The sequence below is a fragment of the Spirosoma lituiforme genome (genome assembly GCF_054776635.1).
In genome coordinates this window covers 1-57,671 of the sequence record NZ_BAAHBO010000006.1, presented here as the reverse complement: position 1 = coordinate 57,671, position 57,671 = coordinate 1, and the positions used below count along the sequence as shown (strand labels likewise).

The window sequence follows — 57,671 nt, the reverse complement described above, 5'->3', positions numbered from 1 at the left end:
TCACACAGAAGGTGAGGGTAAAAAACAGCCGCTATCTAACTAAATAGCGGCTGTCCTATTTTACCGTAATGAATTTGTAATGGAACGATTTACTATCTGAAATGAGCTTTGTTGGTCGATAAATAAAATAGTGAGGAAACGGTCCGGTAAGCTCCCTGGCAGACAAGCATAGCTTATTGCCAGGATAATTTTACCAGCGAAACACCCTGCCCAGGCAGTAGAAAGGGTATAGCCAGAACACCGTTTTTAGTCGTGAGCCATGAGGGAGAAGTCAGCAACTGAAGTTGTCCGGCTTTTTCCAGTTCTGTAATCTGCCCGGTAGTAGGCGATTTGGGAGAGCCCATTTTTTTCCAGACCTCGTAGGAGTTACTGAATTGCTGGTCGATGCGGTAATGCTCGACCAGTACCCGTCGGGCAGGAATGCCTTTCAGTTTCACCTGTACCGGTGCGTCGGGGCCTGTTACGTTGTCATCGTGGTAATTCCAGACCAGCACCGCGGCCGATTTGGTATCTTTGGTTGCCAGCGCGTTAATGTCCCGTTCTCCCCGAACGCTCTCATTTTTGATTTTCGTAAAATCATAGGCCAGGTCCGTGTTTACCTCCGCTCGCCTGCCCTGCATCATGCCAAACATCCGGAATACGTTGAGGACCGGTTTGTCGACACCGTTGGTAGCCAGGTCCCGAAACCCGCGAAACCACGGCTGATCTTCAAACTCGAACGCCCAGGTTACCGCGCCAATGAGGTTGACCCCGCGGGCGTTGGCCAGATCGTGTTTTCGGGCAAAGGCTGCCGCCGTATAACTGGCGTACATGGTGCCATTGCGGTAGGCATTCTGCGGGTGCAAGTCCTCCGAACAGGCCGCGCATCCTTCGGGGTCCGACTCGCCAATGATGATGGGCAGGTGCTTCAGCGTAGGGTAGGAGGCCACAATCTCGAAGCCTTTGTCCAGATCGCGAAATTGAATTCCCATGTTCATTTGCACGACCCCGTTCACCAGTTTGGGTGCACCTTTGGCGTGAAACGTAACAAAGTCGAGGGGAGCGCCGGTCTTGCCTGTAACAGCATTTTTGCCACGTACAATGTGATCCATAAAGGCTCGAAAGAACCTGGCTGAGCCCTCGCTTCCCGGCCCGGTCACTTCGGGGCCGCCCATTTTGGCCGTAGGCAGCGCCCGTTTAACGGCATCCGCCGTGTAGTCATACAACTTGATGTATTCCTCAACGGTGCCTTTCCAGTAGCCAATGTTCGGTTCGTTCCAGAGTTCCCAGTACCAGCTTTCTACCTCTTTCTGGCCATACCGCGTCACCGAATGTTTGACCCACTGATAAACCAGTTCGCTCCACTTTTTGTAGTCTTTGGGCGGGTAAGCCCAGCCGGTATAAATATCGTTGTACTGATTGCCGGGTCCCCAATTGTGTTTGTAGGGTTCGGGTTTTGTGGAAAGGGCTTCGGGCATGAAGCTGATTTGGGCAATCGGTTTCATGCCGCGCTCAACATACGTATCGAAGATTTTATCGACGATTGTCCAGTCATAAACAGGGTTGCCGTTTTTGTCTTCGGTATAGGCATTGGTCGATCCCCACTTCAGGGCAGCCTTGCCATCACCCGTAACCAGCAAGCTGTGCGCCCGAACGAACACAGGTACCTGGCTCAGACTGGCAATCTCGGACAGCAATTTCTTACCATCCTTCATATACGTATAGTTTGGCTCATCATAGCCGAACCAGGCCCAGATGGGTTTCAGAGGTTCTTTGGTTTTCGATAGATCGACCCGAATGTCGACCGGTTTGGGTTGAGCCAGGCTGCCTGTTATAACCAGCAGGCATAAGGTGAATGTACGGGAAAGACGCTTCGTGAAGCTGGACATGACTAGGGGTCTGAACATATACGATGGGTGTATGGAATGGGAAACGTTTTAAAGCAGACCTACTGCTATATACCCGTGAGAATACTATTTGTGGACCTGCTCCATACTCCGAAACAAACTACCCGTGCCGGTAAATTCTACTCAACCGTTGTCACGTCGAGCGGTGTCCTGATTGCCCGTTAGAGAGCCATAGCTATTAAAGCAGGTGTAGTTGCTTGTGCACCAAAGTGATGAAAACTTACTCTTAATTGCCTGTTTAGTATACTTGTTTGTCGTAATATCGCGGACAGTTTGCCCGCAGGATTGTTCGTATACTACTACCGGTTGATAAACAGGACCAGTTATTGATGACAGGTTGCCCCAAGCAAATGATTAGCATCACGTAGTCATTATAGTTGATCGGTAGTTTACTTTTTAATTAACTAACGGAACGGAAAGTAAAATTTAAGCAAATGATTAAATTTTTTGATTAAATCATTTGCTTTAGCCCGTATACTCATCTACTTTTGACCTAACAACAAGGCGAAAAATGAACGAAACCGTTTTATCCACTGAAGAACGCATTAAGGAGGCCGCCAAAGCGGTGTTCCTGGAGAAGGGGTTCGACGGTACAACCACTCGCGATATTGCCCAGGCTGCCGGGATCAACAGTGCCCTGATGAATTACTATTTCCGCAGTAAAGAGAAGCTGTTTCAGGTCATTTTCGATGACATGTGTCATCTGATGTTTGAAGGCATGCTGGTCACATTCAACCAGCCTATTAGTCTGAAAGAAAAAATATCGAAACTGATTGATCATCAGTTCCAGATGATGATGTGTAATCCGAACTTAAGTATATTCGTTATGAACGAGTTACATAAGAACCCGGAGCGAATGGCGGCTACCATCGGTATGGCCAAAAAAATACCCGAATCCATATTTCAACAGCAGGTAGAGCAGGCTGTGGAAGAAGGTATCATCATTCCAATCAGTGCTCATCATATTATGACGATGATTGTTGCCAACATTCAGTTTCTGTTCGTTTCCAAACCAATGACCATGCTGACCCAGGGCTTCAATGAGGAAGGCTTTAATCAGTTCGCCATGAAGCACATGGGTTATGTCAGAGAAATGCTTTGCGAATACCTTTTTTCGCCCCAGGTAAAGACCTGATTTTTTTGTCCTTAATTTAATCAAACGTTTAAATTAAATGATTAGTTAAATTGACCTGATAAAGCGGAATGAAGTCATTACCGGAAGTACTAACTCGAATAAGCCTCGACAAGTAGAACTAGCCGGTTGCTGCATCAGTGACCAGCCGTGTGAAGTGCCTCGTAGACCTTATCAACCCTTTTACCCGTTGCTGTATGACACGTCAACAACTAAACAACCGCCTGCTGGACGTATTTACCAGCATTGGCCTGAATGTAACGGCACTCTCTGATCAAGCCCACTTCAGCCGGGATCTGGGTCTTGACTCGCTGGGAATAACCGATTTGATGCTGCAGGTTGAAGACAGGTTCAGCATTCGCATCCCCGACGAAGACTGGTGGCGTATTCGAACCGTTGGTCAGTTGGAAACTTACCTCGTTGGTGAAGTAATTTTTAACAACGGGTCTCCCGTCTAGTGCATCGACTACCCCGAAAATAACGTATAGGCTGTATCGTCTTAACAGGTAATAGCTAATGACAACTCCTCAACCCAACCTCTCAGCAATAGTACTCCGGGCCGATTATGAACGTTGGTTAACGTTTGTGACAGCTTCCCGGACTATCGTCCGCAATTATGATCGTCAACTCAGTCAAATCGGGAAGATGCACACCGATCTCAGCGTGTTGAGCCAGTACCTGCGCGACTGCATGCACCAGCGCAGTCAGTTTTTTGGTGAGCTGGCCCTCATACTAACCGAAAAAGTAGCGGAACTTCGTGCTGAATCAGCCAATGAAGCCCTTATTCGAAGACTTTCGCAGGCGCACGCAACGATGCAAACGCTGATTGAGCAGTTAACCAACTCATTCGACGAGCTAGAAACCTCGTATAGATCGCTGGCTGGAACCGCTTTCTTTTCACCAAAAAGAGTAACCGAAAGAGTAGCGTAATCCGCTACGCTACCTTACACGATACGCCGTCAATCGCTTCCAGTGCCCGCAGGAATGAGTTAGCGGGGGATACTTTCAGCGTTCTGGACTGCAGGCTGACTTCAATTCGTTCGTTATGGTCGATTACGTTTAACGAGAGCGTACACGTGCCGGGATGGGCATTGACCAGCTCATTTATTTTGGTCACTAGCTGTGCATTCAGGGCGTCGATGGTTAGTGACACGCGAAGTTCTTTACAGAATTTTTCCCGCATATCGTTGAGTAGCCGGATGCTCGCTGGTTTGAACTCCAGCTGCTCCGATCCCCATTTGTTTTGGGTTTTGCCCGTGATGTGCAGAAAACGCCCGACCTCAATGTATTGCACCAGCCGGACGTAATCATCGCCGAACAGGGCCATTTCAAGCGATGAGTTGTAATCCTCAACTTTGAAAATACAGAACGGATTGCCACTTTTGGTGACGCGCATTTGTACGGCGGAAACAATACAGCCGACTTTAATTTCGGCCTGCTTGGTCTCGAAGAGGTTAGCCAATGTAGCGTTACAGAAGCCATCCATTTCGAGCTTGAACTCATCCAGTGGGTGACCGGTGATGTAAAAGCCAACAACGTCCTTCTCGAATTTCAGTTTTTCGATCTGGTTCCACTCCGTTACAAGAGGAGCTTTAGGCCGGTTGAGCATGGGCTCTCCGCCCATCATAGCCCCGAACAGCGACTGTTGAGCCGCAGCTTTCTCGGCGTGGTAGTTGTTGGCGTACCGGATAATCTTGTCCAGAAACGGTGACGTATCGCCCTCTGCCAACTCAAAATATTGCGCCCGGTGGTACTCGTCGATGCTGTCGAACGCACCGGCATAAGCCAGCGATTCCCACGTTTTCTTGTTCACCGTCCGCAGGTTGACCCGGATGGCAAAATCGAAGATGTCTTTGAACGGGCCACCTGCTTTGCGTTCCTCGATAATGGCTTCCACGGCGGCATCACCCGCTCCTTTAATACCACCTAACCCGAAGCGAATTTCCCCCTTCTGATTAACCCCAAAAAAGCGTTCGGATTCGTTGACGTCCGGGCCAAGAACCGGAATGTTTATATTTTTACATTCTTCCATGAAGAACGTAATCTTGTCGATGGTGCCCAGGCAGCTTGTCAGAACGGCCGCCATGTATTCCGGACGGTAGTGCGCTTTGAGGTAGGCCGTCTGGTAAGCGACGAACGCGTAACAGGTCGAGTGCGATTTGTTGAAGGCGTACGACGCAAACGCTTCCCAGTCGGTCCAGACTTTCTCGCAGACTTTGAGGGGTAGTTTATTGGCCGCGCAGCCATCCATAAACTTACCTTTCATTTTGTCCAGCGTGGCCCGGTCTTTCTTTCCCATTGCCTTTCGCAGTACGTCGGCATCCCCTTTGGTGAAGTTACCCAGCTTCTGCGATAGCAGCATCAACTGCTCCTGATAGACCGTAATACCGTAGGTATCCGCCAAATACTCTTCCATTTCTGGCATGTCGTATTTGACTTCTTCACGACCGTGTTTCCGGTTGATGTAGTTCGGAATGTAGGCAATCGGGCCGGGACGGTAGAGGGCGTTCATCGCAATGAGATCACCGAAGCGGTCAGGCTTCAGATCTTTCATGTGCTTCTTCATGCCGTCGGATTCAAACTGGAACACCGCGTTGGTCTCGCCCCGCTGGAACAGTTTATACGTTTCGTCGTCGTCCAGCGGAATGTCATCGATGCCCGTTTCAACGCCATCGATGAGTAATCCGCCGTGGTTCTGCTTAAGAAGACGCAGGCACTCCTTAATGATGGTGAGGTTGCGCAACCCCAGAAAGTCCATCTTGATTACGCCTGCATCCTCGATGACTTTCCCCTCGTATTGGGTAATGATGAGGGTCGTATCTTTCGATGTCGAGACGGGTACGATGTCCGACAGGTCACTGGGCGCAATGATAATTCCGGCCGCGTGTAATCCCGTATTCCGAACGGTACCTTCAAGTTTGCGAGCCTGCTTAAGCACCGCCGACACTTTTTCGTAATCGACGATCCGCATGGCCGCTGCCGCACTCTTATCGCCCGACTCCAGGGCCCGCATCCGCTTCACATTGTCCAGCTCCTCCGGCTGGATGACGTTCGACAAGCCGCCCGGCCCTTCGAGGGGGTCCTCGAAAATGCGCTTGAGCGTCATGTTGTACGTCGGCTTGTCGGGTACGAGCTTCACGACGGCGTTGGCGTCCTGCAAGGGCAAATCCATCACCCGCGCTACGTCCTTGATCGATGATTTCGACGCCATCGTACCGTACGTAACAATCTGGGCAACCTGCGCTTTTCCATATTTCTGCACCACATAGTCGATCACTTTCTGACGACCTTCATCGTCAAAGTCAGTATCGATATCGGGCATTGACTTCCGGTCTGGATTCAGGAACCGCTCGAACAGCAGGTCGTATTTGATCGGGTCGATGTTGGTGATACCGGTGCAATACGCCACCGCACTACCCGCTGCCGATCCACGACCGGGTCCGATCATCACGCCCAGATCGCGACCCGCTTTGATGAAGTCGGCCACGATCAGGAAGTACCCGGCAAAACCCATCGTCCTGATCGTGAATAATTCAAAATCAAGGCGTTCCTGAATATGGGGCAGAATATCGACGTAGCGTTCCTTAGCACCTTCGTACGTCAGGTGACGCAGGTATTCCCACTGGTTCAGTACGTCGTCGGTATGTTGCTGAAACTCCCTGGGAATCGGGAAGTTAGGTAGCATGATATCGCGCTTCAGTTTCAGCGTTTCCACCTTCCCGACAATCTCGTTCGTGTTGTCGATGGCTTCGGGCAGGTCATGAAACAGCGTCGTCATCTCCTGCGTGTTCTTGAAGTAGAACTGGTCAGAGAAGAAGGCGAAGCGGGTATTTTTGGGCATCACATCATCGTCGCTAAAATCCTTCATCGACGGTGTGCTTTGCTTTTCGTTGGTGTTCACGCACAACAGAATATCGTGCGCCACCCAGTCGTCCTGGTCGACGTAATGCGAATCGTTGGACGCAATGATCTTGACGTTGTATTTCCGGGCAAACTTGATCAGCACTTCATTGGCCTTGATCTGATCCGGAATATCGTGTCGTTGTAATTCGACGTAATAATCTTCACCGAACCGGTCGAGCCACCACTTGAACTCAATTTCACCCGCTTCTTCGCCTTTTTTCAGGATGGTCTTCGGTACCGATGCGCCAATGCAGCAAGTCGAAGCGATCAGCCCCTCTTTATATTGGTCAATCAGCGCCTTCGTAACGCGGGGGTACTTGCCATACAAGCCCTCCATGTACCCCAGCGAGCAAAGTTTCGCCAGGTTTTTGTAACCCTGCGCGTTTTTTGCCAACAGCAACTGGTGATATCGAACGTCTTTCTGCTCTTTGGTGAACTGCTTTTTATGGTGATCTTCTACCACGTAAAACTCACACCCCACAATCGGCTTGATACCCTGCTTGCTGGCTTCGGCTACAAACTCGAATACGCCGAACATGTTACCGTGGTCAGTGATGGCAACGGCAGGCATATTGTCATTTTTAGCCTTCTTAATCAGCTTCTTAATATCGGCCTGACCGTCGAGCAGCGAGTATTGAGTATGACAGTGAAGATGGGAAAATTGCATAGTATCTAATCGGACCGCCGACGCGGCCAGGATTTATCTGGTTTTATTGATTCGCCAGATTTTGTTTATCTGTAAAAATAAGCAAACTGCACGGGTCAGAAGCAATGAGGGAGAGTGATTCTTGAAAGATTTTGCTAAAGGGCTGAGGGTGAAAAGACTGTTGACGTCGTTACACTAATTCTCGAACGGCCTGTAAAACGCGTTGCTTCACATATGGCCATCCCTCGTCCGCTAACCGCTCCTAATTTCATGGCGATGACATCTTCCACTGACCCAGATCGAATGCCTGACTCTGCCCTAATGGGTTTGATTAACGGATAACGATGCTCGAGTAAATCTACTTTTACCCCATCAATAAACAGGCTCACGCTATTTCTAGCTTGGTCCGTTTTGATTGCTGTTGGAAATTCGACCACTCTGTCTCTATGGTATGCGAAATTCTCCCTATAAGAGAGCGGATGGCGGTATCGTTCCACTACAGTGTAAACCTACGCACATTGGCAGTTTTGTGCTAGCTGTATACTTCACAAACCCGGCACGGCGTTTGATAGACAACATTTGACTGTAACCCATTACATAGTTTAACGTATGTCAACTACTTACGCCGTTCCCTCCTTGAGAAACGCATTTCTCACCTTACTAATTCTTGGTTCACTAACTACGGCCTGTAAAAAATCGGGTGGGGCCGATGCCGTCGATCCCCGTGATCAGTATGTAGGTACGTACGTCGGAGATTCCCGCAGAACGATTTATGTTGTTGCGGATATTCTCCAAGGACCCATTCCTGGAGTTGCTACAACAACAATTACTAAGGGGTCAAATAGCAAAGAACTTTACATAGAAACAACAGTAGCGAACAATGGGGGCTTTACTGGTGGGTATACTCTGAGAGTGACAGCTGAAGTAGATGAATCTACTTTTACGGTTATCGATAAGTCAACTGATCAGATCGAACTACCCAGTGGTAAGATTGATTCAGACTACACCGCCACAGGCGCATTCGATACTAGTAAAAAGCAGTTTGTTTATTCGGCAACAGCGCGTGCTTTACGCAATGGAGCTCAGTATTCACGAACCGACGAGATCACAAGCACATTGAAGTAACCCCATTCGAGCCGAATCTCAACTTTAGGATTTTATAAACATATACTGAAACCGGCCTAATGGCCGGTTTTTTTGCGTTGGTACCAATCGGAAATAGCCAAGTCAATTTAATGAGTGGATTCTGCATACTGATGTATCAGCCCATTTCTCAACTGGATGAACCTGTAAGAAGGCGTCCTCTGCCCTCTGTAGAGTGTAGAATTGCCCCAGGCCTTTATGACCTCGATAGCAAGACGTAGATTCTCAGTATAGTACAAATTGAGGATTTTGCTGGACTGGTCTGGTATAAGCCCGAATGTATTAAGACAAAACGGACGAAGTTGCTCATTACAGCAAGACGTAAGAAACAGGTTTTATTCAGATATAAACAGTGCAAGCCTGTTTTTTTATAATCTAGTCTAACCAAAAGGAAAGCTTATTTTATTACATAGAGTCAATAAAAAGTCACCCCGGTTGTGAACTATTTTCTAGCTTATATAATTGATTTAAACAACTGATTAAAGGGGTTGTTTAAACGGACGATTCTTGCTTCAGAATAACGAAAACAATGACAATTGACAGTAATAGTTGTTATTAGTAAACGAAGTTAACAGGCCAGAAAGAGGGTCGTCAGACAAGGTTCGAAATGAAGTAGCCTGGTTGGCGCTTAATCTAAAGGATTGTATTACACCAATATAAACGTAAAAACTACTTAGATGAAACAACAGTACACAACGTCGCAAGGCACATCAAACGTCTTGTTTGTCGAAGCCCTGGCAGCGGGGGCGAACCTCTATAGGGAGGTCATAAAAAAAGGGGAAGCTCGTACCGTTCATGCATAAACTGATTGCTACGGGTCTGGGCATTGGGTACATTCCCAAAGGCGGAGGTACGGTAGCCTCGGTTGCATGTTGTTTTGTCTGGTACATGACGCAGCCCGGTGCAACCCATACCGGAGGTTTTCCGGTTTTTTTTCCAGTGTTGATTACCCTCGTTCTGGCCGGGGTCGGAATTTGGTCCGCTAATGTGGTTGAGGAGCAGTGGGGAAAGGATAATTATCGGGTTGTGATTGACGAAATAGTAGGGATGTGCATGAGCCTGCTGTTTGTGCCGATTACCGTAAAAAGCCTATTGGCAGGTTTGTTTCTCTTCCGTTTGTTCGACATAGTCAAACCCTTCGGTATCCGGAAGCTGGAGAAGCTGAAAGGAGGCTGGGGCGTTATGCTGGACGACGTGCTGGCGGGGGTTTACGCGAATGTGCTGCTACAGGCCGCCTGGTTGGCAGGCCTATTATAAACGTATAAATGCAAACGTTCTTTAAGGTTCAGCTTACCTCTCTGACGGCTTCGGGCGTCGACTTTTTGACAACATTTACCTGCGTCAGTCTGATTCACATTTGGTACATGTCGGCCAGCGTAATCGGGGCTGCCTGCGGAGGGATTGTTAGTTTTGGCTTATCCAAAGCGTGGGTTTTCGCCCGGAATAATCAGCCGATCGGTTTACAGTTTGGTCGATTTGTTCTGGTTTGGCTGGGTAATGCCGGACTCAACGCTGCCGGTCTTTTCGCCGTTACCCAGTTTATGGGCGTTCAGTATCTGATAGCGAAAACGGGCGTAGCCATTCTGGTTGGCGTGAGCTACAATTACATTTTACAGAAAGACTTTGTCTTCAGTTTGTCATGACTATACTGCTGCGCTACCCCTCACTCCGGTTACCAATCCTGCTTTTGGGCGGATTGCTACTCTTCAGTAGCCTAACCAGAGCGCAGACAACTACCGTTACCGGTACCATTACCGATGCGGCCACCAACCAGCCCCTGGCCTTCGCCAACATTATTTTTGTCGGAACCAATATTGGGACCACCAGCAACGACAAAGGGGGATTCTCCCTGTCGGCAACCGGAAGTTTTACCAGAATAGCGGTCTCGTTTATTGGCTATAAACTGGCCAGTCGAGCCATCTCTCCCGGCACGAGCCAGACCGTTGTTGTTAAGCTGGAGTCGGATTCGCAACTGCTGAATGAAGTCGTAATTCGGCGGGGCAAGCAGGAGCGCTACCGCAACAAAAACAACCCGGCCGTTGAGCTGATCCGGAATGTGATCAGCCACAAGGAGCAAAATCAACTGGGGAATTACGCTTATGCAGCTTACGAAGAATACGATAAGTTGCAGTTCTCGCTCAGTAGTTTATCGACCAAAATAGCGGATCGGAAGATCTTTCAGAAATACCGGTTTCTGCTGGACAACCGCGATACAACGACCCTGCCCGGAAAATCATTGTTGCCCATTTATCTGGAAGAAAAGCTATCCGATCATTATTATCGTAAAAGCCCGCTACGGGATAAAGTGGTTATCAAAGGAAGCAAACGGGTCGATTTTGGGCAGTATTTCGACAACAATGGGCTCAGTCTTTACCTGAACCGGATGTATTCGAAGGTCGATATTTATTCGAACTCGATTTTCCTGATGACGAATCAGTTCCTGAGCCCCATCGCTAACAGTGCCCCTACCTTTTACCAGTTTTATCTGGCCGACACGATTGTGGTGGATAAGACCAAACTTGTTGGGTTAAACTTTGTGCCCCGTAACCCGACCGACATGCTGTTTGAAGGGAAAATGTACGTAACGCTGGATAGCAACTATGCCGTTCAGAAAATCAACCTGACCATTAATCCCAGAATCAACCTGAATTGGGTTCGGGATTTGCAGATTCGGTTGCAGTTTGCACAGAACACCGACGGACGTTACTTCTTGAGTAAAAGCGATCTGCTGGCTGATTTCGGTGTTAATAAAAGCAAAGGGGGCGGTATTTTCGGGCAACGTACACTCTCTTACCGAAACTATAAAACGGACGAGGTTCTGCCCGCTCAGTTTTATGACGGTCAGCAACAGATCGTGGATGCCAGTGCGGCCACCCAACCCGACGAATTCTGGAAGACCAACCGCCACGATTCCCTGTCTTCGGCCGAATCGAAAGTATACGTCAACATTGACAGTCTGAAGCGGATGCCCTCGTTCCGGCGGACAATGGAGGCCCTCACGTTTGTTCTGGCCGGGTATAAATCGTTCGGCGCGTTCGAAATTGGCCCGGCCAATACCTTCTACAGCTTTAACCCCGTCGAGGGATTTCGCCTGCGCGTGGGCGGGCGCACTACACCAGAACTGAGTAAACGATACTATGCTGAAACCTACGCAGCATACGGGTTCAAAGACCAGCGATGGAAGTATTTCCTGAGTGGAACGTATTCCCTCAACAACAAGTCGATTTACCAGTTTCCGCAAAATTACATCCGCGCCAGTTTCCAGCGTGACACGAAAATTCCCGGTCAGGAGTTACAATTTGTTCAGGAAGACAATTTCTTGCTGTCCTTTAAACGGGGAATAAACGATAAGTGGCTTTACAACGACACCTGGCGAATCGACTATGTACACGAATTTGAAAACCACTTCTCCTACAGCCTGGGATTCAAAAACTGGCAGCAGGCCCCCGCGGGAGGATTGCAGTTTAAGCGCGCCAGCGACGCAGATAATGCCCCATCGCCCACGGTAACAACGTCCGAATTTTCGGTGGAGGCCCGCTGGGCACCCAATGAGCAGTTTTATCAGGGCAAGATTTATCGGGTCCCCATTGTAGGACGCTATCCTGTGTTTACGGTGCGTTATGCTGCCGGAATAAAAGGGCTGTTGCGGGGCGAGTACAATTATCAGAACCTGACAGCTACGGCCAGCAAGCGTTTCTGGCTCTCTCAGTTAGGCTATTCAGTCGTGACACTCCAGGGCGGTTACATTTTTGGTCAGGTTCCATTTCCGCTTTTAACGATTCACCGGGCCAACCAAACCTATGCGTATCAGTTAAACTCCTACAACCTGATGAATTTTCTCGAATTTGTCAGCGACCGATATGCCAGCGTTAGTGTTGACCATTCGTTCAATGGGTTTTTCTTCAACAAAATCCCCTTGTTCAAGCGGTTGAAATGGCGGGAAGCGGTCTCGTTCAAAGCCCTTTACGGTGGATTGCGTAGCGAGAATGATCCGCAACAGCACCCGTCGCTTTACCAGTTTCCGGTCGATGCCAGGGGGATTCCGTATACGTACACGCTCAACCAGACACCTTACATGGAAGCGAGCGCGGGCGTTGCCAACGTATTTAAGTTTTTCCGGATCGATCTGGTTAAACGACTCAATTATTTAGACCACCCCAATGTGTCGTCATGGGGTATCCGGGCTCGTGCTACGCTCGATTTTTAACGACTACCTACTATGCAACAGGCACTTACATTACGCACTAAAATTCAACTGGGTATTTACACCGTCATAAACCCATTTGTCAAACTACTGATCCGGCTGGGCTTAACGCCTAACATGGTGACCACCATCGGGCTGGTCCTGAACGTGGGTGTCGCCCTAATTTTCATTGCCGGGGCCGAGCAGGGAAACCGGGGTGACTTCAGTTACATTGGCTGGGCCGGGGCTCTGGTGTTGTTTGCCGGTCTGTTCGATATGCTGGATGGCCAGGTGGCGCGGCTGGGCAAAATGAGTTCGTTGTACGGTGCCCTTTTCGATTCGGTGCTGGATCGGTACAGCGAACTGATTATGTTTCTGGGCATTTGCTACTACCTCATTTCGCACCACTATTTCTTCAGTTCCCTGTTCGCTTTTATTGCCCTGATCGGCTCCATGATGGTCAGTTACACCCGCGCCCGCGCCGAAGGCTTGGGTATCGAATGCAAAGGGGGGCTTATGCAACGCCCCGAACGGGTCATCACCATTGGCGTATCGGCACTGGCCTGTGGTTGTTTTGCTCCGCTGCTGGGGCCTGATTTCAAAGTGTACATACCCGGCGTGCCGATCCATGTCTTCGAAACGATGTCGATTTTTACCCTGCCGCTGGTGGTAATGGCCATAATGACCAATATAACGGCCTATAACCGGCTTCTGGATGCCAAAAGAGGACTCGAAGAAAAAGAGAAACCGTCGTCGGCAAAAACACTAATCGTAACGCTCTTCCTGCTCGGCAGTATGCTGGGCTTTTCCGGGCCGGCCAGCGCTCTGGCGGTCAGCGTCCTGCCAGACGATACGCATCAGGACAAGGTAAAAGTGAGTTTCCCCGTACCAAAGGGCATTCCCAACCAGTTGTTTTACCTTCAGCGGGACCCCAATTCGAACACGATCGTTTGTACCCTTAACGTGAAGAACGGTAAGCTGGATAAGCAGGACCCGGTTCATATTTTCTGGATTCGTTACACCGAGCAAAATCAGCAAAAAGAACTTTCCTACATTCAGCGCACATTTGCTTATGGCGTAAAAGCCCGTCCGGTGGCCAATGAGCAGTACGAGCTGACCTTTGTGTCTTACAAAAAATTGCCCCTGCATCTGGTCAAGTCAGATCGGGATGCTGGCTATTATGTCTACGCAAACGTGAACCAGAAGAAAGTGATTCTCAACCGGATTTATCTCCACATCGAAGGGGGTACCATGTGGGTGCCAAATGTGAAATACATTCAATTGGAAGGTACGAACGCGTCAACAGGTGAGTCGACGGTCGAACGGATCATGGTCTAGACATGAATCAACCCACGGAAATAAGTAACCCATCCATTCGTAAAGGCGTTCTGGTGGTAAGCCTGGCCTCAATGGCTTATCTGCTTTTGTCGTACATACTGGTCGGCTTCAAATTCGACCAGCTTTTTCTGGTTGGCCTGGTAAACGGATTGTATTACGCGTCCAGTCAGAGCCGTAAGTTCGTAACGGGTTTTTCTATATTCGCCGTTTACTGGATCGTTTTCGATTACATGAAAGCGTTTCCCAACTATCAGTACAATCCGGTACACATCGAGTCGCTTTACAATCTGGAAAAGAGGCTATTCGGTATTAACGTCGGCCCGTCAATTCTGACGCCTAACGAGTACTGGCTGATGCACAAGATCCCCTTTCTGAACGTGCTGACCGGGCTGTTCTACCTGACCTGGATACCCATTCCGCTGTCATTTGCCACCTATCTTTTCTTTAAAGACCGCCCTGCGTTCTATCCTTTTGCCCTCACGTTTGTTCTGGTCAATCTGCTGGGTTTCATCATCTACTACCTGTATCCGGCGGCTCCCCCCTGGTACGTACAGACGCACGGGTTTGATTTCGAGCCGCATACACCTGGCAATACGGCTGGCCTGGCCAAGTTCGATCAGTATGTGGGAGCCCCCGTGTTTGCGTCTATTTACGCTAAAAGCTCGAACGTATTTGCCGCTATGCCCTCCCTGCACTCGTCTTATCCGGTAATTGTTATGTATCACAGCTTTCGAAAAAGGCTGGGCTTGGCCAACTGGTTTTTCGGTCTGATCATGGTCGGTATCTGGTTTTCTGCTGTGTACACAAGCCACCATTATGTACTGGATGTACTGGCTGGCATCACCTGCGCGCTGACGGGCATCCTCCTCTTTCACCAAGTACAGAAAACGGGTTGGTTACAAGCCTTCATCCGAAAAATGGTGGCCCTGACTGCCTGAAAAAGCCGTATAAACCACGAACTGTCCAAAGACAGATAGTAGTCTATACAGCAATGAGACTCGAACAAACGAGTTGTCTATACTTTCAGATACTCCCGTAACTCGGTGGCATCCTGAGCACTCATGCGCCCGGCCAGCACCAAACGCAGCTGCCGCCGACGGAGCGCACTGATATACCGGTCTTTTTCTTCGTCCGTTTCGGGAATAACGGCTGGTACCTCAATGGGTCGGCCACTCTGATCGACGGCCACAAACGTGTAGTAGGCGCTGTTGGTGCTGACCCGATGCCCGGCTGGAATATCTTCTGCCCAAACCTCAATAAAAATTTCCATCGATGAACTGAATGCCCGGGTTACCTGAGCTTTCATGGTAACGATGTTGCCCAGTCGGATGGGTTCTGAAAAGGATACGTTATCGACGGAGGCTGTTACGACCAGACGGTTCGAGTGTTTTTGGGCGGCAATGGCGGCCGCAATGTCCATAAAGTGAAGCAATCGCCCACCCATCAGGTTGTTGAGCGTATTGGTATCGTTGGGTAATACCATCTCGGTCATAACCGTAATGGATTCGCGGGCATGTTTGGGTTGGGGCATTTGTTGATGATGCGTTAGGGCAGCCCTTTTTAGGCTTTACAAACCAACGACCAAAAACGCAGACCGACAAATGAAGACCCGGATTTGCCACCAGGGGTAGTTGAATCGGTGATTGTACTGAACGGTTAAACGAACTAGTGTACCGGTGTTGCCGAACAATCAATTTTGGTCAGTACGTATGTATATCCAGCTTTGGGGTCTTTGAGCACCCATTTGCCCTGCTGTTCGGTTCGTTCGCCCTCAAGCCAGGAAATGCTGTCTCCTTGCCGAAGCAGATCGAGTACGTAGGGCTGGGTAATTCCTTCGCCCGCCCGCTGCCAGTCAACCCGAATCTGACCCGCCTGAACGGTTCCTTCGAGAGGCCCCCGTGCCCGGTCTTTCTCGTAAGGATTATTATCTAAATACCCCGTAACCCGATCACCATTGATAACTAATTGGAGCGTTGTGGTATCCCGGCTCAGAACCTGGCGGAAGCAAAGTGTGTCGGCGGATGCGGATGCTTTTTCGGTTGCCTGAGTCGTTGCCGACTGTTCGGATGAATGGCTCCGGCAGGCAAGCGTACCCGCTAATAAGCCAATAACGAAGTAATTACGCATAATGGATGGAGCGATGTTTATGAACTAACCGTTGCTCTGATCAATAGTTTGCGAGCGTAAACGGGCTTTTGGGTGAATACATGAAGAAATGTAAACAAAACAATTTAGCAGTTGTTGATTGCTGAACGGGTAGCCTCTACCATTCGTTTACAAACTCCTGATCTCTCATGTTATTAATCAAAAACGCATTCGCAGGGCGGACGTGGGCCTTACTGGCCATCATGCTAGTCACCCTGACTTTTTCGTTCACAGCCTGTAAACAAGCTGATACCCCACCCCCGGCCATTTCAACAATTGGTGATCTTATCAATAACGGAAGCCGGTTTACCTTGCTGAAGGCCGCTCTTGCACGGGCTGGGTTAGACGGAATGCTCACCCAGGCGGGCACCTACACCGTTTTTGCCCCAACTGACGATGCCTTCAAAGCTTTTGGTTACGTTGATGCTGCAGCTATCAGCGCGGCCCCGGTCGATTTGCTCAAAGCTGTTCTTCAGTACCACGTACTTAGCACCCGAGTTGGCACGTCGGATATTCCGGTAGCCATCAATACATCCCAGCAAACGCTGGGCGGCTTGCCCCTCTATTTGTCGAAGGTAACCTCTACCTCGGCTACATCGACCTCGGCCACGTCGGCTACTGTTTCCATCAACGGTGCTCGTATCCTACAAGCCGACGTCGTTGCCAGTAACGGTACTATTCACGCCATTGACCGAGTGCTGTTGCCACCTGTCTTCGGTAACATTGTCGCTACGATTCAGAGCATTCCGTTGTTGTTGCCAACAGCTTCGTTCAAGCTGCTTCAGGCGGCTGTTGCGAAAGCAGGCATAGGAGCTTCGCTAACAGCAACGGGTCCATTAACGGTGTTCGCCCCGACCGATGCCGCCTTCAGAGCCGTAGGCATTGACTCGGCGGCCATTGCCAGAACCCCGGCCACAACCCTGACCTCGATACTGAGTTACCACGTACTCAACAGCCGTACGTATACGCCACTCATTACCAGCGGGGCCAGTCTGTCGACCTTGCAGGGGGGCACTATTACAGCGGGTGGTAGTACGACGGCTCTGACCGTTACCGGCAAAGGAAATGGTGGTACCGCATCGACTATTGTTGGTCCTGACATTACGGCGACAAACGGCGTGGTGCACATTATTGACCGACTGCTACTGCCTCAATAAACGCATTTAATAATGGGAAGCGCACGAATGGCGCAGCGATCGTTGACGAAGAGAATTACTTTTCTTTGCGGTCTCTGCGCCATTCTTGTGTTCTGTTCATCAAATCTGCCAGCGAATAAAGAAAGGGGCTTCAGCGCGTAGCCAGTGCCATTCCTGGAATCAAAAGGCCTTTCTTCCTGTTGTAATTCAGGGAGATTTTCTCCGCTTTTTCCAGCAATTTATGCGGCCAAAACTACCCGATTGTCGCCAAGACTTTCGACCTTTGGCCGACTGATCCGTTACATCCATCGAATGGCCAAACCGACTAAAAAACTGTTTTTGTTAGACGCGCTTGCGCTCATCTACCGCGCTCATTTTGCTTTCAGTAAATCTCCCCGCATTTCGTCGCGGGGGACAAATACCTCGGCCGTTTTTGGCTTCATGAATGCCATGATTGAGGTATTAACCAAGGAGAAACCCACGCACATCGGCGTCGCTTTCGACTCGTCTAAGAAGACATTCCGGCACGAATCGTTTCCGATGTACAAAGCAAACCGGCAATCGCAGCCCGAAGATATCAGCGTCGCCATGCCTTACATCAAGCAGATTGTGGAGGCCATGCACATTCCCATGCTGATTCTGGATGGGTACGAGGCCGACGACATCATTGGTACGATTGCCAAAAAAGCGGCTTTGGCTGATTTCGAGGTGTATATGATGACGCCCGACAAAGATTACGGCCAGTTGGTTGAGGAACATATTCACATCTACAAGCCTGCCTTCATGGGCAAACCCGCCGAGAAACTGGGTGTGGCCGACATACTCGAGCGCTGGCAAATCGAGCGGATCGATCAGGTTACGGACATGCTCGGCTTAATGGGCGACTCGGTCGATAACATTCCGGGTATTCCAGGCATTGGCGAAAAAACGGCCCAGAAACTGATTGCTGACTTTGGAACGGTAGAAAACCTGATTGCCCGCGCCGACGAACTGAAAGGCAAACTGAAAGAAAATGTTGTCAATTTCGCGCAGCAGGGTTTGCTGTCGAAAGAGCTGGCGACCATTCATCTAGATGTGCCGGTACCGTTTGACGAAGAGCACCTGCGCCATACTGAATACGATAAGCCCCGGTTAGCCGCTTTGCTGGATGAACTGGAATTCCGGCAGATGAAGACCCGTTTGCTGGGAGGGAGTTACGACGAGAAGCCACTGCCGGCCGCCTTTAAAGCCGGTGGAACGTCGCAAATGAACCTGTTCGATTCGCCTGCGGAAGACTCTCCCGGCGGAAACTCGCCTGCGTTTCTGCCTTTCCCGAATATGGGGGCGTTGAACCCCTCCGGTGCAGACGATCTGCCGTTTGATTTTGGGTCGGACACGGCCCCCGCACCTGCCCCGGTCGAAAAACCGAAGAGCAAACGGACATCCGTAAAAGTGCCTGTGGCATCGGGCGCTGAGGCTACCAGCAAAAAAGTATCGGATACCATCACGACGGACGATGCCGTGGGGGCCGAGGTGACCGAAACGGATCAGCCAGACGGCCAGACGCCAGCCTACCTGGATGTGTATCCGGATTATGAACTGGATGAAAATCAACCCGAACGACGCAAGACGATTCTTTCCGTTAAACACGACTACCGGCTGATCGACACGGATGAACTGCGGGCCAGTCTGGTGCATTACCTGAATCTCCAGCCAAGCATTTGTTTTGATTCGGAAACCACGGCGCTCGATCCCGTCGAAGCTGATTTGGTTGGCCTGTCCTTTGCCTATCGTACTGGCGAAGCATTTTACGTACCCGTTCCGGCCGATCGCGACGAAGCACAGGCCATCGTTGATCAGTTCAAGCCTGTTTTCGAGAATCCTGCGATTGAAAAAATAGGGCAGAACCTGAAGTATGACCTGCTGATGCTGAAAAAGTACGGTGTGGAAGTACAGGGCAAACTGTTCGATACCATGATTGCCCACTATCTGATTGAGCCGGAAATGCGCCATAACATGGACATGATGGCCATGACCTACCTTAATTACAGCCCGGTCGAAATTGAATCGCTGATCGGTAAGAAAGGAAAAGGCCAGCTGACCATGCGCGACGTGGATGTTCAGAAGGTGGTTGATTACGCGGGCGAGGATGCCGATGTGACGCTTCAGCTGAAAGAAGCCTTTGCGCCCCGGCTTGAGAAAGACAACCTGCACAAGCTGTTCGATCAGGTCGAAATGCCGCTGGTACAGGTGCTAACCGACCTGGAACTGGAGGGCATCACGATTGATACCAATGCCCTGGCCGAACTATCTGCCACGCTTGAGGTCGATATGCGGCAGGTGCAGCAGGAAATTTTTGCCATTGCCGGTGAGCCGTTCAACATTGGGTCGCCGAAGCAACTGGGCGAGGTGTTGTTCGATAAGCTCAAGCTCGATAAAAACGCGAAAAAGACCAAAACCGGTCAGTACGCGACGGGAGAAGAGATTCTGTCGAAGCTTGAAGCGGAGCACGAAATTGCCCGTAAGATTCTGGACTATCGGGAACTGATCAAACTCAAAAACACGTACGTAGATGCCCTGCCGTTGCTCATCAGCAAGCGTACGGGGCGCATCCATACGTCGTTCAACCAGGCGGTAGCGGCCACGGGCCGTTTGTCGTCCACAAATCCAAATCTGCAGAATATTCCCATTCGTACCCCCCGCGGCCAAGAGATCCGTAAAGCGTTTGTACCCCGCGGGCCGGAGTTCGTTATCATGTCGGCCGACTATTCGCAAATCGAGCTGCGGATCATGGCGGCCTTCAGCGGTGACCAAACTATGCTCGAAGCCTTCAACAACGGCGTTGACATTCACACCCAGACGGCCAGTAAAGTATTCCATGTTGGGCTGGATGAGGTAACCGGCGATATGCGCCGAAAGGCGAAAACCATCAATTTTGGTATCATCTACGGTATCTCGTCGTTTGGTTTGTCGCAACGGCTGAAGATACCGCGCAAAGAAGCAGCCCAGATTATCGAAGAATATTTTGCTGGTTTTCCGGCGGTAAAAGACTACATCGATCAATGCATCGAAAAGGCGCGGGGCTTTGGGTATGCCGAAACCATTCTGGGCCGTCGGCGGTACCTGCGCGACATTAATTCGCGTAACCAGACCGACCGGATGTTTGCCGAGCGAAATGCCGTGAACGCGCCCATCCAGGGCAGTGCCGCTGACATGCTTAAGATTGCCATGATTCAAATTCATGCGTTCATGCAGGCCGAGCGACTAAAGTCAAAAATGATTCTGACCGTACACGATGAACTCGTTTTCGACGCTCACCGCGACGAGATTGACCTGCTACGTGATCGGGTTGCCGACATTATGAAAAATGCCATTCCAATGGGCGTCAAAATGGAAACGGGAATCGGCACCGGCGAAAACTGGCTGGTCGCGCACTGACATGGTCAGGGATATTTTCCATCCAATTGTTCGGGCAGCTGTGGCCTGAAGCGTATGGCAATAAAAATTCCGCCTTGACTTAACGGCTCAAGGCGGAATTTTTATTGCCATTTATCCACCTTATACGCCCATAAATCATTTTTCATGCGGCTCTAGAACAGAAAAGAGTAATCTTGGTGAGTAATTTCCCAACCAGTTCGCTCATGAAAAATACACTTGTACCCAACCATAGTAGCTTGGCGGTTGTACTTCTGCTTGTCACGGCAACCTTATCCTTCGCGCAGCCAAAAGCCGCTAAAATTGATGCGCTGGTCAAACAGTACGCAGCCAACGGGCAGTTCAATGGGGCCATTTTGGTAGCCGACAAGGGGCAAGTTGTTCTTAAAAAAGGCTACGGGATGGCTAATATGGAATGGACTATTCCGAACGCGCCCGATACAAAGTTTCGACTCGGCTCCATTACCAAGCAGTTTACGGCCATGCTCATTATGCAACTGGTCGAGCAGGGTAAGCTGAAACTGACCGGTAAAATCACCGATTACCTGCCGGATTACCCAAAAGCAACCGGCGATAAAATCACCATCCACCATCTGCTTACTCATACATCGGGTATCCCGAATTATACTAACGTACCACGCTTCTTCGAGACATTGGCCCGCAACCCCTACACTCCTCAGGCGTTTACGAAAGAGTTTTCTGGCCTGCCGCTGGATTTCGAGCCGGGCTCGAAATTTACGTACAGCAACTCCGGCTATTTCCTGCTGGGCGTGATCATCGAAAAAGTAACCGGGAAACCGTATGCGACTGTGCTGACAGAGAACATACTCAAACCCGCTCAAATGGCCGACACAGGCTACGACTTGTTTAGTCCTATTTTACCCAAACGGGCCGCCGGGTACGAAAAGCAGGGGGGCAAGTATGTAAATGCACCTTATTTGGATATGTCTATTCCATACGCAGCTGGCTCGATGTACTCAACAGTGGAGGATTTATACCGTTGGGATCAGGTTTTGTACACGGACAAACTGTTGTCGGCTTCGTCGAAAACGGTTATGTTTACCCCGTTCCTGGGTAGCTATGAAGAAGGTGCCGGGTATGCGTACGGGTGGAGCATAGGCAAGACCAAGGTTGGCGAACGAAAAGACAGCTTGTTACTGGTCGAACACGGCGGGGGAATTAATGGCTTCAATACGATCATTAGCCGTTTACCGAATGACAAGCAGTTCGTTGTCCTGCTGAACAATACCGGCCGGGCACCCCTCAGCGATATGCGCCAGAATATTTTACGGATTCTGTATGACCAGCCCGTGGAGTCGCCTAAAAAGCCCATTACGGATATGCTCCGACAGTCAATTCTGTCGGAACCGCTGGCTAAATCCCGCGAAAAATTCAATGCCTGGAAGACAGACAAAGCCTATAGCGTCAATGAGAATGACCTGAATAATTTGGGTTACGAACTCATGCGCGATGGCAAACTACCTGAGTCAATTAATGTCTTTACGTTCAACGTGGAGGCTTTCCCAAACTCTTACAACGTCTACGACAGCCGGGGTGAAGCCTACATGACGGCCAGCAATAAAGCCGCAGCGATTCAGGATTATAAAAAATCGGTGGCCCTGAATCCCCGAAACGTAAACGGATTCGATAAACTGAAGGAATTGGGTGAAACGGTTGAGGCCCCGAAAGAAGTGGCCGTTGCCGCTGTGGATGAGGCTACGCTGGCATCGTACGTGGGGACCTATCAACTGGCCCCAAGTTTTTCCATTGTTATCACTCAACAAGGAAAAAAGCTGTTTGGACAGGCAACTGGCCAACCCGCCTTCGAACTATTCCCTGAATCCAAAACCAAGTTTTTCCTCAAAGTTGTTGATGCTCAGGTAACGTTTGTCAGCAATGACAAGGGTGAGGTAGAGCAACTGATCCTGTACCAGAATGGTCGGGATATACCGGGAAAACGGGTACGCTAATCGTCAGGAAAATAGAATAATTTCAAGATAAAGGTAAAAAATACGCAAGCTGTTTGACGAGCTTGCGTATTTTTTATGGCCTGGGCTATCGAGTATCTATAGCTTAGGGGAAGGGGGTAAAAGGTGCGACAGCTATGTTGGTCAGGCTTTTGACTTAGTCTATCTACTTATTTACTAGACCGCAAGGAATATAAATTGTATTGACTGATTAATAAATTAGAACATTTGGAGAGTGGGGAACAATTTTGTACTTTTTTTATTTGGCTGATATAGTGGGCCACCTATTAAAGTGGCCTATGGTGAGCTTTCTACGTTGGAAGCATCCACAAGCTGTCAAAAAATAGTACGCTGCAAATGAAAAAAAGTCTGTTACCCCTCGCCATAGGCGGCTTCGGTATTGGCATGACGGAGTTCGTGATTATGGGCATTCTGCCCGATGTGTCGAGCTCATTACAAATCTCCATTCCCGTTGCCGGACACCTTATTTCGGCTTATGCGCTTGGTGTTGTGCTGGGTGCCCCGTTGCTGGTTGGTATCGCCGGAAATTATCCACCCAAGAAAATTCTACTGGGCCTGATGGCTCTGTTTACGTTCTGCAATGCGCTTTCTTCATTTGCCCCGAATTATGAAATCATGATGGTAACCCGGCTATTATCCGGTTTGCCCCATGGTGCATTTTTTGGCGTAGGTGCTGTCGTTGCGAGTCGGTTGGCAGGCAAGGGAAAAGAAGCTCAGGCGATTTCGATGATGTTTGCCGGGCTCACTGTCGCCAACATTATTGGTGTACCGCTGGGTACATACATTGGTCACACCATGAGTTGGCGGATCACGTTTATTATTATAGCTGCCGTTGGGCTGGCCACGATGTTCAGCATTTATAAGCTGCTGCCGGTTATGCCGGTGGTAGGTGAGTCTAATCTGCGGAAAGACCTCAAGCTGTTTACCAAAACCGAGCCCTGGCTCATTCTGGGCATCACCGCCATCGGAACCGGTGGGCTGTTTGCCTGGTTTAGCTACATTGCCCCTCTGCTGACCGAGGTAGCTCATTTTGGTAGCAGTCAGATCACTTGGATTCTGGTGCTGGCGGGTCTGGGTATGGCAACGGGCAACCTGATTTCCGGACGCATCGCCGATTTGATCTCACCCAGTAAGGCGACGACTTTATTTCTCCTGTTAATGACCGTGTCGCTGATCGGTGTTTACCTGGTATCCTCTTATCAGATTCCGCTGTTAATCATGACATTCATAACGGGGGCTATTGCGTTCTCGTTGGGAGCACCCATTCAAATCCTGATGATTCGGGCGGCCAACGGCTCCGAAATGCTGGCTTCGTCAGTTAGTCAGGCTGGATTTAACATGGGTAATGCACTCGGCGCGTATCTAGGCGGTCTGCCCATCGCGGCTGGTCTGGGCTATGCTTCGCCTGAGTGGGTTGGCGCTGGTCTGGCCTTTTCTGGGTTTCTGCTGGCGGTAGTTGTCTATTTCCGACAAAAAGAAAGAGGAGTAGAAGAAAACGAAGAACTGGAAAACTACGAACTGGTTGCCGGTCACTAGGCTATAATTCGCTCGTCTGACTGCGTCATTGAACCGGTTCAGTAAAACTTGTGTCATTCTATCAACGGATTCCGTACTTTACGCGGAATCCGTTTTTATGTATAACCATTTCCCTTATGAGCTTTCTACTGTTTTTTCTTGGGCTGGCGCTTGTCGTTGCCTTTCTCTCCGTAGTTATCGTGCAACAGGGCACCGTGGCTGTGATCACAGTTTTCGGTAAATATGCCCGCGTTCTTGGGCCTGGTCTAAATTTTAAGATTCCCTTTATCGAGGTTATCTACCGCCGGATATCCATTCAGAACCGATCTGTCGAACTGGCGTTTCAGGCCATCACGGCCGATCAGGCAAATGTCAATTTCAAAGCCATGCTGGTCTATTCCGTGTTGAATCAGGAAGAAGAAACCATCAAAAATGTAGCCTTTAAGTTCATTGATGAGTCTTCGTTCATGCAGGCGCTGATCCGTACCATCGAAGGGTCAATCCGGAGCTTTGTGGCGACCAAACGACAGTCGGAAATTCTGGCCCTTCGTTCCGAAATCATCGAACACGTAAAATCCCAACTTGATACGCTGCTTGAAAGCTGGGGCTACCACCTGACAGATTTACAACTGAATGACATCGCTTTCGATGAAGTCATTATGCGGTCGATGGCTCAGGTAGTGGCGTCGTCAAATTTAAAAGCCGCTGCAGAAAATGAGGGACAGGCGCTGTTGATTACAAAGACAAAAGCAGCCGAAGCCGAAGGAAATGCGATTCAGATTTCGGCCGAAGCGGAGAAAACGGCTTCTCAATTACGCGGTCAGGGCGTGGCTTTGTTTCGGGAAGAAGTAGCCAAGGGGATGGCCGAGTCGGCTAAAGTAATGACCGAAGCGAAGCTGGATGCGTCGCTGATTCTGTTCTCGATCTGGACAGAAGCGATCAAGCATTTTGCCGAGAACGGGCGGGGCAATGTTATTTTTCTGGATGGCTCAACCGAAGGGATGGAAAAGACGATGAAGCAGCTTCTGGCGGTCGAAAAGATGAATACCAATGGCGACTCGGGTACGATCATTACATCGCCAGCGGGACCAGAAAGACGCTAACGTGCTTTAATCCGCAAAAAATGTTGGGAACGTTGGGCGTTTTGATTGTTCTCACTAACAAACCCTGATTCACGCACAATGACAAACTTGCTTTTTCCCACAGATTTTTCGAATCATACGACAGCCGCTCTGGACTGGGTACGGTTGTTTGCCAACAAGACGGGCGCAACCGTCACATTGTTGCACGTTTACCAGCCTATGATTCCTGATTCGACCCTGCCTACCGTTGGCGATCCGGGCTTAGGGATTGTAGCTTCTCAGGAAATCGAAGAAATCAGCCGTCAGCAAATTAACGAGCTGGCCACCAGATTACGGGCAGAAGGCCTTTCGATTGAGGTTGAATGGCGGATTGGTTCGGTTGATGACGAAATACTGGAGGTTGCCAAAGAGCGTTCGGCTGATCTGATCGTGATGGGCCGCAGTAATTTAACTACGTTCTTCGACCGGCTGGCTGGTAGCGCCGTTACGGATGTAGCCGGTGAAGCACGATGCCCTGTGTTGATTGTGCCAACCACGGCCGAGGGGGAATCCGTCCGTCCGGCTCAAGTTCGTACGATTGCATACGCCATGCAGGCTCAAACCACGCAGGCCCAGGTTACCTTTCAGACAGAATCGCTGGTAGACGCGTTTGACGCACAACTGGTTGTACTTACGGAAGACAAGCTGGATAACGCTCAGGCCGATCTGATTGTAATGGAACTATCGCCCAAAGCAGGCTTCCTGGACAATCTGCTGCACCCGAACCATACCACGGCCCTGATCGAAAAGTCGGACATACCTGTGCTGGTATACCACGAAAAGAAATAGCCTGTTTCAGGCATAAAAAAGGCCGGTTCGTTGTCGAACCGGCCTTTTTTATGCCTGAAAATCGATATTAACCAACGCTGCCTTCCAGGCTGATTGCCAGCAGCTTTTGGGCTTCAACGGCAAATTCCATGGGGAGTTGATTCAATACTTCTTTCGCGTATCCATTGATGATCAGGGCTATCGCCTGCTCCGTTGGAATACCGCGCTGGTTGCAGTAAAACAACTGATCTTCACCAATTTTTGATGTCGTAGCTTCGTGTTCTACGGTAGCCGACGCGTTATTTACTTCAAGATATGGGAACGTGTGAGCGCCACATTTATCGCCTAACAGCAGCGAATCGCACTGGGAGTGATTCCGGGCATTTTCGGCACGTTTCATGACTTCAACCAAACCCCGATACGAGTTCTGGCTTCTACCCGCCGAAATACCTTTCGACACGATCCGGCTCTTGGTGTTTTTACCAATGTGGATCATCTTGGTACCCGTATCGGCCTGCTGCATGTTGTTGGTAACCGCAACAGAGTAAAACTCGCCAATTGAATTATCGCCTTTCAGAATCACCGACGGGTATTTCCAGGTAATCGCTGAGCCGGTTTCGACCTGCGTCCAGGAGATTTTAGCGTTCGGGCCATCGCAGATACCGCGTTTGGTTACGAAGTTGTAGATACCACCTTTGCCGTCTTTATCGCCGGGATACCAGTTCTGTACGGTCGAATATTTGATTTCGGCATTACCCATCGCAATCAGTTCGACAACAGCAGCATGAAGCTGGTTTTCATCGCGCATGGGAGCCGTACAGCCTTCGAGGTAGCTAACGTACGATCCTTCGTCGGCAATGATAAGCGTCCGTTCAAACTGACCCGTTCCGGCTGCGTTGATTCGGAAATAAGTAGACAGCTCCATGGGGCAACGAACGCCCTTCGGAATGTAGCAGAACGAACCGTCGGTAAACACCGCTGCATTCAAAGCCGCAAAGTAATTGTCTTTGGCAGGTACTACAGAACCCATGTATTTTTTCACCAGCTCGGGGTGCTCATGAACGGCCTCCGAAATGGAACAGAAAATAATACCGCGTTCGGCAAGATCTTTCTTGAACGTAGTTGCTACCGAAACCGAGTCCATAACGGCATCGACGGCTACCCGTGGGCGTTCCCCCGGTGCCGCATCCAGACCCGGTGCATCAACCACACCCGTCAGACGCTTCTGTTCGTTCAGCGAGATACCAAGCCGATTGAACGTGTCAATCAGTTCAGGATCGATTTCGTCGAGCGAGTTGACTGTTTTCTTCTGTTTCGGGGCCGAATAGTATTTAATAGCCTGATAGTCTATTTTAGGATAGTTGACATTGGGCCATTTCGGCTCGGTCATCTCCTGCCACATCCGAAAGGCTTTCAGGCGATTTTCGAGCAGCCAGTCAGGTTCGTTTTTCTTGGCAGAAATGAAACGGATCGTCGTCTCATCAAGACCCACGGGGGCCTCGTCAGCTTCGATCAATGTCTCAAATCCGTACTTATATTCGGCGTTGGTTATGCTTTCTAAAATATCCGCGTCCTTGCTCATAGTCTCGGTTAATTGCGTGGTTTTCGCACCACGGCAACATATTTTTAACAATCTGCCGGGTGGGTACGTTCCGGGCAGGCTGGACAAATATCGGAAACTTTCCGCTATTTCGGGCATCTCCGTTCTATACTCTATCTGCTACTAGCTGTATATATACAGAAAGCGATTTTCGTAAAATTGCTACGCTAAGATGAGTAGGGCCACTGCCCAATTATTCCCGCGGTTCGTACCTTCATAAGCCATTTGTCCGGATGGTTTTGCTGGCGTATGAGCGGTTCGTCCTCACGAACCACAGAAGCAAAATTGATAGCTTGGAAGATATGCAATCAGGATCTAGAACGATATTCACTAAAATAAGCTTCGCTCAATACCCATTTCCAGGCCCCGTAATTCAGCGAGCCCGCGCAGTCGTCCAATGGCTGTATAGCCAGGATTTGTTTTCTTGGCGGGGTCAAGGTCGTCAAGCATCCGGTGGCCGTGATCGGGACGGAACGGGAGCCGATAATCTTCCCGGCCAACTTGTTTTCGTCGGTTCTGCTCCGTTAGCAACGCTTTCATGACACCATACATGTCTACATCGCCCGCCAGGTGATCGGCCTCATGGAAGTTACCATCGGCATCGCGCTGGGTGGCCCGCAGGTGCACAAAATTGATGCGATCGCCCAACCGTTCGACCATGCCTGCCAGATCGTTATCGGCCCGTACGCCATAACTCCCGGTGCAAAAACATAAACCGTTGTACGGGCTCTCATGAGCCGCCAGCAATTGTCGGGCATCGGCCTCGGTGCTGACTACGCGGGGGAGGCCTAAAATCGGAAACGGTGGATCGTCGGGGTGAATGGCCAGTCGAATGCCCGCGTTTTCGGCTACGGGTGTCAAGTCAGCGAGAAACGTGTACAGGTTTTGCCGAAGTGCGGTCTCATCTACGGTTTTGTAACTCTGCAGTACGTCCGCAAAAGCGTCAAGGGTGAAACTTTCCTCACTGCCGGGCAGGCCCGCGATGATGTTGCGCGTCAGGCGGTGAACGTCAGCATCCTGGGCAGCCTCGAGCCATTGCCTGGCGCGGGTTAGCTGTTGTTCCGAGTAGCTTTTTTCGGCGTTGGGCCGTTTAAGAATATACACCTCGAAGGCGCAAAATTCGGTTGTATCGAAGCGAAGCGCCGTAGAGCCATCAGGCAGCCGGTAGTCCAAATCGGTTCGGGTCCAGTCGAGTACGGGCATGAAATTGTAACAGACCGTGTCGATGCCGCAAGCTGCCAGATTGACCAGACATTCCTTGTAATTGTCGATGTACTGTCGATAGTTGCCCGACCGTTTTTTGATGTCTTCGTGAACCGGTACGCTCTCCACCACTGACCAGCGTAGGCCCGCTTTTTCTATGATGCCTTTCCGTTCGATGATGGCGTCTTGGGGCCAGACCTGCCCATTTGGAATTTGGTGAAGGGCCGATACGATACCCGTTGCACCCGCCTGCCGGACGTCCGCCAGCGATACAGGATCGTTCGGGCCGAACCACCGCCATGTTTGTTCTAATGCCATTAGTTGAAGATTATTTTTCGTAAGTCAGCCCATCGCCGAACGTAAACAGGGCATAACCTTTCGGCTTCATATAGCCTGGCACATCCGACTGATTGTCGAGCACCGCCTGCCGCGAAACGGGTGTCGTGAACGGCATTTTGCCCGTTGGTTTAAACGTTCCGCTCAGCACGTCTAGCACGGCATCGGTGGTTGTGCCAAAGGTAGCCAAAACGGTTTTTACGTTTGCATTGTCTACTTCATCAATTACCCAGGGGCTGGTGTAATTGATGAGTAAAACGGTTGGTTTGGTGCTGGTTATCGCATTGACATGGGCTACATCAATCTTGTTTTTCGACAGCTGTAATTCGATAGGTGCCCCGGTTGAGCTGAACAAACTGCCCCCATTGGGAGTAAGCCATAACACGACCACGTCAGCCTCCTCCTTCGTGCTTACGAACCTTAGTTCACCCGTATTTTCCTGCGGTTTAATAACCGTATAAGGTGTTTGAGTACGGCCATTGTCGTAATACGATTCCATATACACCTTTGTTTTGGGGGCCAGCGGGAGGAGGTTGGCGCTGTTTCGTAGCAACACGATGGACTTGCGCATGGCCAGATTACTCCGTTTCTGAAAGTCGGTATTGCCCACCGTTCTCTGCGCCACCTCCGCATCGACGTAGGGGTTTTCGAATAGGCCCAGCAGGAATTTTTCGCGCAACAAACGGGCCACCGACTCGTTGATTCGCTTTTCGGAAACCAGTCCTTTTTTCACCGTTTCCAGCAACAGCGATGGATCGCCGGAGCCCGAGAACAAATCCACCCCACAGTCGATGGCTTTCTGATACCGTTCCAGGATGCTTAACGTCTCTACGCCCCAGGGCATCATCTCAATAGGACCCGTATCGGAGTTAATGATGCCCTGAAAGCCCATTTTGCCCCGGAGCAACTCTTTGATGATTCCTTTGTTGTAGGCGAAAGCCACTTCCTCATATTTGGTGCCGATGGGTTTGGCATAGTAGGGCATGATGGCTGATGTACCGGCATCTATGGCCGCCTGAAATGGCTTGAGGTGGTAGTCGAACATGTTGCCGGGGTAGTGCTGATTTTTACCCCAGTCGAAATGAGGATCCTGGCCCGCTACCTGCGGCCCGCCACCAGGAAAGTGTTTCGTGGTCAGCGCTACCGAATGGCTCCCAAGTTTAGGTCCCTGAAAGCCCAGTACAACTTCGCGGGTCATATCGGCTGTCCAGTCGGCACTTTCGCCAAAAGTGCCTTCAATCCGCTGCCAGCGCGGTTCGGTAGCAAGGTCGGCCATGTATTGGTAGCCTTTGCGTATGCCGACGGCGGCCCATTCCTGACGGGCAATATCGGCAAATTCACGGGTGAGCTTCAGATCGTGCATGGCCGACAGCCCCAGTTCGCCCGGCCATTTGGAGAAGACAGTTGTACCGACGCTGAGCCCAATGGAGGCATCAATTGTAATGTGGTTGCGTGGATTCGATGCAACAAGAGCCGGTATGCCCAGCCGGGAGCTTTCGCAGAGAGCCTGCAAATTATTACTCCAGTCGGCCAGGGTTTTAGCCGATGTGTTGGCGCGAAGAATAAAATGACGTAACTGGTTTTGCATCACCCCTTTGGTTGTTCCGGCGGCCATCATCATGGGATAGGGCAGCGGCTTTCGGGTGAACATATTGGTGCTCTGTACCAGGTCCTCCTCGTTGAATCCGCTGGTAATTTCCGACTTCGGGGCTCCCTGCTGAAATGAATTATCCCCGGCCAGTCGGGTTGTGCTAATGAGCATGAATCCGACTTTTTCCTCAAGCGTCATGCGCGAAATCAGGTCCTGTACCCGCGTCTCAAGAGGCAATCGCCAGTCTTCGTATTTGTCGAGTTTGCCGTTCTTGTTCAGGTCTTTGAACGACAAACCATTTTGCGTCAATGGTTTTACGGACCGGTAACCAAGCGTTGGCTGGATGGGTTTTTGCGCCAGCGCGTTGATAACAAATACCGAACAAGCCAGTAATGTAGCTCGCCCGACAAGTACTGATTTACTGCGTAAATACATGGCTTTTCTGCGGTTAGGAGAGTGCAGGGTCTGGGAAGATTGGAGAACTGATTTACGGTATGAATACAATTAAGATGAATTGTAAAAAAAGAAGAACAGCGACTCGATTAGGGTATTCCGTAGGGAACTACCAGCTGTTGAGTTTAAGCTACTTTATTGGTCTGTACAAACTAATTTGCGTAAAGAGCAGCGTATTTTCACGCAAACGTTCCCGAAACAGGTTGCGTCGACTTATTATAGTTTAAACTATTCTGCAGATAGTAGTATAAACAGGTAAGTCTGGAGTTATCAGCACTAGCGTATCACTAGTGTATACAGCCTGAAGAATATAACTTTTTTACTATTGATTCCCGCATGAAGACGGTTACCATTAAAGACTTAGCCCGTTCTCTGAATCTCTCCACATCAACGATTTCGCGGGCTCTGCGGGATAGTTCTGAGATAGGTATCGAGACAAAAAGGCGCGTGCTGGAACTTGCTCAACGGCTCGATTATAATCCGAATCCGGTAGCCCTGAGTCTACTCAGCAATCAGACGAATGACATTGGGGTTATTGTACCGGAAATTGCAAATCCATTTTTTGCCATCGTGATCGCAGGCATTGAAGATGTGGCGTTTGCCCAGGGGTACCACGTCGTTATTTATCAAAGTCACGAAGATTACGAACGGGAGGTGCTGAACGTGAAGCACATTTACAATCGGCGTAAAGATGGCTTGCTGGTATCTGTTGCCACATCGACCACCGATTATACCCACTTCAAAAATATTCACGAACGAGGGTTTCCCATTGTCTTCTTCGACCGGATTTGTGAAGAAATAGACACGCATACTGTGTCGGTCGATGATTTCGAAGGAGCTTACAAAGCAACGGAGCACCTGATCAAGCAGGGTTGCGAACGCATTGCCCATGTATCGGGGCCCAGGCATTTGCTCATTAGTAGACGGCGGTTGCATGGTTACCGGGCTGCTTTGCTGGATTATAGCCGCCCTATTCAGGATGAGTGGGTGGTTGCCGCAACATACAACGCAACCAGCGCGCTGGCTGCTACCCATAGTTTGCTGGCAAAGACCGAGCGGCCCGATGGTATTTTTGCCTCCAGTGACAACATTGCCATTGGCTGTCATGCGGCCATTACGGAAGCGGGCTTAACGATGCCCGATGATGTTGCTCTGGTCGGTTTTTCCGATCTTCCAATGGCCGCCTTGTTGAATCCTCCGTTAAGCTCAGTAGCGCAACCGGCCTTTGAGATGGGCCGTTCGGCGGCAGAGTTACTGATCAATCTGATCCGAAATCCGGGTGAGCAAAGCACGTCGATTTGTAACGTATTAAAAACGAATTTAGTCGTCAGGAAATCATCACTCCGGGTGGCGGGTGTTGCTGAACGCAAGGGGTAAGCTGGTGGTCCGGTAAGAAGAAAAAAGATAGTCCCAAGGGCCATTTGCTGACCATTGGGACTAATTGACTACCGTACAGCGTCGGAGTGGAATACCTACATCGCTGGCCTGGTCGTTACATTGATCCGGCTATAATACAGCGTTGTCAGACCCTCAAAACCCGAATCGGTACCAACCAGCAACCAGAGTTCTCCCTTGTCACTGCTACGGGCTATAAACGGCTTATCGATGTTGGAGCGGCTGATAAGGGCATAATCATCTGTCTCAGATCCGCTACTGATGTTACCCAGTAAAATGGCGTTTGCACCTTCGTTATTCTGGGCTCCTTTGTCGATATTGATCGTGTAGAAACCGTCCTTTAAAATCTTTACCGGCTCAACGGCAGAAGCCCCTGCTTTGAGGAAAACACTGCTGCCCGGAGAACCGCCAATCCCAATCGAATTGGCTGGATACTTCGATGCCAGTTCGATATCAAAAATGAGGGAGTAATCGGTATTAGGCGTCAGGCCTGTAACCTTTCTTTTCAGAAACATAAACGCATCGTCGCTGCGATTCATGCTTTCGATCAGTATGGACTTACGGGTTGCGTCGAGTGGAGCCGGCAATTCCTGATGGGCTGATTTGAACTCCATGATGTCCGATTGTGCCGTCCCATAATCCGTAATTTCGGCGACCCAACCATCATTATCCCGCTGAAAAGAAGACTGGTAGGGGAGTCCCGGTTGTAAGGGAGTACTCTCCTGCTGGCAGGCGGTGAAGGTGAGCAGATTACTCGTTAGGGCAGCAACTAATAACAACGTTGATTTCATTATTAACTGGATTTGTTTGCTCTATTGACTCCCCCAGATCAGCAACCGTTGTAAGCGTATAGCGAAAAAGCTACCTGAACCGGCCTCTTCCCGAAGAGTCCAGGCCCCGCAGAGCCAGGTAAAACGCTACCACGTAAGTCATTTGCAGGCCCGCCCCCGACCAATCTTCCTTGAGCGTAGTGCCGAATAAAAGTACCGCGATAACAAGTCCACCAGCAAAATAACCCCACTTGGTAAACTGGCCGCCCAGCAAAATCATGATACCGACGGCCAGCTCAACAAAGGGGAGTGTATACAGAAAAACCCTGGTTAGTAGAGCGGGTAAGATTGTGCTGGCAAAGCCTGCTTCCATCTTAGCGACAAAGGCACCGAGCTTTGGTAAACGGACAAGGCCATGCATGAGCATATTAATACCAAGGCCAATGCGTATAACAAGTTGAGCGAGCTGATTATTCGTCATCGCTCTCGTCTATTTCGCCGTCTTCAACGTCTTCCTCCGCCAGCATATCGTCGTTTATCCCATTCGATTCGGTATCCGACTCATTGACTTCTTCTTTTTCCGGCTCCGGCCCCTGGTTCACGATAGGATCCAGAAACGCCGTTTGCGCTATGCCACCACCAGCGTTTTCGCCCTGTACCATTGTTGTCATTATCCCCTGGTTTTCATCATCGACAGGGTTGTACGTTGTTGTGTCGTTTGAGTTCATGTGGCTGGCGTTTAGTGTTAGTGGTTGATTAGTTTCGTGAGTTCTACAGCGGCTAAAGCCCGCCTGATCGGGTAACGTGGCCCCCCAGTGCGTAGTTGTCGTCCTGATGGTGATCGTGTTCGCCAGTCGGGTCGCCTTCCTCGTCGGTGGGTTCATCATCGGAGTCACTTTCCTCCGAACCATTTTCTTCAGCCTGCTCGTCGCTCGGTTCTGTTTCCTGGCTTCTGAAAATGTCAGGATCAATACGGCCTATCCTGGAGCCGACTACTTCGGCATCCATGGGTAACTGCTTGTTTTCTAGCGCTGTCATAATCGATGCTTCGTTAGTTGTCGTACACTATAACCCGGTAGAATAGGGAAAGGTTAGACTTATCTCACTGAGACAAGTTTCATTATCAAGAATACTTTTATAAAGGGGATGGAAAGCCGTGGTGTGGTTTTCTGCCCTCCTCCATAAACCCTAACCGACCTGTGTGTTGCATGAAGCCTTTTTTAGTTGTTAGTATCCTGTTTCTTTCTGGTCTGGCATGCGCCCAGACAGCCCGTGAGCCGCTATTTACGTCATTTGATGGAACGAAGATTCATTATGATGTGCTGGGTGAAGGAAAGCCGGTTGTGTTAATACACGGCTTTATTTCGAACAGTGAAAGCTGGAAGCGGGCGTCCGTCAGGCAAGCCTTGGCCGATGCCGGATTCAAAGTCGTTACGCTTGATCTACGCGGTAACGGCCTGTCCGACAAGCCTCACACCGCCGAAGCCTACCGCGATAATGCCGAATTGAAGGACGTCGTGGCGCTTATGAAACACCTGAATCTTACGAACTATGATGTAGTCGGCTATTCGCGTGGGGCTATCCTGACGGCTAAGTTGTTAACGATGGACCAGCAGGTTCGTCGCGCTGTTGTGGGTGGTATCAGTGTCGATTTCTCGGACCCGAACTGGTACCGTCGCAAAAATTTTCACGAAGCATTAACCAAACCCGGCAGCCATCCGGAATTGCAGAGCGCTATCGATTATGCCAAAAAATCGGGGGCAGACACGGTCGTACTGGCTCGTTTACAGGAGTTTCAACCGGTAACTACCCGGGCCGAACTACGTAAAATTAACGTACCGGTGCTGGTTATTAACGGCGATAAGGACAAGGATAACGGCGACCCGCAAACACTGGTCGATGCCATTCCCGGCTCCCGGCTGGTCATCGTGCCCGGCGATCACGGCGGAGCCATGCGTACTCCTGAATTTGCCAAAACGGTAGTGGAGTTTCTGACAAAGTAATTGGGGGATCGGTCAGTCAATCAGAAAGGTCGAAGATGTTGATCGTAGCGTGACTACGTGCGGCCTCAGGATGGTACAATTAACAGGAAGACCAGGCTGGTGAAGCAAATACTCAACCAGGGGCTAAGACCAAGCCGGTAGCTACGCATGAAGTGCTGGCCAATTGTCAGTGCGCCACCGATCTGCACCAGAGAAGACCAGTGCATGGTGTAGCCAATTGCCGAAATGAATCCACCAATGAACAGACTCATGCCCAGGTGTCCCGTGTAATCCATCATTGTTTGACGAAAGTCGACATCATGACGTGTGGCAACATAAAGACATGTAACAAACAACTGACCAATGACCAGGAGTAAAGTGACTGAGAGCCAGCCGGGAAAATGAACAATCGTCGCGAGCCCACCAACAAGGCCGAAAATGGCCAAAATGAACGCGAAGCGGTAGGCAAGTCGAAAATCGGGTTGAAGATCCAGCAGATTCCAGCGGCCCGGTGCCGATGTAATAATAATTCGCCGGTTGTAGGAGATAAAGGCGTAAAGCGTTTGGAGGCAGACCTTAATCCAGCTTAGCGACAGTACCCTTTCAATCCGTTTGTTCTGTTTGCCGAACGCGTAAATCCAGGTGTCGACGCCGTATAGTGTTTCACCTCCATCGAGATCGACCAATGGTATTTCGTGCCTCGCCCGCTGTTGGTCAATGCGACTTATGTTTTCCGGTGTTAACTGACTGCTGCTTAGTCGCATCAGGCAACCGCTTGGGTCAGCAGCCACCATGCCCTTTGTATACAGTCTACACATCGGGCAACTTGCGTCGTAAATGATCAGCTTCTTCATGAGTACTTGTATTTTGAAATTTCAGAAATAATTGAAATAAGTACATAAAAAAATTACCGAAAGACTTTCAGGAACTGACTCATCAGCCAGTTTTCTTCCGCTTTGATAACAGCATTGAGCGTATTGTCGGCAAAGCCAACGACGTTGCTGAGACCAGTCATAACCCGATGAAATTCCTGAGCCTCAGGCGTATCGGTGGGAATATTCTTGAGTTCATTAAGTACCTCAACAACCGGAGTAATTTCCCGACGACGGCGTTCTTTGGCTACCTGCCGGGCTACTTTCCATATATCTTTCTCTGCGATAAAAAACTCCCGTCGTTCGCCGGGCTTCAGTTGTTTGTAGATGAGGCCCCAGTCCATCAAATCACGTAGGTTCATGCTGGCATTTCCCCGAGAAATCTGTAACTGCTCCATAATATCCTCGATTGCTAACGCATCGGGTGAGATCAGGAGCAGGGAGTGTAACTGAGCCATGGAACGATTAATGCCCCATTGGGTGGCTAGTGTCCCCCACGTATGAATGAATTTTTCTCTGGCTTCCTCGAATGTCATGAAGCAAATTTATGTAGTTGTTTTTAAAGTTTCAAAATTTATTGAAACTTTATTGCTGGATTATGTCTGTAGCCTGTTTTAAGGTTGAGCACCAGAGCGACGATCTGACAATGTTACTTTGCTGTGGTTCCGCCGTAGGGTCAGTTTCTCAAAATTGACTTCACCCAGAACTACTATTACCCAATGCAGAAATTCTCCTAAGTCAATCCCGGAATGCCCAGCAAATCATTGGGGTTTGGGCAGATGGCTAAAAACCTGGCCCGGTCGGACAGAGAACAGACACCGGGAAAATCGCCGGTTAAGCCGAGCATGTCGGTCATCAGCTGGAAGTGCAAATGCGGGGGCCAGTCGCCGTTTTCGGGGAAGGGACCAATCGTGCCAAGTTGCTCACCAGCCCTGATTGTCTTGCCAACATATAGATGGCTGAGCGACGTGCGGGTGAGGTGCCCATAGAGCGAATAAAGCGGCTTTCCCCCTAAATAGTGCCGCGACGATCCGGTATGGTCAAGAATGATGGTTGGTCCATAGTCGCCGAAGTTATTATTATCCTGAAAGCTATGAACAACACCATCTATTGGGGCAAAAACTGGCGTTCCGGCGGCTGCCCAAAAGTCGATTCCCAGATGAATTTCGCGGGGTTCTTCAGAACTGGAAAAGTGTTCACTTCGGCGGTAAATAACCCGGTGTTCGTTGTATCCTCCTATACCAACCAGCGCCCCCGCCGTTTCCATCTTGCTAAACACATACTCGGAAAAAATAGCGGTATTCGTCAAATCGAGGCCGGTTCGTAGCTGTGCTTCGGGGTCGAGGTCCGGGTTTGTTGCGGAGAAGTCAAGAATAAGGAGCGGGTCTTTCTGGAAATCGAAGGGGAGTAGCATGGGTAAATTTAATCGATTGCGATGCTATCTCACCAATCAGGGATATATTTACAGCTATTTTTTTACTAATTGTTCGCAGGTATAGACGCTGTGAGCAATGATATTCTTCGGCAAACTGACTGCTTAACCTAATTTTATGGAAGTTACTGATACGAAGCCTATTCGCACAGCCACCCTGTTTGGTCAGCCAATGGGCCTTTTTGTGCTGTTTTTCACCGAGATGTGGGAGCGCTTCAGCTACTACGGTATGCGGGCCATTCTCCTGCTGTTTTTGCTGGATTCCGTTCGGGGGGGCATGGGTCTGAATGAAGCCGATGGAGCCGCCATTTATGGTATTTATACCGCATCGGTCTACCTCCTGTCGTTGCCTGGCGGCTGGATTGCCGATAACCTGCTGGGGCAACGTAAATCCGTCTGGTATGGCGGGATTATTATCATGCTGGGGCATATCATTCTGGCTATTCCATCCGGCAGTGGCCTGTTCTACAGTGGCTTATGCATTGTAGCTCTCGGAACAGGACTTCTCAAGCCAAACATCAGCACCATCGTTGGCCAACTCTACCCCGAAGGTGGCGCCCGTAAAGATGCGGCTTTCTCTATTTTTTACATGGGCATCAACATCGGCTCATTGCTAGGCATTTCAATTGTGGGTTACCTGGGGCAGAAAATTGGCTGGCATTATGGATTCGGCGCGGCTGCCGTAGCGATGGCATTGGGGTTGGTTACATATCGTCTGTTCGGCAACCGGCACCTCGGTGATTACGGCCAGTACATTGTTCAGGCACCAACTGGCGAAGGAAAATCGTCGAGCGGAAACCGCTCGTTGTTTCTGTTTGTAGCGTTCATTGTGGCGCTGATGGCAATGCTGCAACTGACGGGTGTTCTTGATCTGACGACAGCCCAGGGGTTAGCGAAAGCGATGGGTACGATTATTTCGCTGATTGGCCTGAGCTACTTTGCTTACATTCTACTGGCGGGCGGCCTCGATGCGACGGAGAAGAAACGGGTAGGTGTGTTGTTTGTATTCTTTGTCGCATCGGCGTTGTACTGGGCCGGAAATGAACAGCAAGGATCATCGCTGCAAATTTTTGCGGATCGGTACACCGAGCTGACCTTTTTTGGCTGGGAGATGCCATCGAGCTGGTTTCAGAATCTGAATCCTGCTTTTATTCTGATTTTCTCGCCGGTTATGGCTGCGCTGTGGGTGTTTCTGGCTAATAACAAGATTGGCTTACCCGTACCGGCGAAGTTCGCCATTTCCCTACTACTGCTTGGACTCGCGTACGTGGTCATGGTGTTTGCGGCCGAATTTGCCTTGACCGGTGTTCGGACATCACCCTTATTTCTGACCTTTACGTACCTGTTCTTTACCATCGCCGAACTGTTCTTAAGTCCGGTGGGACTGAGTGCGTTTTCCAAATTAGCCCCCAAGCGATACACCAGTCAGTTAATGGGGCTGTGGTTTGTGGGAACGTCGCTGGGTAACCTTATAGCCGGCTTATTTGCGGGCGGTTTTGACAAGGAAAACGTTCAGCAGATGCCCCAGATGTTCCAGAGCGTTGCTGTGTTTTCGCTGGTGTCAGGCTTCGTTTTGTTACTATTCGTCAAACCGTTGAAACGGTGGATGGGTGGAGTAGAATAAGAAAATATGCATGATACATCATGCATATTTTCACCCTCCTGCTTTTTTTGCTTTGTATCCCTTTCCGGTGAGCCAGGCCAGCACTTTATCGCGGTGGTCACCCTGAATCAGAATTTCGTTGTCTTTGCTTGAGCCGCCTGCCCCACAGGCGGCTTTGAGTTGTTTACCCAGATCGGCTAAATCAGCATCGGTACCGATAAAATCACGTACGGTCGTTACTACTTTACTGCCGCCCAATTTAACAAGCCAGATTTTAAGGCTCTGCTGGGCGGGCGGCAATGTTTCGGCTTCGGGCTCGTTGCTGGACTGGTACTGAAAATCCGGATCGGTGGAGTACAGGATGCCCGTTCTGTTTTTCTTACTCATGAATGGATTATTTACGAACAAAAATAAGGCCTTTCCCTGGGTGTGCCACTATGTTTCGGGTGTTGTCAGAGTTCCAGCAATTGCCGGACCGTGTCGCCGTAAGTACTGCCAGAGGTGAGCTTTGTTCCCTTTTTATCGTTCATGCCCAGCAGAAATTTACCGTCGAAATGCCGGTGTACTTCGGCAACCTTGTGCCGGTTAACCATCACCGACCGGCTGATGCGTATAAATGTATCCGGGAGTTTTTCGTTGAGTGTTGTCAGCGTGTAGGTTGTCAGAAATTTCTGGCCATCGGTCGTTGACAGAAACACATATTTATCTTCGGCTTCAAAAAAAGCAATATCCGAGAGGGGGACCAGCTTGATTTTTTCCCCTGTTTTTACCGAGATCGAATAGATTTCTTTTTTCGGCTGCATCTGCGCCAGCAAGCGCAATACACTCTCCGACATAGGATTAACTGCGGGTTGTGCTAGGCCCTGCCGATCGACCAAGGCTCTGATCTTCTGCACCGTGCGGGCTAATCGTTCGGCCTCGATGGGCTTCAATAAATAATCGATGGAGTTTTCTTCGAACGCACGTATGGCGTACTGATCAAAAGCGGTGGCAAACACGACTATCGGCATGGTTGTCAGGCGGGACAGCATCTCGAAACCGTTCAGCAGCGGCATTTCAATGTCCAGAAAGATCAGATCGGGTTGCAGGCTCTCAATGAGCGTCAGGCCTTCGGCACCGTTGGCTGCGTCGCCAATGATGTCGATACTATCCGAATGTTTGCCTAACAATCGACGTAAGCGGCTAATGGCCAGTGCTTCATCGTCGATCAGTATCGTTTTTAGGGGTAATGTCATGGTTGGTTACGTTACATAGTGGGGACTTCCATGTCGCGGACACCCCGAATTTTACTCATCGGAATAGAGATCAGCACCTGCTTGAGCGGCCAGTTCTGCAATTCCACCCGGGCATCATCCCCGTAGAGAAGTTTGAGTTTGTCCTGGATACTGCGTAGGCCGTACCCCCCGCTCATATCGTCGGGGAAAGCCGGTCCATTGTCATGAACGCAGAGATGTATTTCTCCGCTTTTCTCGTAAATGCGCACGTCAATCCGGCCCAGGTCAGCCCGTTTGGCAATGCCGTGTTTGATGGCGTTTTCAACGATGGGTTGCAGCAGAAACTGCGGCAAACGCAATTCACTGAGTGCAGGATCGCTGATTTCGACGCTGAACGTGAGTCGATTGCCAAACCGAACCTTCTCAACCTGCAAGTACGTACGCACCATTTCCAGTTCGTCGGCCAGGGTCGCAAACAGCTCTCCATCGCGTCCGGTCGAATAGCGGAAGAGTTTGGACAGCAGAAGCGTCATTTCCTCGGCTTTATCGGGATCGTCGTGGACCAGACTGGCAATGCTATTGAGGGCATTGTACAGGAAATGCGGGTTTATTTTGGCCTGTAACGCATCCAGCTCAGCGCGGGTTTTAAGCTTCTCCAGATTGAGCAGTTGAAACTCCTGCTCCGATAGTTTGCGCGTTAATTGCCGTCCCTGCTGCAGGACGTACAGAAATACATTGGCAACCAGTATGTCGCCAGTGGCGTATATATACCAGTCCGCCGTTCGTTCTATACCGCCGGGTAATTTGGCCAGGGCGTCGATAAACTGTTTTCCCAGGACAAGATACAACGCCGAATTAATCACAAGAATACTGAGCAAGATACCTATACTAAGAATGACATGGCGTTGCCAGACAACCCGACATTGACGGGATAGCCAGCCCGAGAGCGCCCAGGTCAATAAAAAGCAGGTAGCCCCATCGACCATGTTCTGTACGATCAGGAATTGATACAACCCCACCAACAGCGGGTTATCTGCTTTCGAAATAAGGTCGGAAAAGTAGATGATGGCATTGCATCCGTACACCAGCAATGCCCCGATGAGGGCGCCGATGAGGGTTCCCCAGCCTGGTTTTTGCAGAATGGTCGTCAGTGTAATGGGTTCTTCCCGGATGTTTGCTGGCTCCGGGCGGTACTTGCTGCGACCCGAAAAGTTGAACGAAGCCCCTTCCACATTAGCTCCGCTCAGATTGACATCTTCCAGCGAACTGAAATTGAAATTGGCTTCGTAGAGGTCGGCGTCCGTAAAATCAGCCCCGCTCAAATTTGAAAAACTCAGATTTACCTGTCGAAGAGTAGCCCCCCGAAAGTTCGCTTTGCCGAGGTTCGAAAAACTCAGGTCAGCACCGGTCAAATCGAGGCCGCTAAAGTCAAATTTAGCCAGATCGGTGCCGCGCAACTGAATGCGTTTACCGTTCTTGCCAATCGTACCGATCAGTTGTTCGCGGGTCATGAGTGGGTGGGGCAATTGATTGGATCAAAAATACCATATACTTCAGGTCGTTGTCTGATTTTTCCGACGAATGTCAACAAGAACCGTATGAAGTAGGGAAGGAGCGGGATAAATTTGGCTTAACATTTGGATTCATACGTTGTTAGTGACGTAATTACCCATCAGCTTTTTTGACCTTGACTACCACGTTGATCACGTTTTCGTTTTCTGTTGGCCAACTACGTCCCTGGCGTGAAGGCGACGAAGATTCGTTGGTTCGCCACGCCAGCAATCGCCACATCTGGAACAATGTCCGCGACTTCTTTCCGTATCCTTACACACCACGCGATGCTCATTCGTGGGTACGTTCGAATAAATCGTATCAGCAGCCTACTAATTTTGCCATTGAGGTTGACGGTCAGGCGGTTGGTAACATTGGCTTCACCGTGAAAGATGATATTTACCGCTATAATGCCGAGATTGGCTACTGGCTGAGTGAAAGTTACTGGGGGCGTGGAATCATGACCGAAGCGTTACCAATTATAACCACGTATATTTTTCAGCACTTTCAGGTTAACCGCATTTTTGCCTGCGTGCTCGAAGGAAATACCGGATCGATGAAGGTGCTGGAAGCCGCCGGTTACCAGCATGAAGCCATTCACCGGCAAGCCGCGGTCAAAAATAACCAGTACCTGAACGAACACGTTTTTTCGATGCTTCGCGCAGAACATCGGTAGCTAATCCCGTCAGTTACTGCACATTCTGCTCAACGGTTGAGACAGCGTAACATGACTGGGCCGAATCCAGTAGAATCTTACCTGGCAAAGCATCATCTTTGCACTTAGTTTTTCTAAAAATAGTACCGCCTGGGCGGGAAGATTCGTTCATGCCGAAAATCGTAATTGCAATTGACGGGTATTCAAGTTGCGGAAAGAGTACGACTGCCAAAGCTGTAGCTGCCCGAATGGGCTACGGGTACATTGACACGGGCGCTATGTACCGGGCGGTCAGTCTCTTTTTTATTCAGGAGCGAATTTCGCTCTCCAATACCAAAGAAGTGACGGGAGCGCTCGATAAAATCCACATTACCTTCAATCACAACAACCGAACGGGCCGGAACGAAACATGCCTCAATGGCCTGAACATAGAAGACGAGATTCGGAAGATGTACATTTCCAATATCGTCAGCGAAGTGAGCGCCATCCCGGAAGTTCGTTGGGCCCTGGTTGCCCAGCAACAGAAAATGGGTCGTCGTCGGGGGGTTGTCATGGATGGTCGCGATATTGGTACCAAAGTGTTTCCGGATGCTGAAGTAAAAGTGTTTATGACGGCCGATACGTACACCCGCGCCCGTCGCCGACAGCAGGAACTCCTCGCCAAAGGTGAATTGGTTAATCTGGACGATATTATCAAGAATCTTGAGAAACGTGACCTGATTGACACGACGCGCCTTGAAAGCCCCCTCCGGCAGGCCGACGATGCTACATTGCTCGATACATCGCACATGACTATTGAGGAGCAGGTCGATTGGGTAATCGAACTGTCTGACCTTCGTCTGGCAGAATTGCATCGTAAAAAAAACAGGAAGTAACCGGCTAGGTATAAGCTATTTTACACCCCCTGAGACTCCTTCTTCTTTAGCAAAAAAATGACGGTTGATTTTCTGATTGTTGGGCAGGGGATAGCGGGATCAGTGCTGGCCTGGACACTCGACCAACGCGGATGCACAGTATTACTCGTTGATGATCCGGGCCTTCCGTCCGCGTCGGCGGTGGCAGCGGGCCTTGTGAATCCGCTAACGGGCCGAAAACTCGTTCGCACCTGGAAAGCCGATGAGTTGTTTCCCTTCCTGCACCAATTCTACAGCGATATTGAGCAACAGTTGGGCGTCACGTTTTTTCATGCCAAAAATATATATCGTCCGTTCAGGTCCGTTAGCGAACAAACGGATTACCTGGCGCTGGCCGCCGATCCCGATACACAACAATACGTATCTAAGTCGATTGATAACCAGGCCTATAGTCAGTTTATCAATAATCCGCTGGGTGGTCTGGAAGTAACGCAGGCAGGCTGGGTAGACCTGACAGAATTTGTTCGGATTATTAAGGGTTACTTTGTCAGAAAAAATCAGTTTTTCGAGGCAAAAGTAGGCGTTGGTGATTTGACTATCAACGATAGGAGCGTTGAGTGGCAGGGGGTAACGATCGACAAAGTCATATTTTGTGATGGGGTTCAGGCCCGCGAGAATCCGTTGTTTGACTGGCTGCCCTACAATCCCGTGAAAGGGCAGATTCTGACGGCAGTTGTTGAGAATTACTCCATTAAGAATATAGTGAATCAGGGCGTATTTATTCTGCCCGTTCGGCCTGGCCTGGTCCGGATTGGTGCCACTTACAGCTGGCATGACCTGGACTGGCAAACAACGGAGGATGGGCGGTCATTTTTGGAGACAAAAGTAGCGCCCCTTTTAAACGTACCTTATCAAATTGTTGGCCAGCAGGCGGGTATCCGGCCTTCTACTAAAGACCGTCGGCCCATTATCGGTCTACATCCAACCAAGCCGGCGGTCGGAATTTTTGGCGGTTTGGGTACCAAAGGCGTATCGCTGGCGCCCTATCTGGCCGAACAGTTTGCCCGCTACCTTCTGGATGGTGAAGATTTGGAGCCGGAAGCGAATATTAGCCGATGCGTTTCGTTATATCATGGCAGTTGATTAGTTTTCCGATTAAGGATGTTAAGCGGACCGAAAACCAAAACCGGGCAAGCCGTTTTGCCGTGAACGTTGTCGCAAACGAATCCTTGATCAGCGTCTCTTATACCCGTATGCGAAATCAATACATATTGATGTTGGGCCTGTGGCTGGCTGGATTGGGCGTGGCTACGGCACAAAACTATCCATCGCTGGAGCGATTCGGGAAAAACCGGATCCAGTATCGCAGCTTCGAATGGAAGATCGTTCGAACCTCAAACTTCGAGATTTACTATTACCAGGATGGCAGCCAGATTGCTAACTTGACGGCCCAGTACGCCGAATCTGAATTTGACCGGATAACGGAGTTATTAGGTTATACGCCCTATAATCGGGTTAAAATTTTCCTGTTTAATTCGCCGGAAGAACTGGCGCAGAGCAACATTGGGCTTACCGCGCAGGGCGGGGTGAGTAGTCGTGAACAAAACCTGTCCAAATCCCGGATTGAACTGGCGTTTACGGGCGATCAGATCAGCTTTCGGCAGCAGATTATCCGCGATGTAGCCATGCTGTTTGTGTACGATATGCTTTACGGGGGGAGTCTCAAGGATGCGCTTCAAAGCTCGCTTTTGCTGACATTGCCCGATTGGTTCATGCCCGGAATAGCCTCTTATATTGCCTATGGAAACAGCCTGGAACTGGACGACTATATGCGGGATATTTCCCTGAATCGGCCCGTTAAAAAGCCATCGTTACTGTCCGGTGCCGACGCTGAACGGGTTGGTCATTCGATCTGGAATTACATTGTTCAGCGATACGGACGCGACAATGTCTCGAATATACTGAACCTGACACGCATCATTCGGAATGAGCAAAACAGCATTTCCAGTACGCTGGGTGTGCCGTACAGCCGTTTTCTGCGCGAATGGCGGGACTATTACGCGGGTATGGCTACTAGTGTCAATCAATCGTACCGAGCCAGCACCGACGATTTTCAGCTAAAAGTGGGCTCTGCGGATGATAAAACGTTGTTGACTAGTTTGAAGTTAAGTCCTGATAAACAGTTTATTGCTTACTCAGTATTACGTGATGGCAAGTTCAGCGTCGAGGTTGTGAACACGACTAACCGGAAAAAGACGACTGTGCTGTCGGGTGGTTACCGGCTCGATGGCCAGGTAAAACAAGCGAGCACTCCGTTGCTGGCCTGGCAGCGTGACAATAATCTGCTTGTTGTTACGGATGAGTTAGGAAAAACGAACCTGTATCAGTACAGCGGTTTTGAAAAAAAACCGAAACGTGAATTCAAGCGGTCGGTAAATGGGCTCTCGCAGGTTATCTGGATGAACGCGTCGGATGATGGTGGTAGTTTGATCATGAGTGCCGATCGAAAAGGGCAGAATGACCTATTCCTGTATAATATAAATCGGGGATCCTATCAGCAGTTGACCAATGATCTGTATGATGATCTGTACCCCGCTTTTGTGGGGCGTACGGCCCGGCAGGTTGTTTTCAGTTCCAACCGAAGAGACGATACGCTGGGTGTCGATAAAGGTTCCTACCGTACCGTCAACGACCATTTAAGTTTGTTTTCGCACGAAGGCGGTGCCCGGGATTTATCGCTCGTTCGACTGACCGATTCATTGTCTCACGCAACGCAGCCAGTTCCAGCTGGCGAAACGACGGTTTATTTCCTTAACGACGCCACTGGAGTTCGTAATCTTTACCGGCTCGAAACAGAAAGTAAGTCAGTGGCTCAGTTGACTGCTTTTCCTGAAAGCATCCGCCTTTATGACCTCAAACCAGCGAATGGCGGGTTCGTTTATAGTAGTCTGAAAAACGGGGATGAGTACATCGGGTTCCGCTCGCAACTCAGCCTCACGCAAACGGTTCAGTCACCACCCACGCAACGAAGTATTGCTATTAATAAGGCCAATCCATCGGCGGCACCACGGGTCAGCCCGGCAAAAACCGATTCGACTCCACGACCCAACCGTGCTACGACCGACTCCGCTGCGGCAGGTCGTACGGGAACCGGCGCACAGCTTGGAACCGGAACAAAACTGGCATTGGAACCCGGCGAAGTGGATACCGATAATTACCAGTTCGATCCAGAAGTGGTAAAGGCGGCAGAGTATCGTCAACGCCGGTCGGTAACAGGTGTTTCACCCGGCCTGACCACAGCGTTGCCTCGTAATCGACGCCGGGAAAACATCACCATTCGTGGGCCATTTGATTACAAAGCGACCTTTGGTATTAACGAAGCGCCGTCAAACTGGCGTGTTGACCCGATCAAAGGATTTGGGTATGCGCAAGAAGTTACGCTAACTGATCTGCTTGAAAATCACGTGCTTCGGGCGGGTGGTTTCCTCAGCTTAACGAATACACTACGCAACAGCGATTTGTTCGCGGAATACACAAACCTAACGCACCGAATTGACTATGGCGCTCGTGTTGATCGGCAGACTCTTTTCGCTGATGGGGCCGGTATATTACAGAAATATCGGTATAACCGGGTATCCGTATCAGCTTCGTATCCGATTTCGGTGAATAGTCGGTTTACCGTATCTCCTTTCTATGCCATGACCCGGTTGATCGACTTGTCGTCGTTCTCGGAGCCAGATCGTGTCTCGGACTACGCCGGTTTGCGGGGCGAATTCGTCTTCGACAATACCAAAGTAAACGGAATGAACATGATCGCGGGTACCAAAGCCAAGCTTAAGTTCGAGGAATACGCTGGTTTGCGGGGGCCGTCACAAGGATTCCGACGGTTATCGCTCGATCTGCGTCATTATCAACGCATTCACCGCGATCTGGTTCTGGCTACCCGGTTTGCTTTCAGTCAGTCGGGGGGCGCTGCCCCCAAGAGGAGCACACTGGGCGGTATGGAAAACTGGATTGGTGGCAAAAAAGAACAAATTGCTTCCAACCCCTTGCTGATACCTAACACGGTGCAAAACGAAATCCCGTACGATTACCGTGATGTATTCTTTCTGGATTTTGCTGCTCCGCTGCGGGGCTTCAACCAGGGTAAGCTAACCGGTAACAGTTACATGCTGTTCAATGCGGAGCTTCGTTTGCCCCTTATTCGTTACCTGTATCGGGGAAATATTACATCCAACTTCCTGCGCAATTTGCAATTGGTTGCTTTTACGGACATTGGAACCGCCTGGACAGGAAGCGGGCCATTTAGTCAGCAAAATAGCCTGAACACAGAAATTGTTGGTGGCGGCAGCATTCCGTTCAGAGCAACGGTAACCAACTTCAAAAACCCATTCCTGATCGGCTACGGGGCTGGCGTACGGACAATGATCTTCGGTTATTTCGTTAAGTTCGATTATGGATGGGGTCTGGAAGACCGCACCGTCAGCAAACCAATTCCTTATCTAACCTTAGGATACGATTTTTAAGGTACCTGAATTTTACTGAATAGCCGCTCCGACAGAGTGGCTATTTTTTTGTACACGGCTCTATACAAATTTACGAAGTGTACCGAACCGTCTTATTCATAATAAGTAACCAAAATATAATTGGTTATTTCATAGTTGGCATAGTTTTCGCTAACCTGCCGCTATCTCGTTTATAATTAACTCCTTGTAACCAACCTGCTTACTGTAGCCTATAGCCACAATGATATAAACAATGATTGGTAGTATAATAAGCTAATAAACACAGTATTAGGGCTTATTGGTAGTAAGCTTACGACGAGTAGGTTGGTTTGGCATAGTTTTAGTTAAATGCTTACAAAGCGCAAGAGTTCCTGACATGGCTAAGTAAGGGGGCCGTGACCGATTGCCGGTCAGCGGGTCTGAACTAGTTACGAACCTGCAACTCTCAATTTGAAACAGTAAACCGTCCGAAATTAAGTTGCAGATGGAAGAAATATCTACTCGTTATGATAACCGTTCCCCGTCACCGCTAGATACTGAGTCGGCCGTTACTTTCATGCTACAAGTCGACCGACAAAGTAAGGTAGTCTCCTTTATTGGGCGGTTAATTACGTATTTTCTGGGTGTACTACATGGATCGATCCCGTCCATGAGAAAACCTGTGTCTTCTCAGATCATTGATTATCCTGGAATAGCTACGGTCGCGTCTCTCAATAGTGCCGGATGGGCTATTGAGAAATTTTTCAGGGTTGACGGTGAGCCACCTGATACACCCAATTTCCTATCCGGCCTTCAGATAAACCAATCAAAAAAAGCTTCTATCAATTCTGCACAACAGTCAATGAATGAGCAAATTATACTAACAACGTCATTCCACAAAGATGTTGCACAAGTACTGGCAGACACAGGTGGAGGAATTGGACCATTAAGACGAAAAACGCTGATAACGAGAGGCTTCAGGAAGCGGCTGTCGTCATTTGTCTGTGCTGGTCAGCGCGTTTGCTCCGCGCTGACACTCTTTGTGCTTTGGCTGGTCGTTTCACCAGCGCTGGCGCAGTCGCCAACAATCAACCTAACGCTTCATAATGCCATTAATAACCAGTCGCCAAAAATCGGTGACGTTGTTACATATACCATTGTTGTAACAAATGCGCCTGGTTCGGCTACCGCTACTTCAGTAGCCGTTAAAGAAGAACTGCCAAACGGCGGAGTTGCGTATGTACCTGGCTCGGCCAATGTTGTTCGGGGAAGTGGTACGTACACACCTGATGCATCGTCTCTTGCTGGTATATGGAACATTACATCGATTGCTCCGGGCGACTCAGCGGTGTTAACCATACGAGCAACTGTACACCAGCAAGGCGTGTGGTTTAATAAAGCCGAAGTCATAGCGGCTGATCAAACGGACTTAAATTCAACGCCCAATAATCAAAGCCTGACCGAAGATGACTACGAAGCCGTGTGTTTCTCCGTTCCCATCGTTTGGTATCCGGGTGATGAATATACCGTAACGATTCCATCGGGCTACGATCAGATTGTCTGGTATAGAAACGATGTTCCCATCAGCACATCGGCCGTCTCGACATCGCTCGCTGAAGTCAACAGTGATCTCTCGTTAACGATAAAAAGTGCCGGTACTTACCGATTTGCGACGTATCGTACGGGCTGTCCAGCAACAAATTGTTGCGATATTCAAGTCATTCCAGGGTCTTACAGTAGTCTGGGTGATCTTGTTTTTGCCGATACGAACAAAGATGGTATCCGGCAGACAAACGAGCCAGGTATTCCGAACGTGGCGGTTGTTCTCTTAGATGAAATGAACACACCCATTTCGTCAACGACAACAAACAGTTCAGGTATTTACTCCTTCACGGGATTGACGCCTGGTGTTCCCTATTCGGTACGTTTCGTAACACCGGCGGGCTACGCACCAACCTTAGCTCGGATAGGGGGGGACGATACCAACGATAGCGACGCTGACCCGCTGACTGGTAAAACCCGGTCAGTTACGTTGGCCCCCGGCGAGACTAATCTAAATCTGGACGCAGGTTTCTATCCATCCTGCTCGACGGATTTCAACCTGGTTATATCGGGTAATCTATCCGTTTGTAATGGAGATAAAGCTGTATTAACAGCAGCAACGACAGCCTCCTATGTACGATGGTATCTGACGCCATCTGGGGGGACGGCATTTGATACGCTAAGTATATCCAGACAATCCTTAACGGTATACCCAACTACGTCGACGACTTATTATGCTGAAGCTGTAAGCTACGATGGTAGCTGTGTGAGTACCCGCCAGCCGGTTTCGGTAACAGTGACAACCCTACCCACACCCACCATTGCGGCCAATGCCACCAATACCTGTCCCGCCAACACCTTTGATCTGACCTCTGTGATCATTACCAACCGCACCCCGGGCACAAGTTACGAGTGGTACACCAGCCTCAACCGCATGGCTTCGACCAAAGTTACCAACCTAACCGCGGTCGGGTCCGGTCAGTACTACCTCTTCGCCCAGGTTGGCGCCTGCTACAGCCAGGCCGCTCTGTTGACCGTTGGTATCCTCGATTGTAACTGTCAAACCCTGGCCAACGTCAGCGTGGAGCCGGGCCTAAGCACTTGTGCCAACAATCCTATTCCCCTGGTGGCTACCCTGTCGGGCGCGGCCACCAGCCTAGTATGGACCAGTAGTGGTACAGGTACCTTCAGTAGCCCCACCAGCCTGACCACCACCTATTTACCTTCTTCCGCTGATATCACTGCCGGTCAGGTGGTGCTGACGGCCACCACCAACGACCCCGATGGGCCGGGGGGCGTCTGTCAGGCGGTTTCCAGTTCCCGGCTGGCGAGCATCAACCCCCGCCCCGCCCCACCCACCCAACTGGCCAGTTTGGAGTCGCCCGTTTGTCAGGGTCGCCCGACCACCCTGGTCGCTCTGGCTCCTGGCAATCAGATCAACTGGTACGATCCCCAGGGGCAACGGGTGGGTACGACGCTCAGTGGCGGCCAACTCGTAGTTATCCCAGCGACTACGGGCCAATTGATCTACCAGGCCGAAGCGTTCAGCCCGGCCGGTTGCGTAAGCGCCCGGGCCTCGCTGCCTCTCACCGTAGGCCGCTGTCTGGCCGATCTGGCCCTTACCAAAACAGTCGTTACTCCGGGCCCTTACCGGGTGGGGCAGACGGTTACTTACGCCCTAACGGCCACCAATAAGGGGCCTATAACGGCTACGGATGTTACGGTGAGTGACGTTTTGCCCACATCGCTCACTTACGTCAGCTCAACCCCCGCCGGGTCATATAATCCCCTTACAGGCCGCTGGCCGCTCGGTACTCTAACGGCTGGCGCCGGGCGTACCTTATTGATCGAAGCTACGATCCTCACGGGGGGGGCAATCAACAACACGGGCCTTATTACCAGTCCCGAAAACGATCCGGCCTACCCTCAGAATGATACTTCCGCCGTTGCCATCTCGATCAACACCTGTGCGCTCAATCCGCCCACCATCCTGTGTGCAATCACCGATATCTGCAAAGGGGGCACTACTACCCTAAGCGCCACGGGCTGCGCTGAGGGAACTGTGAAATGGTCGGACGGCAAAACGGGATTGACTATCTTTGCCACCCCGAACCTCACTACGATCTATACGGCCAGTTGTGTCGTTGGTAACTGCGTAAGTGTGGCTTCTAATGCTATTACCGTTACAGTGCTGGATCCCCAGGTACCCACCATTACAGCCAGCGCCGACGCCGTTTGCCCAGGCAGCTCGCTTACCCTAACCGCAACGGGTTGCCCGGGAGGCACCATTGAATGGTCGGATCAGGCCCGAACGGGCTCCACGATCGTGGTGACGCCCTATAGCAGGACCACCTACACGGCCCAGTGTCGGCAGGGCAGTTGTTTGAGCCGCCCCGCCACCAAAACCATTGGAATCGCTACGGAACTGCCCACCCCAACCCTCGTCCCTAGCAGTAATGTGGTGTGTCCTGGAGAAGCGCTGACGCTGACCGTAACCGGTTGCGTGGGAACCCCCGTCTGGAACAGCACCACGGCTACCACCAGCAGCATCGTGGTGACGCCCACACCGGGCAACAATTCTTATTCGGTTTCCTGTAAGAACGACGCCTGTGTGAGCCAGTCTTCACCGGTCTACTCGATCAGCATCGTGGCCCCGGTGATTCCCACCGTCACGGCCAGCGCCGATACGGTGTGCGCGGGTGGGTTGGTGACCTTAACGGCGGCCGATTGCAACGGCACGGTGGTGTGGAACGTGGCAGGGAAAACGGGATCCAGCATCACCGTATCGCCCACAGCCAGTATTAGCTACTACGCCCAGTGCCGCTACCGCACCTGCCTGAGTGCGCCATCGAACACCGCAAACATTACCGTGGTGACGCCCACATCACCCATCATCTCGGTTAGCAGCACCACGCTTTGCAGCGGCACTAAACTCACGCTTACCGCCAGAGGCTGCGCCGGAACGGTGCGCTGGTCGGGGGTGGACAAAACGGGGGCCAGTATCGAGATCTACCCTACAGCCACCGCCCAATATTATGCCACCTGTCAGCAGGGGGCTTGTCAAAGTGAAGCATCCAACAAAGTTCAGGTTACCGTTCGCTCGTCTTCGGCCGCAGCGCCCGTGGTGACAGCCTCGTCCCTGAACATCTGCAGCGGGGGGGTAGTCTCGCTGAGCGCTACGGGTTGCGGGGGGACGGTTAAATGGTCGGATGGGCAGACGGGATCGATTGTCTCGGTGACGGCCACGACCGCTAACCACAGCTTTTATGCGCTTTGCCAAGTGGAAGGTCAGTGCGGTACGGGTCAGTCAAACGTAGTTACGATTAACGTTACCCCCACGCCCACGCCCTCAATCGTTCGCTGCCTGTGCAGTGCTGATACGGTCTGCCAAGGGGAAGCGGTGAAGCTATCGGTAGCCAACTGCCAGGGTACACCTTACTGGAGCACGGGTGACACCACGAAGAGTATCTTTGTTTCACCAATGGTGAGCACGGGCTACTCGGTGTACTGCCAGGCGGGAGTCTGCCGGAGCACATCGACCCCGCCTTACCTCATCACGGTAATTCCGGTGGTTGCCCCCACGATTACGACGTCGGCGACGGTGGTGGCTCCGGGAGGGACGGTAACCCTATCGGCCACGGGCTGTTCGGGAACGGTGATCTGGTCGGCCAATGATGTGAACGGCAACAATCGAGGGTCCACGCTGGTGGTTAAGCCCGAAGGGACTCAAACCTATTACGCCCAGTGTCAATTCCGTCAGTGTCTGAGTACTCCGTCAACCACGATTGTGATCAATCCGGGGAACTGCTCGGCGAAAGCGGGCACATTGGTGGCAGTGAACTCAACCGTATGTGCTGGCTCTAGCACAACCGTGACAGTCGGGGCTTCGCTGAAGGGGGGACTGGTCCAGCCAACGGGCTATTCCATCGTATATGTGCTGACCAAAGGAACTGAAAAGCTCGTTCAACAGACCAGTTCGACGCCACAGTTTGCTGTTGCTTCGACGGCGGCTGACTATACGATTCATACGCTGGTGTACAATGCCACGGTAACCGACAGAAACTACCTGGATTTATCAGCGCTGAAGCCGGGCATCAGTACGGCGACAGATGTACTTCAACTGATTGGTAGTAAGTGCGCCAGTCTGGACGTTGCTGGGGCCAGCGTGCGCGTGCGGGTGGTTAGTCCGCCGACGCTCTCGGCTAACTCCTCCCTGACGGCCTGTGCCGGTGGACTGGTTTCACTGAGCGCTACGGGCTGCACCGGGGGGACGGTCATCTGGTCAGACGGTACAGTAGGAGCCACCTACACTAAACCAATTAAGGGCGCCCTAACGTTGAGCGCTACCTGTATGGTTGATGGTTGCTCCAGCGTACCCTCGGCCAGCGTGCGCATCATGGTAGAGACACCCGCTATTCCTACCATCGTTGGTAACGGCCCTTCGGCTTGCCTGGGAGAGGTCGTTTCCTTAACGGCCACCGGCTGCGTAGGCGGGAACTATCGCTGGTCGGATGGTAAAACGACAGGTTCTATACTTACCATCACCCCAACGGCCGACGTGAGCTACCGGGTAAAATGTCAGGTAGGCGAATGCGAAGGAGAATGGTCAGCATCCACCACCATCCGGGTGGGGGCGCCAACTGCGCCGACCATCTCGATCGTTGGGTCGGGTGCCAGCACCACGACCTGCTTGGGTGGGTCGGTAACGCTGATGGCCCAGGGTTGTTCGCCAACCAGCTCTGTAATATGGTCCAACAGTCAGGTGGGAACGTCCATCACGGTCTCGCCAACCAGCTCGATGACCTTCACGGCGCGGTGTGGTAACCCGGCTCAGTGCCAGAGCGCTCCCTCAAATCCTATTGCGCTGACGGTTCTGCCGAAAGTAACTCCCCCCACCGTAGTGGACAAAACAAACGCATGTCCGCTGTTGACGGTCGATCTGACGACGGCGGTGAGCAGCCAGGTGACGACCGCAGGGGGTGTATTCGATTACTATACGGAGGCCAGCCTGGGCTTAGCGTCAAAAGTGGCTACGCCAGCAGCGGTGGGTACAGGCACCTACTACGTAGTGGAGCGCACGGTCAACGGATGTACCAGCTTACCTGTGGCTATCCACGTGCAGGTTAAGCCCTGCCAGGAGCCTACCGCTTGTGACAGTCAGAACCCGGCAACGGCCAATGCGGGGCCTGATGCCACGATTTGTTCGGGCCAGAGTTACACGCTGAGTGGTACGATGGGCGGGGCAGCTCAGTCCGCCCATTGGACCAGCAGCGGCAGTGGCTCCTTCGATAATGCGTACGCGCTAAAGGCTGTCTATACCGCTAGTCCGGAAGACATCTTATCAGGTAAGGTAACACTCACCTTATTGGTTAGCACCAATAACGCAGCCTGTCCGGTGGCTACAGATAACATGCTACTGAACATCAATGGAGTCAAATCGGTACCTGTCATTACCATCTTGGGGGGTACTAAACTCTGCTTTGGTGATTCCGTAACTCTGAAAGCCCCCGTTGGAGCGGTCGGATATGTGTGGAATACAAAGGCTACGACGCCCTCTATTGTTGTTAAAACCACCGGAACGTACACGGTTCAACTGGTAGATGCCCAGGGCTGCCGGTCGGTGACCTCAGCTCCAGTGGCTATTAGCGTGGCCGAAGCGGTACCAACACCCCTGGTACGGAATCTACGCAATGAATGTCCAGCCAAGATTGTTGATCTGACCAAGGCGCTATCAGCAACGACGGTCGGTAGTTCGTATGTGTACCGGATTTGCGCCTGTAACAGCTCGAACATTGTGATGCGTCCCGATTCGGTTTGTGAAGGAACTTACTGGGTTGTAGAACGTAATGCTGCGGGTTGTGTGAGCGCCCCCGCAAAGGTGGTGGTGAAGGTCTTCGATTGCGCGAGTGATACGCTGGCCACCGATGTGCGCATCGCCAAGCTGGCCAGCACGGCTCTGGTGAGAAACGGGGCGCCGGTAACGTACACGATTACAGTGAGCAACGGAGGACCGCACACGGCGTACAACATCGATGTACGGGATGTGCTACCCAAGGGCCTGGAGCTGCTACCAGCCTCGACGGCCAATTACCGGGTGTCGAACGGAGTGATTACCCGGCGGATCGACAGTCTGCAAACAGGGCAGTCTGCGTCGATCGTGTTTGCGGCTCGGGTAACGCGCAAAGGGGTGGACGTAGTGAATCAGGCCGAGATTACCTACTTAGACAATCAGGATCCCAACATGGCCAATAACCGCGCGAGTGTGACCGTCAGGGATACATCAACTTATCAGTTGAGTCGGATTGGTCTGGCCAAGTCGGTGGTGGGGCAGCCCGAGTTGGTGGGCGATTCACTGATCCGGGTGACCTATAGCTTTCTGGTGACTAACGTCGGCGATGACACACTACGGAATGTCAAGGTGACGGATGATCTGGCCTATGCCTTCTCACCCAACCTCATTCAGTCGGCCACCATTAGCGTGGCTACCGGCTCAACCCTGCAAGCGAATGCGGGCTTCACGGGCCACGTGCCCGACTTCGAGCTGCTGGATACCGGAAGCCACCTACTGCCCGGAGCCTCGCAAGCCTTCCGACTGGATGTGACAGTGAAACGCACGGTGGGCGACACCACCCGGCGCTTCAACAATATTGCCAACGCTACGGCGGAGAACAGCCTGACGCTGGTGGGGGATATGTCGACCGATGGGGCGGACCCGGATCCCGACCATGACGGTGACCCGACCAACAACCAGGGCTTCTCCAGCTTCACGCTGCCCGCTCGGGCGGGCGGGGCTGGTCTGGGGCTGGCCCTGAGCGTGCGGGACACGGTCCGCCAAGCCGATGGTAGCTATAACGTGACCTACCAACTGGTAGTGAAAAACTACGGCTCGGAGCAACTCATGAACGTGCACATCAGCGATACGTTGTCGACGGCCTTCAACAGCCAAAGTGGGTCGAGATACCGGATAGTGCAAGCGCCCTTCATTACATCAAGTGGCAGTGCGCTCAAGCTAAACCCGGCCTACAACGGCGATTCGGATCCCGTGCTGGTGCTGGGTGACAGCAGCAGTGTACTGGCGGCCGGGAAGGTCGATACGTTACAATGGGTGCTCAATATATCCGCTAACGGCAGTACGACAACTTTCCTCAACTCGGCTTACGCGAGTGGGTTAGCTCCCTCAGGTGCGGTTAGTGATATATCGACGAGCGGGTTGAATCCGGACCTCAACGGAAACGGTAATCCAACCGACTCAAATGAGCGGGAAGCGACGGCACTGAATCTGCCGGTTACCTTCCAACCGCTCTTTATTCCGGAGGGATTCTCGCCCAACGGGGACGGCATCAATGATCAGTTCGTGATTCGCGGGGCGGCTGGCCTGACTATACGTCTGGAGGTCTACAATCGATGGGGCCATTTGATATACCAGAATGCTGACTACCTCAACGACTGGGATGGTCAGCCCAATCAGGGCATTTCCGTCGGCTCTACAGTGGATGGCGTACCGGACGGAACGTATTATTATGTGATCAACATCAGTGACGGACGCCAGTTTATCCGCTACATGACCATTAACCGCTAACACCGATGGCAACTAAGTTTTCAATCAGACAGTCGATACTCCTGCTACTACTGATCCTTGCGATGGGTAGCCACCCGGTCCGGGCGCAGCAGGATAAGCTGTTCTCCCAGTACATGTTCAACATGCTGGCCCTCAACCCCGCCTACGCCGGCAGCCGCGATGTGCTGAGCATGTCTGCGCTCTACCGAAACCAATGGTCGGGCCTCACGGGAGCGCCCCAGACGGCCACCTTCACGG

At 50.8% G+C, this 57,671-nt stretch carries 42 protein-coding genes; 25 read left to right on the top strand and 17 right to left on the bottom strand.

All coding sequences use genetic code 11. From position 1 onward, the window contains the following. Nucleotides 1-173: 173 nt before the first annotated feature. Complete coding sequence (locus ACYU87_RS19560) at nt 174-1,886, bottom strand: GH39 family glycosyl hydrolase (protein ID WP_461135783.1); 1,713 nt, start codon at nt 1,884-1,886, stop codon at nt 174-176. A 511-nt stretch (nt 1,887-2,397) separates the two neighbouring features. Between ACYU87_RS19560 and ACYU87_RS19555 the strand changes: the two genes are divergently transcribed. From ACYU87_RS19555 to ACYU87_RS19545, 3 genes are all read left to right on the top strand, one after another. Further along, complete coding sequence (locus ACYU87_RS19555) at nt 2,398-3,021, top strand: TetR/AcrR family transcriptional regulator (protein ID WP_461135782.1); 624 nt, start codon at nt 2,398-2,400, stop codon at nt 3,019-3,021. A 194-nt stretch (nt 3,022-3,215) separates the two neighbouring features. Then, the gene (locus ACYU87_RS19550; protein ID WP_461135781.1) at nt 3,216-3,476 is read left to right on the top strand and encodes an acyl carrier protein; all 261 of its coding nucleotides are present in this window, start codon (nt 3,216-3,218) and stop codon (nt 3,474-3,476) included. Between the two features lie 58 nt (nt 3,477-3,534). Beyond that, complete coding sequence (locus ACYU87_RS19545; protein ID WP_461135780.1) at nt 3,535-3,948, top strand: hypothetical protein; 414 nt, start codon at nt 3,535-3,537, stop codon at nt 3,946-3,948. A 4-nt stretch (nt 3,949-3,952) separates the two neighbouring features. Here the strand turns inward: ACYU87_RS19545 and dnaE are convergent, their stop codons facing one another. Next, nucleotides 3,953-7,588, bottom strand: a complete 3,636-nt coding sequence (gene dnaE, locus ACYU87_RS19540; RefSeq protein ID WP_461135779.1) for a DNA polymerase III subunit alpha — start codon at nt 7,586-7,588, stop codon at nt 3,953-3,955. 588 nt (nt 7,589-8,176) lie between these two features. Here dnaE and ACYU87_RS19535 point away from each other — a divergent pair. The 7 genes from ACYU87_RS19535 to ACYU87_RS19505 all read left to right on the top strand — a co-directional run bounded on the left by ACYU87_RS19535 (nt 8,177) and on the right by ACYU87_RS19505 (nt 15,169). Then, nucleotides 8,177-8,692 (top strand): hypothetical protein, encoded by a 516-nt coding sequence (locus tag ACYU87_RS19535; RefSeq protein ID WP_461135778.1) that lies wholly within the window; start codon nt 8,177-8,179, stop codon nt 8,690-8,692. A 695-nt stretch (nt 8,693-9,387) separates the two neighbouring features. Then, the gene (locus tag ACYU87_RS19530; RefSeq protein WP_461135777.1) at nt 9,388-9,513 is read left to right on the top strand and encodes a hypothetical protein; all 126 of its coding nucleotides are present in this window, start codon (nt 9,388-9,390) and stop codon (nt 9,511-9,513) included. Further along, complete coding sequence (locus ACYU87_RS19525) at nt 9,506-9,967, top strand: phosphatidylglycerophosphatase A family protein (RefSeq protein ID WP_461135776.1); 462 nt, start codon at nt 9,506-9,508, stop codon at nt 9,965-9,967. The genes ACYU87_RS19530 and ACYU87_RS19525 overlap by 8 nt, the downstream gene beginning before the upstream one ends. Before the next feature lie 8 nt (nt 9,968-9,975). Further along, entirely contained in the window at nt 9,976-10,353 is a 378-nt protein-coding gene (locus ACYU87_RS19520; RefSeq protein ID WP_461135775.1) for a GtrA family protein, read from the top strand. Next, a complete protein-coding gene (locus ACYU87_RS19515; RefSeq protein WP_461135774.1) occupies nt 10,350-12,917 on the top strand; it encodes a DUF5686 and carboxypeptidase-like regulatory domain-containing protein in 2,568 nt (855 codons plus the stop codon). The genes ACYU87_RS19520 and ACYU87_RS19515 overlap by 4 nt, the downstream gene beginning before the upstream one ends. 12 nt (nt 12,918-12,929) lie before the next feature. Continuing rightward, on the top strand, nt 12,930-14,231 hold the full coding sequence (locus ACYU87_RS19510; protein ID WP_461135773.1) for a DUF4833 domain-containing protein: 1,302 nt from the start codon (nt 12,930-12,932) through the stop codon (nt 14,229-14,231). A 2-nt stretch (nt 14,232-14,233) separates the two neighbouring features. Continuing rightward, entirely contained in the window at nt 14,234-15,169 is a 936-nt protein-coding gene (locus ACYU87_RS19505) for a phosphatase PAP2 family protein (RefSeq protein ID WP_461135772.1), read from the top strand. Nucleotides 15,170-15,246: 77 nt separating this feature from the next. Here ACYU87_RS19505 and ACYU87_RS19500 read toward each other — a convergent pair whose 3' ends face one another. Together ACYU87_RS19500 and ACYU87_RS19495 are read right to left on the bottom strand one after the other, a co-directional pair. After that, nucleotides 15,247-15,762, bottom strand: a complete 516-nt coding sequence (locus tag ACYU87_RS19500) for an acyl-CoA thioesterase (protein ID WP_461135771.1) — start codon at nt 15,760-15,762, stop codon at nt 15,247-15,249. A 134-nt stretch (nt 15,763-15,896) separates the two neighbouring features. Beyond that, nucleotides 15,897-16,358: a hypothetical protein gene (locus ACYU87_RS19495; RefSeq protein ID WP_461135770.1), complete on the bottom strand. Its 462-nt coding sequence runs from the start codon at nt 16,356-16,358 to the stop codon at nt 15,897-15,899. Between the two features lie 167 nt (nt 16,359-16,525). Here ACYU87_RS19495 and ACYU87_RS19490 point away from each other — a divergent pair, with 167 nt between their 5' ends. The 6 genes from ACYU87_RS19490 to ACYU87_RS19465 all read left to right on the top strand — a co-directional run bounded on the left by ACYU87_RS19490 (nt 16,526) and on the right by ACYU87_RS19465 (nt 26,339). Continuing rightward, entirely contained in the window at nt 16,526-17,533 is a 1,008-nt protein-coding gene (locus ACYU87_RS19490) for a fasciclin domain-containing protein (RefSeq protein ID WP_461135769.1), read from the top strand. Between the two features lie 291 nt (nt 17,534-17,824). Further along, nucleotides 17,825-20,929, top strand: a complete 3,105-nt coding sequence (gene polA / locus ACYU87_RS19485) for a DNA polymerase I (RefSeq protein WP_461136043.1) — start codon at nt 17,825-17,827, stop codon at nt 20,927-20,929. A 203-nt stretch (nt 20,930-21,132) separates the two neighbouring features. Continuing rightward, nucleotides 21,133-22,896, top strand: coding sequence for a serine hydrolase (locus ACYU87_RS19480; protein WP_461135768.1), 1,764 nt, complete (start codon nt 21,133-21,135; stop codon nt 22,894-22,896). A gap of 354 nt (nt 22,897-23,250) precedes the next feature. Continuing rightward, nucleotides 23,251-24,450, top strand: coding sequence for an MFS transporter (locus tag ACYU87_RS19475; protein WP_461135767.1), 1,200 nt, complete (start codon nt 23,251-23,253; stop codon nt 24,448-24,450). Nucleotides 24,451-24,566: 116 nt separating this feature from the next. Beyond that, nucleotides 24,567-25,532, top strand: coding sequence for an SPFH domain-containing protein (locus ACYU87_RS19470; protein WP_461135766.1), 966 nt, complete (start codon nt 24,567-24,569; stop codon nt 25,530-25,532). A 78-nt stretch (nt 25,533-25,610) separates the two neighbouring features. Next, entirely contained in the window at nt 25,611-26,339 is a 729-nt protein-coding gene (locus ACYU87_RS19465; RefSeq protein ID WP_461135765.1) for a universal stress protein, read from the top strand. 67 nt (nt 26,340-26,406) lie between these two features. Here the strand turns inward: ACYU87_RS19465 and sufB are convergent, their stop codons facing one another. The 3 genes from sufB to ACYU87_RS19450 all read right to left on the bottom strand — a co-directional run bounded on the left by sufB (nt 26,407) and on the right by ACYU87_RS19450 (nt 31,483). Beyond that, complete coding sequence (sufB, locus tag ACYU87_RS19460) at nt 26,407-27,900, bottom strand: Fe-S cluster assembly protein SufB (RefSeq protein WP_461135764.1); 1,494 nt, start codon at nt 27,898-27,900, stop codon at nt 26,407-26,409. Nucleotides 27,901-28,248: 348 nt separating this feature from the next. Then, nucleotides 28,249-29,439 carry a mannonate dehydratase gene (gene uxuA / locus ACYU87_RS19455; RefSeq protein ID WP_461135763.1) on the bottom strand — a complete coding sequence of 397 codons (1,191 nt, stop codon included), beginning with the start codon at nt 29,437-29,439 and terminating at the stop codon, nt 28,249-28,251. Between the two features lie 10 nt (nt 29,440-29,449). Continuing rightward, the gene (locus ACYU87_RS19450; protein WP_461135762.1) at nt 29,450-31,483 is read right to left on the bottom strand and encodes a glycoside hydrolase family 3 protein; all 2,034 of its coding nucleotides are present in this window, start codon (nt 31,481-31,483) and stop codon (nt 29,450-29,452) included. A gap of 354 nt (nt 31,484-31,837) precedes the next feature. Here ACYU87_RS19450 and ACYU87_RS19445 point away from each other — a divergent pair, with 354 nt between their 5' ends. Next, on the top strand, nt 31,838-32,878 hold the full coding sequence (locus ACYU87_RS19445; RefSeq protein WP_461135761.1) for a LacI family DNA-binding transcriptional regulator: 1,041 nt from the start codon (nt 31,838-31,840) through the stop codon (nt 32,876-32,878). 95 nt (nt 32,879-32,973) lie between these two features. On the opposite strand, the gene ACYU87_RS19440 is transcribed toward ACYU87_RS19445, so the two are convergent. The 4 genes from ACYU87_RS19440 to ACYU87_RS19425 all read right to left on the bottom strand — a co-directional run bounded on the left by ACYU87_RS19440 (nt 32,974) and on the right by ACYU87_RS19425 (nt 34,704). Next, nucleotides 32,974-33,687, bottom strand: coding sequence for a hypothetical protein (locus tag ACYU87_RS19440; RefSeq protein WP_461135760.1), 714 nt, complete (start codon nt 33,685-33,687; stop codon nt 32,974-32,976). A gap of 70 nt (nt 33,688-33,757) precedes the next feature. Further along, nucleotides 33,758-34,147 carry a DoxX family protein gene (locus ACYU87_RS19435; protein WP_461135759.1) on the bottom strand — a complete coding sequence of 130 codons (390 nt, stop codon included), beginning with the start codon at nt 34,145-34,147 and terminating at the stop codon, nt 33,758-33,760. Next, complete coding sequence (locus tag ACYU87_RS19430; RefSeq protein ID WP_461135758.1) at nt 34,137-34,394, bottom strand: hypothetical protein; 258 nt, start codon at nt 34,392-34,394, stop codon at nt 34,137-34,139. Before ACYU87_RS19430 ends, ACYU87_RS19435 begins: the two co-directional genes overlap by 11 nt. Before the next feature lie 52 nt (nt 34,395-34,446). Next, nucleotides 34,447-34,704 (bottom strand): hypothetical protein, encoded by a 258-nt coding sequence (locus ACYU87_RS19425; RefSeq protein ID WP_461135757.1) that lies wholly within the window; start codon nt 34,702-34,704, stop codon nt 34,447-34,449. A gap of 170 nt (nt 34,705-34,874) precedes the next feature. Between ACYU87_RS19425 and ACYU87_RS19420 the strand changes: the two genes are divergently transcribed. Further along, the gene (locus tag ACYU87_RS19420) at nt 34,875-35,669 is read left to right on the top strand and encodes an alpha/beta fold hydrolase (RefSeq protein ID WP_461135756.1); all 795 of its coding nucleotides are present in this window, start codon (nt 34,875-34,877) and stop codon (nt 35,667-35,669) included. A 65-nt stretch (nt 35,670-35,734) separates the two neighbouring features. Here ACYU87_RS19420 and ACYU87_RS19415 read toward each other — a convergent pair whose 3' ends face one another. From ACYU87_RS19415 to ACYU87_RS19405, 3 genes are all read right to left on the bottom strand, one after another. Further along, nucleotides 35,735-36,502, bottom strand: a complete 768-nt coding sequence (locus ACYU87_RS19415; RefSeq protein ID WP_461135755.1) for a thiol-disulfide oxidoreductase DCC family protein — start codon at nt 36,500-36,502, stop codon at nt 35,735-35,737. Between the two features lie 53 nt (nt 36,503-36,555). Further along, nucleotides 36,556-37,056, bottom strand: coding sequence for a GbsR/MarR family transcriptional regulator (locus ACYU87_RS19410; protein WP_461135754.1), 501 nt, complete (start codon nt 37,054-37,056; stop codon nt 36,556-36,558). Nucleotides 37,057-37,253: 197 nt separating this feature from the next. Then, nucleotides 37,254-37,934 (bottom strand): peptidoglycan DD-metalloendopeptidase family protein, encoded by a 681-nt coding sequence (locus tag ACYU87_RS19405; protein WP_461135753.1) that lies wholly within the window; start codon nt 37,932-37,934, stop codon nt 37,254-37,256. A gap of 136 nt (nt 37,935-38,070) precedes the next feature. On the opposite strand from ACYU87_RS19405, the gene ACYU87_RS19400 reads away from it, so the two are divergent. Further along, a complete protein-coding gene (locus ACYU87_RS19400; protein ID WP_461135752.1) occupies nt 38,071-39,576 on the top strand; it encodes a peptide MFS transporter in 1,506 nt (501 codons plus the stop codon). Between the two features lie 30 nt (nt 39,577-39,606). Here ACYU87_RS19400 and ACYU87_RS19395 read toward each other — a convergent pair whose 3' ends face one another. From ACYU87_RS19395 to ACYU87_RS19385, 3 genes are all read right to left on the bottom strand, one after another. Then, nucleotides 39,607-39,942 carry a translation initiation factor gene (locus ACYU87_RS19395; protein ID WP_461135751.1) on the bottom strand — a complete coding sequence of 112 codons (336 nt, stop codon included), beginning with the start codon at nt 39,940-39,942 and terminating at the stop codon, nt 39,607-39,609. A gap of 65 nt (nt 39,943-40,007) precedes the next feature. Then, nucleotides 40,008-40,790, bottom strand: coding sequence for a LytR/AlgR family response regulator transcription factor (locus tag ACYU87_RS19390; protein WP_461135750.1), 783 nt, complete (start codon nt 40,788-40,790; stop codon nt 40,008-40,010). 11 nt (nt 40,791-40,801) lie between these two features. After that, nucleotides 40,802-42,280: a histidine kinase gene (locus ACYU87_RS19385; protein WP_461135749.1), complete on the bottom strand. Its 1,479-nt coding sequence runs from the start codon at nt 42,278-42,280 to the stop codon at nt 40,802-40,804. A gap of 170 nt (nt 42,281-42,450) precedes the next feature. On the opposite strand from ACYU87_RS19385, the gene ACYU87_RS19380 reads away from it, so the two are divergent. The 6 genes from ACYU87_RS19380 to ACYU87_RS19355 form a co-directional block, all read left to right on the top strand. Then, nucleotides 42,451-42,996 carry a GNAT family N-acetyltransferase gene (locus ACYU87_RS19380; RefSeq protein WP_461135748.1) on the top strand — a complete coding sequence of 182 codons (546 nt, stop codon included), beginning with the start codon at nt 42,451-42,453 and terminating at the stop codon, nt 42,994-42,996. A 149-nt stretch (nt 42,997-43,145) separates the two neighbouring features. Continuing rightward, nucleotides 43,146-43,850, top strand: coding sequence for a (d)CMP kinase (gene cmk, locus ACYU87_RS19375; RefSeq protein WP_461135747.1), 705 nt, complete (start codon nt 43,146-43,148; stop codon nt 43,848-43,850). Between the two features lie 57 nt (nt 43,851-43,907). Further along, nucleotides 43,908-44,972, top strand: coding sequence for an NAD(P)/FAD-dependent oxidoreductase (locus ACYU87_RS19370; RefSeq protein ID WP_461135746.1), 1,065 nt, complete (start codon nt 43,908-43,910; stop codon nt 44,970-44,972). A gap of 110 nt (nt 44,973-45,082) precedes the next feature. Beyond that, the gene (locus ACYU87_RS19365; protein ID WP_461135745.1) at nt 45,083-48,355 is read left to right on the top strand and encodes a hypothetical protein; all 3,273 of its coding nucleotides are present in this window, start codon (nt 45,083-45,085) and stop codon (nt 48,353-48,355) included. Nucleotides 48,356-49,175: 820 nt separating this feature from the next. Then, complete coding sequence (locus tag ACYU87_RS19360; protein WP_461135744.1) at nt 49,176-57,434, top strand: Ig-like domain-containing protein; 8,259 nt, start codon at nt 49,176-49,178, stop codon at nt 57,432-57,434. 5 nt (nt 57,435-57,439) lie between these two features. Further along, nucleotides 57,440-57,671: type IX secretion system membrane protein PorP/SprF (locus tag ACYU87_RS19355; RefSeq protein WP_461135743.1), on the top strand; the 232-nt coding region annotated here is incomplete at its 3' end.

Coding starts and splice junctions, on each gene's coding strand:
- ACYU87_RS19465 (WP_461135765.1), top strand. CDS start 25,611: ATGACAAACTTGCTTTTTCCCACAGATTTTTCGAATCATACGACAGCC.
- ACYU87_RS19495 (WP_461135770.1), bottom strand. CDS start 16,358: ATGCGTAATTACTTCGTTATTGGCTTATTAGCGGGTACGCTTGCCTGC.
- polA (WP_461136043.1), top strand. CDS start 17,825: ATGGCCAAACCGACTAAAAAACTGTTTTTGTTAGACGCGCTTGCGCTC.
- ACYU87_RS19370 (WP_461135746.1), top strand. CDS start 43,908: ATGACGGTTGATTTTCTGATTGTTGGGCAGGGGATAGCGGGATCAGTG.
- ACYU87_RS19490 (WP_461135769.1), top strand. CDS start 16,526: ATGTTATTAATCAAAAACGCATTCGCAGGGCGGACGTGGGCCTTACTG.
- ACYU87_RS19425 (WP_461135757.1), bottom strand. CDS start 34,704: ATGACAGCGCTAGAAAACAAGCAGTTACCCATGGATGCCGAAGTAGTC.
- ACYU87_RS19435 (WP_461135759.1), bottom strand. CDS start 34,147: ATGACGAATAATCAGCTCGCTCAACTTGTTATACGCATTGGCCTTGGT.
- ACYU87_RS19470 (WP_461135766.1), top strand. CDS start 24,567: ATGAGCTTTCTACTGTTTTTTCTTGGGCTGGCGCTTGTCGTTGCCTTT.
- ACYU87_RS19525 (WP_461135776.1), top strand. CDS start 9,506: ATGCATAAACTGATTGCTACGGGTCTGGGCATTGGGTACATTCCCAAA.
- ACYU87_RS19390 (WP_461135750.1), bottom strand. CDS start 40,790: ATGACATTACCCCTAAAAACGATACTGATCGACGATGAAGCACTGGCC.
- ACYU87_RS19555 (WP_461135782.1), top strand. CDS start 2,398: ATGAACGAAACCGTTTTATCCACTGAAGAACGCATTAAGGAGGCCGCC.
- sufB (WP_461135764.1), bottom strand. CDS start 27,900: ATGAGCAAGGACGCGGATATTTTAGAAAGCATAACCAACGCCGAATAT.
- ACYU87_RS19385 (WP_461135749.1), bottom strand. CDS start 42,280: ATGACCCGCGAACAACTGATCGGTACGATTGGCAAGAACGGTAAACGC.
- ACYU87_RS19415 (WP_461135755.1), bottom strand. CDS start 36,502: ATGAAGAAGCTGATCATTTACGACGCAAGTTGCCCGATGTGTAGACTG.
- dnaE (WP_461135779.1), bottom strand. CDS start 7,588: ATGCAATTTTCCCATCTTCACTGTCATACTCAATACTCGCTGCTCGAC.
- ACYU87_RS19480 (WP_461135768.1), top strand. CDS start 21,133: ATGAAAAATACACTTGTACCCAACCATAGTAGCTTGGCGGTTGTACTT.
- ACYU87_RS19520 (WP_461135775.1), top strand. CDS start 9,976: ATGCAAACGTTCTTTAAGGTTCAGCTTACCTCTCTGACGGCTTCGGGC.
- ACYU87_RS19500 (WP_461135771.1), bottom strand. CDS start 15,762: ATGCCCCAACCCAAACATGCCCGCGAATCCATTACGGTTATGACCGAG.
- ACYU87_RS19475 (WP_461135767.1), top strand. CDS start 23,251: ATGAAAAAAAGTCTGTTACCCCTCGCCATAGGCGGCTTCGGTATTGGC.
- ACYU87_RS19405 (WP_461135753.1), bottom strand. CDS start 37,934: ATGCTACTCCCCTTCGATTTCCAGAAAGACCCGCTCCTTATTCTTGAC.
- ACYU87_RS19410 (WP_461135754.1), bottom strand. CDS start 37,056: ATGACATTCGAGGAAGCCAGAGAAAAATTCATTCATACGTGGGGGACA.
- uxuA (WP_461135763.1), bottom strand. CDS start 29,439: ATGGCATTAGAACAAACATGGCGGTGGTTCGGCCCGAACGATCCTGTA.
- ACYU87_RS19360 (WP_461135744.1), top strand. CDS start 49,176: ATGAATGAGCAAATTATACTAACAACGTCATTCCACAAAGATGTTGCA.
- ACYU87_RS19420 (WP_461135756.1), top strand. CDS start 34,875: ATGAAGCCTTTTTTAGTTGTTAGTATCCTGTTTCTTTCTGGTCTGGCA.
- ACYU87_RS19445 (WP_461135761.1), top strand. CDS start 31,838: ATGAAGACGGTTACCATTAAAGACTTAGCCCGTTCTCTGAATCTCTCC.
- ACYU87_RS19545 (WP_461135780.1), top strand. CDS start 3,535: ATGACAACTCCTCAACCCAACCTCTCAGCAATAGTACTCCGGGCCGAT.
- ACYU87_RS19430 (WP_461135758.1), bottom strand. CDS start 34,394: ATGAACTCAAACGACACAACAACGTACAACCCTGTCGATGATGAAAAC.
- ACYU87_RS19395 (WP_461135751.1), bottom strand. CDS start 39,942: ATGAGTAAGAAAAACAGAACGGGCATCCTGTACTCCACCGATCCGGAT.
- ACYU87_RS19560 (WP_461135783.1), bottom strand. CDS start 1,886: ATGTTCAGACCCCTAGTCATGTCCAGCTTCACGAAGCGTCTTTCCCGT.
- ACYU87_RS19440 (WP_461135760.1), bottom strand. CDS start 33,687: ATGAAATCAACGTTGTTATTAGTTGCTGCCCTAACGAGTAATCTGCTC.
- cmk (WP_461135747.1), top strand. CDS start 43,146: ATGCCGAAAATCGTAATTGCAATTGACGGGTATTCAAGTTGCGGAAAG.
- ACYU87_RS19365 (WP_461135745.1), top strand. CDS start 45,083: ATGCGAAATCAATACATATTGATGTTGGGCCTGTGGCTGGCTGGATTG.
- ACYU87_RS19450 (WP_461135762.1), bottom strand. CDS start 31,483: ATGTATTTACGCAGTAAATCAGTACTTGTCGGGCGAGCTACATTACTG.
- ACYU87_RS19515 (WP_461135774.1), top strand. CDS start 10,350: ATGACTATACTGCTGCGCTACCCCTCACTCCGGTTACCAATCCTGCTT.
- ACYU87_RS19530 (WP_461135777.1), top strand. CDS start 9,388: ATGAAACAACAGTACACAACGTCGCAAGGCACATCAAACGTCTTGTTT.
- ACYU87_RS19550 (WP_461135781.1), top strand. CDS start 3,216: ATGACACGTCAACAACTAAACAACCGCCTGCTGGACGTATTTACCAGC.
- ACYU87_RS19510 (WP_461135773.1), top strand. CDS start 12,930: ATGCAACAGGCACTTACATTACGCACTAAAATTCAACTGGGTATTTAC.
- ACYU87_RS19505 (WP_461135772.1), top strand. CDS start 14,234: ATGAATCAACCCACGGAAATAAGTAACCCATCCATTCGTAAAGGCGTT.
- ACYU87_RS19400 (WP_461135752.1), top strand. CDS start 38,071: ATGGAAGTTACTGATACGAAGCCTATTCGCACAGCCACCCTGTTTGGT.
- ACYU87_RS19535 (WP_461135778.1), top strand. CDS start 8,177: ATGTCAACTACTTACGCCGTTCCCTCCTTGAGAAACGCATTTCTCACC.